At 67.2% G+C, this 57,671-nt stretch carries 48 protein-coding genes, 2 pseudogenes and 1 CRISPR repeat array (1 of these 51 running past the window's edge); of the genes and pseudogenes, 22 read left to right on the top strand and 28 right to left on the bottom strand.

The features are described 5' to 3' along the window. The 10 genes and pseudogenes from ABZ470_RS22340 to ABZ470_RS22295 form a co-directional block, all read right to left on the bottom strand. Window positions 1-573: the 5' portion of an amino acid ABC transporter ATP-binding protein gene (locus tag ABZ470_RS22340; protein WP_362913482.1), read on the bottom strand. It extends 189 nt beyond the left edge of the window; the window shows 573 of its 762 coding nt (coding positions 1-573); the start codon lies at window positions 571-573; its stop codon lies off the left edge, out of view. Then, entirely contained in the window at window positions 570-1,397 is an 828-nt protein-coding gene (locus tag ABZ470_RS22335; RefSeq protein WP_352014492.1) for an amino acid ABC transporter permease, read from the bottom strand. The genes ABZ470_RS22340 and ABZ470_RS22335 overlap by 4 nt, the downstream gene beginning before the upstream one ends. A gap of 674 nt (window positions 1,398-2,071) precedes the next feature. Next, the gene (locus ABZ470_RS22330) at window positions 2,072-10,837 is read right to left on the bottom strand and encodes a DNRLRE domain-containing protein (RefSeq protein WP_362913480.1); all 8,766 of its coding nucleotides are present in this window, start codon (window positions 10,835-10,837) and stop codon (window positions 2,072-2,074) included. A gap of 972 nt (window positions 10,838-11,809) precedes the next feature. Continuing rightward, window positions 11,810-14,905 carry a DUF87 domain-containing protein gene (locus tag ABZ470_RS22325; protein ID WP_362913478.1) on the bottom strand — a complete coding sequence of 1,032 codons (3,096 nt, stop codon included), beginning with the start codon at window positions 14,903-14,905 and terminating at the stop codon, window positions 11,810-11,812. Window positions 14,906-15,045: 140 nt separating this feature from the next. Beyond that, window positions 15,046-15,711: a hypothetical protein gene (locus ABZ470_RS22320; protein WP_362913476.1), complete on the bottom strand. Its 666-nt coding sequence runs from the start codon at window positions 15,709-15,711 to the stop codon at window positions 15,046-15,048. Between the two features lie 4 nt (window positions 15,712-15,715). Continuing rightward, window positions 15,716-16,876 (bottom strand): DUF559 domain-containing protein, encoded by a 1,161-nt coding sequence (locus ABZ470_RS22315; RefSeq protein ID WP_362913474.1) that lies wholly within the window; start codon window positions 16,874-16,876, stop codon window positions 15,716-15,718. A gap of 262 nt (window positions 16,877-17,138) precedes the next feature. Next, window positions 17,139-18,449 carry a M20/M25/M40 family metallo-hydrolase gene (locus ABZ470_RS22310; protein ID WP_352014501.1) on the bottom strand — a complete coding sequence of 437 codons (1,311 nt, stop codon included), beginning with the start codon at window positions 18,447-18,449 and terminating at the stop codon, window positions 17,139-17,141. After that, window positions 18,446-19,183, bottom strand: a complete 738-nt coding sequence (locus ABZ470_RS22305) for a GNAT family N-acetyltransferase (protein ID WP_362913471.1) — start codon at window positions 19,181-19,183, stop codon at window positions 18,446-18,448. The genes ABZ470_RS22310 and ABZ470_RS22305 overlap by 4 nt, the downstream gene beginning before the upstream one ends. 118 nt (window positions 19,184-19,301) lie before the next feature. Next, a pseudogene (locus ABZ470_RS22300) lies at window positions 19,302-19,709 on the bottom strand (helix-turn-helix domain-containing protein); the annotation flags it as partial. A 135-nt stretch (window positions 19,710-19,844) separates the two neighbouring features. Then, window positions 19,845-20,042, bottom strand: a pseudogene (locus ABZ470_RS22295) (helix-turn-helix domain-containing protein); the annotation flags it as partial. A 184-nt stretch (window positions 20,043-20,226) separates the two neighbouring features. On the opposite strand from ABZ470_RS22295, the gene ABZ470_RS22290 reads away from it, so the two are divergent. Beyond that, window positions 20,227-21,426, top strand: coding sequence for a cytochrome P450 (locus ABZ470_RS22290; protein WP_362913469.1), 1,200 nt, complete (start codon window positions 20,227-20,229; stop codon window positions 21,424-21,426). On the opposite strand, the gene ABZ470_RS22285 is transcribed toward ABZ470_RS22290, so the two are convergent. The 3 genes from ABZ470_RS22285 to ABZ470_RS22275 all read right to left on the bottom strand — a co-directional run bounded on the left by ABZ470_RS22285 (window position 21,427) and on the right by ABZ470_RS22275 (window position 23,965). Beyond that, window positions 21,427-22,038, bottom strand: a complete 612-nt coding sequence (locus ABZ470_RS22285) for a hypothetical protein (RefSeq protein WP_362913467.1) — start codon at window positions 22,036-22,038, stop codon at window positions 21,427-21,429. A gap of 206 nt (window positions 22,039-22,244) precedes the next feature. Next, on the bottom strand, window positions 22,245-23,045 hold the full coding sequence (locus tag ABZ470_RS22280; protein ID WP_362913465.1) for an ABC transporter permease subunit: 801 nt from the start codon (window positions 23,043-23,045) through the stop codon (window positions 22,245-22,247). Window positions 23,046-23,050: 5 nt separating this feature from the next. After that, window positions 23,051-23,965 (bottom strand): ATP-binding cassette domain-containing protein, encoded by a 915-nt coding sequence (locus ABZ470_RS22275; RefSeq protein ID WP_362913463.1) that lies wholly within the window; start codon window positions 23,963-23,965, stop codon window positions 23,051-23,053. 97 nt (window positions 23,966-24,062) lie between these two features. On the opposite strand from ABZ470_RS22275, the gene ABZ470_RS22270 reads away from it, so the two are divergent. The 16 genes from ABZ470_RS22270 (at window position 24,063) to ABZ470_RS22195 (ending at window position 38,113) form a co-directional block, all read left to right on the top strand. Beyond that, a complete protein-coding gene (locus tag ABZ470_RS22270; RefSeq protein WP_362913461.1) occupies window positions 24,063-25,334 on the top strand; it encodes a histidine kinase in 1,272 nt (423 codons plus the stop codon). Beyond that, entirely contained in the window at window positions 25,331-25,978 is a 648-nt protein-coding gene (locus ABZ470_RS22265) for a response regulator transcription factor (protein WP_362913459.1), read from the top strand. Before ABZ470_RS22270 ends, ABZ470_RS22265 begins: the two co-directional genes overlap by 4 nt. Window positions 25,979-26,110: 132 nt before the next feature. Then, window positions 26,111-26,464 (top strand): VOC family protein, encoded by a 354-nt coding sequence (locus ABZ470_RS22260; protein WP_352014516.1) that lies wholly within the window; start codon window positions 26,111-26,113, stop codon window positions 26,462-26,464. A 14-nt stretch (window positions 26,465-26,478) separates the two neighbouring features. After that, entirely contained in the window at window positions 26,479-26,676 is a 198-nt protein-coding gene (locus ABZ470_RS22255; protein WP_362913457.1) for a hypothetical protein, read from the top strand. A 1,438-nt stretch (window positions 26,677-28,114) separates the two neighbouring features. Further along, window positions 28,115-29,170, top strand: a complete 1,056-nt coding sequence (locus tag ABZ470_RS22250) for a nucleotidyltransferase domain-containing protein (RefSeq protein ID WP_362913455.1) — start codon at window positions 28,115-28,117, stop codon at window positions 29,168-29,170. After that, entirely contained in the window at window positions 29,167-30,426 is a 1,260-nt protein-coding gene (locus tag ABZ470_RS22245) for an MFS transporter (protein WP_362913453.1), read from the top strand. Before ABZ470_RS22250 ends, ABZ470_RS22245 begins: the two co-directional genes overlap by 4 nt. Before the next feature lie 454 nt (window positions 30,427-30,880). Next, entirely contained in the window at window positions 30,881-31,795 is a 915-nt protein-coding gene (locus tag ABZ470_RS22240) for a radical SAM protein (RefSeq protein WP_362913451.1), read from the top strand. Beyond that, window positions 31,792-32,820 carry a radical SAM protein gene (locus ABZ470_RS22235; protein WP_362913449.1) on the top strand — a complete coding sequence of 343 codons (1,029 nt, stop codon included), beginning with the start codon at window positions 31,792-31,794 and terminating at the stop codon, window positions 32,818-32,820. The genes ABZ470_RS22240 and ABZ470_RS22235 overlap by 4 nt, the downstream gene beginning before the upstream one ends. After that, a complete protein-coding gene (locus ABZ470_RS22230; protein ID WP_362913447.1) occupies window positions 32,810-33,628 on the top strand; it encodes a phytanoyl-CoA dioxygenase family protein in 819 nt (272 codons plus the stop codon). The genes ABZ470_RS22235 and ABZ470_RS22230 overlap by 11 nt, the downstream gene beginning before the upstream one ends. After that, window positions 33,625-34,299, top strand: coding sequence for a SpoIIE family protein phosphatase (locus tag ABZ470_RS22225; protein WP_362913445.1), 675 nt, complete (start codon window positions 33,625-33,627; stop codon window positions 34,297-34,299). Before ABZ470_RS22230 ends, ABZ470_RS22225 begins: the two co-directional genes overlap by 4 nt. Window positions 34,300-34,305: 6 nt before the next feature. Continuing rightward, window positions 34,306-34,692 carry a nucleoside-diphosphate kinase gene (locus ABZ470_RS22220; RefSeq protein ID WP_362913443.1) on the top strand — a complete coding sequence of 129 codons (387 nt, stop codon included), beginning with the start codon at window positions 34,306-34,308 and terminating at the stop codon, window positions 34,690-34,692. Further along, complete coding sequence (locus tag ABZ470_RS22215; protein WP_362913441.1) at window positions 34,689-35,384, top strand: HAD family hydrolase; 696 nt, start codon at window positions 34,689-34,691, stop codon at window positions 35,382-35,384. Before ABZ470_RS22220 ends, ABZ470_RS22215 begins: the two co-directional genes overlap by 4 nt. Further along, window positions 35,381-36,418 (top strand): alcohol dehydrogenase catalytic domain-containing protein, encoded by a 1,038-nt coding sequence (locus tag ABZ470_RS22210; protein WP_362913439.1) that lies wholly within the window; start codon window positions 35,381-35,383, stop codon window positions 36,416-36,418. Before ABZ470_RS22215 ends, ABZ470_RS22210 begins: the two co-directional genes overlap by 4 nt. Window positions 36,419-36,433: 15 nt before the next feature. Next, complete coding sequence (locus tag ABZ470_RS22205; protein WP_362913437.1) at window positions 36,434-36,913, top strand: CYTH domain-containing protein; 480 nt, start codon at window positions 36,434-36,436, stop codon at window positions 36,911-36,913. Between the two features lie 286 nt (window positions 36,914-37,199). Then, window positions 37,200-37,646 (top strand): helix-turn-helix domain-containing protein, encoded by a 447-nt coding sequence (locus ABZ470_RS22200; protein WP_362913960.1) that lies wholly within the window; start codon window positions 37,200-37,202, stop codon window positions 37,644-37,646. 14 nt (window positions 37,647-37,660) lie between these two features. Beyond that, a complete protein-coding gene (locus ABZ470_RS22195; protein WP_362913435.1) occupies window positions 37,661-38,113 on the top strand; it encodes a pyridoxamine 5'-phosphate oxidase family protein in 453 nt (150 codons plus the stop codon). Between the two features lie 29 nt (window positions 38,114-38,142). Here ABZ470_RS22195 and ABZ470_RS22190 read toward each other — a convergent pair whose 3' ends face one another. The 7 genes from ABZ470_RS22190 to ABZ470_RS22160 all read right to left on the bottom strand — a co-directional run bounded on the left by ABZ470_RS22190 (window position 38,143) and on the right by ABZ470_RS22160 (window position 42,116). Continuing rightward, complete coding sequence (locus ABZ470_RS22190; RefSeq protein WP_362913433.1) at window positions 38,143-39,288, bottom strand: methyltransferase domain-containing protein; 1,146 nt, start codon at window positions 39,286-39,288, stop codon at window positions 38,143-38,145. Between the two features lie 2 nt (window positions 39,289-39,290). Then, window positions 39,291-40,199: a radical SAM/SPASM domain-containing protein gene (locus tag ABZ470_RS22185; protein WP_362913431.1), complete on the bottom strand. Its 909-nt coding sequence runs from the start codon at window positions 40,197-40,199 to the stop codon at window positions 39,291-39,293. A gap of 53 nt (window positions 40,200-40,252) precedes the next feature. Beyond that, the gene (locus ABZ470_RS22180) at window positions 40,253-40,474 is read right to left on the bottom strand and encodes a BldC family transcriptional regulator (RefSeq protein ID WP_352014520.1); all 222 of its coding nucleotides are present in this window, start codon (window positions 40,472-40,474) and stop codon (window positions 40,253-40,255) included. A 17-nt stretch (window positions 40,475-40,491) separates the two neighbouring features. Next, entirely contained in the window at window positions 40,492-40,725 is a 234-nt protein-coding gene (locus tag ABZ470_RS22175; RefSeq protein ID WP_352014521.1) for a hypothetical protein, read from the bottom strand. 340 nt (window positions 40,726-41,065) lie between these two features. Next, window positions 41,066-41,383 (bottom strand): hypothetical protein, encoded by a 318-nt coding sequence (locus ABZ470_RS22170; protein WP_362913428.1) that lies wholly within the window; start codon window positions 41,381-41,383, stop codon window positions 41,066-41,068. A gap of 59 nt (window positions 41,384-41,442) precedes the next feature. Continuing rightward, on the bottom strand, window positions 41,443-41,763 hold the full coding sequence (locus ABZ470_RS22165; protein ID WP_362913426.1) for a hypothetical protein: 321 nt from the start codon (window positions 41,761-41,763) through the stop codon (window positions 41,443-41,445). Continuing rightward, window positions 41,760-42,116 carry a hypothetical protein gene (locus ABZ470_RS22160; protein WP_362913424.1) on the bottom strand — a complete coding sequence of 119 codons (357 nt, stop codon included), beginning with the start codon at window positions 42,114-42,116 and terminating at the stop codon, window positions 41,760-41,762. The genes ABZ470_RS22165 and ABZ470_RS22160 overlap by 4 nt, the downstream gene beginning before the upstream one ends. A 290-nt stretch (window positions 42,117-42,406) precedes the next feature. Between ABZ470_RS22160 and ABZ470_RS22155 the strand changes: the two genes are divergently transcribed. The 3 genes from ABZ470_RS22155 (at window position 42,407) to ABZ470_RS22145 (ending at window position 47,395) form a co-directional block, all read left to right on the top strand. Next, window positions 42,407-43,735: a helix-turn-helix transcriptional regulator gene (locus tag ABZ470_RS22155; RefSeq protein ID WP_352014525.1), complete on the top strand. Its 1,329-nt coding sequence runs from the start codon at window positions 42,407-42,409 to the stop codon at window positions 43,733-43,735. Further along, on the top strand, window positions 43,732-44,331 hold the full coding sequence (locus tag ABZ470_RS22150; RefSeq protein ID WP_362913422.1) for a YdcF family protein: 600 nt from the start codon (window positions 43,732-43,734) through the stop codon (window positions 44,329-44,331). Before ABZ470_RS22155 ends, ABZ470_RS22150 begins: the two co-directional genes overlap by 4 nt. A gap of 197 nt (window positions 44,332-44,528) precedes the next feature. After that, window positions 44,529-44,689: direct repeats of the CRISPR family, unit length 22 nt; unit sequence GTCGCTCATCACCCTGAAGGGT. 381 nt (window positions 44,690-45,070) lie between these two features. Further along, window positions 45,071-47,395: an excinuclease ABC subunit UvrA gene (locus ABZ470_RS22145; protein WP_352014527.1), complete on the top strand. Its 2,325-nt coding sequence runs from the start codon at window positions 45,071-45,073 to the stop codon at window positions 47,393-47,395. Window positions 47,396-47,487: 92 nt separating this feature from the next. Here ABZ470_RS22145 and ABZ470_RS22140 read toward each other — a convergent pair whose 3' ends face one another. Next, window positions 47,488-48,084, bottom strand: coding sequence for a hypothetical protein (locus ABZ470_RS22140; RefSeq protein WP_362913420.1), 597 nt, complete (start codon window positions 48,082-48,084; stop codon window positions 47,488-47,490). A 248-nt stretch (window positions 48,085-48,332) separates the two neighbouring features. Between ABZ470_RS22140 and ABZ470_RS22135 the strand changes: the two genes are divergently transcribed. Then, window positions 48,333-48,917, top strand: coding sequence for a helix-turn-helix domain-containing protein (locus ABZ470_RS22135; protein ID WP_352014529.1), 585 nt, complete (start codon window positions 48,333-48,335; stop codon window positions 48,915-48,917). Further along, on the top strand, window positions 48,914-50,101 hold the full coding sequence (locus ABZ470_RS22130; protein WP_362913417.1) for an MFS transporter: 1,188 nt from the start codon (window positions 48,914-48,916) through the stop codon (window positions 50,099-50,101). The genes ABZ470_RS22135 and ABZ470_RS22130 overlap by 4 nt, the downstream gene beginning before the upstream one ends. Window positions 50,102-50,161: 60 nt before the next feature. Here the strand turns inward: ABZ470_RS22130 and ABZ470_RS22125 are convergent, their stop codons facing one another. The 7 genes from ABZ470_RS22125 to ABZ470_RS22095 all read right to left on the bottom strand — a co-directional run. Beyond that, window positions 50,162-50,962 carry a serine protease gene (locus ABZ470_RS22125; protein WP_362913415.1) on the bottom strand — a complete coding sequence of 267 codons (801 nt, stop codon included), beginning with the start codon at window positions 50,960-50,962 and terminating at the stop codon, window positions 50,162-50,164. A 130-nt stretch (window positions 50,963-51,092) separates the two neighbouring features. Then, the gene (locus tag ABZ470_RS22120) at window positions 51,093-52,208 is read right to left on the bottom strand and encodes a 50S ribosomal protein L11 methyltransferase (RefSeq protein WP_362913413.1); all 1,116 of its coding nucleotides are present in this window, start codon (window positions 52,206-52,208) and stop codon (window positions 51,093-51,095) included. 4 nt (window positions 52,209-52,212) lie between these two features. Next, window positions 52,213-53,373, bottom strand: a complete 1,161-nt coding sequence (locus tag ABZ470_RS22115; RefSeq protein ID WP_352014533.1) for a cytochrome P450 — start codon at window positions 53,371-53,373, stop codon at window positions 52,213-52,215. Then, window positions 53,354-55,120 (bottom strand): non-ribosomal peptide synthetase, encoded by a 1,767-nt coding sequence (locus tag ABZ470_RS22110; RefSeq protein WP_362913410.1) that lies wholly within the window; start codon window positions 55,118-55,120, stop codon window positions 53,354-53,356. The genes ABZ470_RS22115 and ABZ470_RS22110 overlap by 20 nt, the downstream gene beginning before the upstream one ends. Beyond that, window positions 55,117-55,872, bottom strand: a complete 756-nt coding sequence (locus tag ABZ470_RS22105; protein ID WP_352014535.1) for an alpha/beta fold hydrolase — start codon at window positions 55,870-55,872, stop codon at window positions 55,117-55,119. Before ABZ470_RS22105 ends, ABZ470_RS22110 begins: the two co-directional genes overlap by 4 nt. Then, a complete protein-coding gene (locus tag ABZ470_RS22100; RefSeq protein ID WP_362913408.1) occupies window positions 55,872-57,287 on the bottom strand; it encodes a condensation domain-containing protein in 1,416 nt (471 codons plus the stop codon). Before ABZ470_RS22100 ends, ABZ470_RS22105 begins: the two co-directional genes overlap by 1 nt. After that, window positions 57,277-57,671 (bottom strand): phosphopantetheine-binding protein (locus ABZ470_RS22095; RefSeq protein ID WP_362913406.1); only part of this gene is annotated, 395 nt, incomplete at its 5' end. The genes ABZ470_RS22095 and ABZ470_RS22100, both read right to left, overlap by 11 nt.

Raw genomic sequence — 57,671 nt, 5'->3', positions numbered from 1 at the left:
GACGCCGAGGACCTCGCCGACCAGTTCGGGGTCGAGCGCGCTCGTCGGCTCGTCGAACAGCAGCACCGACGGGTCCATGGCCAGCGCGCGGGCGATCGCCACCCGCTGCTGCTGGCCGCCGGACAGCTGCGCCGGACGCTTGTCCGCATGCGCCGCCAGCCCGACCCGCCCCAGCAGGTCACGTGCCCGCCTCGCGACCTCGTTGCGGTCGCGCCGCAGGACCGTCACCGGCCCGAGCATGACGTTCTCCAGCGCCGTGAGGTGCGCGAACAGGTTGAACTGCTGGAAGACCATGCCCATCTTGCGGCGCGTCATGGCCAGCCGCTTCGGCGACGACTCGACCAGCCTGCCGTCCTTCGGCTCGTAGCCGACCACTTCCCCGTCCACGGCGACCAGCCCGGCGTCCACGGTCTCCAGGTGGGCGATGCAGCGCAGCAACGTGCTCTTGCCGCCGCCCGACGGGCCGAGGAAGCAGACCACCTCACCGGGGGCCACGTCCAGGTCGATGCCCCGCAGAACCGGGGTCGCGCCGTACGACTTGCGCAGACCCCTGACACTCACCGCGCCCTTCACCGCAGCCCCCGCTCAAGGTAGTGCTGGCCGATCGAGGCCAGGCTGACGAGCGCCAGGTACCACAGGGAGGCGACCAGAAGCAGGGCGATGACCTGGTAGTTCTGGCCGTAGATCTGCTGGGCGCGGGTCAGCAGGTCGCCACCGCCGATGACCGAGACCATCGAGGTGCCCTTCAGGATGAGGATGAACTGGTTGCCGAGCGCGGGCAGGATCACCCGTACGGCCTGCGGCACCACGATCCGCCGCGACGCCTGTGCCGGGGTCATGCCGATCATGAGCGCGGCGTCCACCTGGCCACGCGGGACGGCCAGGAACCCGCCTCGGATGATCTCCGCCATGTACGCGGCCTCGTGCAGGGCCAGGCCGAACAGCGCCGCGACGAACGGGGTGATCAGCGTGTTGGCCTCGCCGTACCAGCCGAGTGAGGTGCCGGGAATCCCGATGCCGATCCTGGGGAACAGCAGCGCGAGGTTGAACCAGAAGACCAGCTGGACCAGCAGCGGTGTCCCACGGAAGAACCAGACGTACGCCGCGTAGGCCGCGCTGAGCACCGGGTTGTCGGACTGCCTCATCAGGGCCAGCAGCATCCCGAGGACCAGGCCGAACAACAGGGTCGAGACGGTGAGCAGCAGCGTCACCCCGACCCCGCTGAGGATCGGTTCCGCGAACAGATAGGATCCGATCACCGCCCAGTCAAGGTTCGGGCTGGTGACGACCGTCCAGCAAAGCCAGGCGGTCAGCGCGAGCAGTACCGCGCCGAGCCCCCATCGTGACCCCAGGCGCCGCCGCCGTGCGACGGGCATCTTCGAGAGTTCGTCGAGCACGCGACGACCGTAGAACCGCCCCCGACGCCAAAGCTTGACGCTGACTGCACTCTTGTGGGATCTCCCGATACAGATGCCACGTTCAGCTTGATCATTCCTCCCGTTCGTCCTTCGAGGACCTGTCCGCCCTCGTCTGCGCACCATCCGCCTTCCGATCTTCGAAGGACGAGAACTCCCGGGCGCGCGTCGGAGGGCGGTCGCGGAATCCCGCGACCGCCCTCCGGTCCGCCGGTATCAGGGCGCACGGCCCGGCGCCCCTGAGCTTCTATCCTCTGAGGATCAGTCTGGAGCCGGATTCCGGTATTCCGGCCGAATCGTATCCTCCGTCTTTCGGATGCGACCAGACACTGAAGCCAAGGCACACCACGAAGCTACTGCCATTACCCGGCTCCAGCGTCAGGCAATTTACTTTCGAAGCTTTCGAGCCAGGTACTCCGACGAATTCCAGCATCTCGCCTGCCGATCTCCTATCAGCTTTGGCGAGCGTCAGAGACTCATACGTTGACTTGAGCTTCACTCCGATTACTCCGTGGAAAAAGACTTCGATGAGGTCACGGGTGGAGGCTCTGTCGACGCTCCGAAGACGCAACTCGGAGTGGCTCACCCCGTATCGCCACGGGCGGAACCTCCGCTCAATTAGCAGTGGCAGGTCAGCCCCCTCTGGGGGGCTTGCCTCAGCGTACGAAGGGATTGGCAACGGGTGCCCCGTTTCGGTAGAAGGTCACACGCGGCCAAGAGCTCGGATTGTCCCGTATGAAACTCAGCTCCCACGCGGTCGCGTGCCCGTCGAAGATGGGATCCAGACCGCTTCCAGCTCCGGCAGCGGCCACGGGATCCTCGATACCGTCCAGATTAAAGTGGATACTGGTTTTCCCGTTCTTGACAAAGTCCTTGAACTCGCTGACCCAGTTGTCGCCCCCGGACGGCCAGTCATGATAGGACTTCGCCCCCTTCGAGTCGGCGAAGCTGAGCAGCGCCATGGGATCACCATCGACTTCGCTAAGACCGAGCGCGATGTTCTCACAGGGTCCACTGTTGTGGACGAGGATCGGCGCGGCCCCCGCCACCACATAGTACGTGTGGAGATCGGCGACGGTGAGGTTGTGAACACGCTGGTAGGCGGACCATTTCTTGATCGCGGAGATCTGAACGTAGGTGCCGGCCGAGGTACGCAGCGACATGCCGGGGGTGAGATCCCTGGCGTCGACCCACCTGTGCAGTTCAGGCACCCAGAAGGGGTGGATCTCGGTGGCGATGACCAGACCCGTCTTGTTCCCCTCCTTGCCGTCGGTGTCGACGGTGATCTGGACGAGGTTCTTGTCGTCCTCACCGGTGATCAGTGCGATGACGGGTCTGGCCTCGGTCTTGCCGGTCTCGGGGTCGGTGGCCAGGACCTCGTCTCCGACCTTGACGTCCTCAATCGGCTTTCTGGTGCCGTCGGCCATGAGCACCTCGGTGCCCGGGACGAAACTCTGGCGGCACGCCTTGGAGGCCTTTCTCATCTTGTTCCCGGCTCGGACGGCCTTGCTGCCCGCCCGAAGAACGCCTACGGCCGCTTCCGCGCCTCTACCGAGAGGACCGGCAAGGATGCCCACGGCGGCCCAGGCGCAACTGCTCCCGTCACCTTTGGCGCAGTCAACATAGTCCGCAGCGAAAAGATCGTAGAGCGCGGCTATTTCAGACTTGCCCCAGTTGCACTTCTCGTGTCCGATCTTCTGGCACTGTTGGAAGTAGGCGTTGATGTCCTCACCGGGTTTGGGGCTGGGAGTCGCCTTTGTCGTGGAGGCCTGCTTCTTCACGGGCTTCGGCGGTGACACCGGAGGCGGCGGAGTGGGACTCGAAGCCTTCTTCGGGGCGATGCCGCCGGCGTCTGAGGAGGCCACGTTGAAGTGGCCGTCAATCTCCACGATGCCGATGGGGTTGCCGCCGGTGAAGGCGTAGCGGTTGGAGGTCCAGGGGTCCAGGCCGAGGCCTAGGTCGTCCAGGGCTCCGTCGTAGAAGTCGAGGGTCAGGAAGCGGTTCAGGCCCGGGCTGTAGTCGCGGAAGCCCATGTCGTAGGTCCCGGTGGAGTTGTCCCACCGTTTGGCGTTGAACCGGTAGGGGTTGTACTCGTCCTTGCCGGGGTCGGCCGGGTCGGGTCTGTCGACGCCGGTGAAGAGTTTGTCGTCGTTCTTGCCGTAGGCGGTGTAGCCGTAGGTGGCACGGGTGTCGCCGGTCTCCGAGGTCAGGGTCTCGACGTCGGTGTGGGCGTTGTAGCCGTAGTAGGACGACTCCTCCCCACCGTCGGCCTTGGCCTTCACCTGCGACAGGCGCTCACCCCACGGGCTGTACTGGAAGGAGCGGGTGAGCTTGCCCGCGACCTCCTCGTCCAGCACCTCCTCCGACAGGCCGAGGTAGGAGTAGGCCGTGGTCTTCGCCGTGGCCGTGCCTGTCTTCTCGGTCTTGGACGTGGTGCGGTCGAGCGGGTCATAGGTGTAGGTGGTGACGGTGCTCGCCCCACCTTCGCCGAGCTTGTCGTGCCTGGCGATGTGGTCGAAGCCGTCGTAGGTGTACTTCTCCAGGGTCTGACCGCCGCCGTTGACGGTGCGCAGCCTGCCGTACGGGTCGTAGGTGTAGGTGGTGGTCGCGCCCGCGGTCACCGAGGAGGTCAGCCGGTCACGGTCGAAGGCGAAGGTGGTCGTCTTACCGCCGACTGTTTCCTCATAGAGGTTGCCATTGGCGTCGTGCAGATAGGTTTCGGTCTCGGCCGCGCCGCTGGCCGGGGTTTTGACGCTTCTGGCGATCCGGTCGCGCGGGTCGTAGGTGTAGGTGTAGTCGTTCTCCAGATAGGTACCGGGATTGTCGGCGTTCTGGATCTTGGACAGATCGTGGGATCGCTGCAGGTTTCCCTGGTAGCCGATGGTGTGCTCGGACACCAGCGTGCCATTCGGCTTCTTCTCGATGGAGTGCCGCAGCAGTCCGTCGAGGAAGTAGTCGTAGTCGACGGTGTTGCCGTTGGCCTTGGTCTCCCTCAGGCGTTCGGCCCTGGCCGTGTAGGTGTAGGAGGTGACCTTCGGCGAAGTGTCGGTGGCGGACTTGGCGTTGGTCACCCGCTCGACAAGGTCGCGCACGTCGTAGTCGTAGGTGGCGACGGTCTTGTCGTGGGTGCGCCTGGTCGGAGCACCGTTCTCGTTGTAGGTGTAGGCGGTGGTGTTCTTCACCACGTCGTCGAGCTTCTCGATGATCCGCTCGACCTGGTTGAGACCGGTGTAACCGATGTCCCAGGTGTCGATCTTGGCGTTGGCGGAGTTGTCGACGATCCTCGTCAGGTTGGCGTTGGGGTCGTAGGAGTAGACGAAGTCCTTCTTCTCACTGTCGGCCGCGCCGTTGTCGTGGACGAGCTTGACGGAGTCGGCGGCGACGGTGCCGCTGGCCCTGTCGGTCAGGGTGACGCTCTGTGCCCCGCCCTCAACGAAGGCGAAGGTGCCGATGGAGACCCACTCTCCGGCATGGGTGCGCTGGTCGACCTTGGCGGTGCTCTCCTTGCCGTCATGCTTGACGGTGTACGCGGCGTCGGTCGCGGTCGCCCCTGCTGGGTACTTGACATAGACCTTGTAGGAGCCCCGTACCGGAATGGTGAGGCTCCAGGTGAACCTGTTGGCACCGGAGCCCGCGGAAGCGGTGGCGTAGTCGAATCCGGTGAAGTCCCTGTGGGGTCCCACCGAGACGGGGGCTGTCTTCCAGGAACCGGTCGCGGTTGTTTGACCAGTGTCGGAGTTGTCGGCGAGCACTACGTCCACATCGAGCGGGACTCCGTTGTCGGCGTGGGTCTTGAGCTTGCCATCGGGGAAGTAGCTCCACGTCACGGCTCGCTGGGAGGAGCCGCCCGCCGAGGTCACGGTGCGGTTGGTCTGCAGGCCGAGCGCGTTGTAGTCGTAGGCGGTGGTGATGTCCCACGGGTCGGTGGAGGTCTTGGTCCAGCCCGTGTCCCAGTACGACAGCCTGGTGACGTTGCGGACGGTCTGTCCGTGCGAGGGCGGCGCCGAGACCTCCTTCAGACGGGAGAGCTCGTCGTAGACATACTTCACCGAGTCAGGGGTGTTGAACCTCGGGTCGTCCTGGTCGAAGGGGTAGATCTCCTCGACAGGCCGGTTGAGCTTGTCATACCTGGTCTCGGCGATGAAGTCGGTCGGGTCGTCGGCGGTCTCGACTCCGCGTGGAGTGACAGTCTGCGTCTGGTTGCCGGCCTGGTCGTAGACGAACCTGGTAGTGACGTATTTGATCGTGCCGTCGGTCTCCGCGTGTGGGACCCGGGTCTCCACCACATCACCACGTTTGTCCAGGGTGAGCAGGGTCTTGTTGCCCTCCTGGTCGGTCGTTCCCACTACCAGGCCGTCGAGGTCGTAGTCGGTCGTCGTCCGGTGGCCTGCGGCGTCCCTGGCCTCGATGGGCCGATGAGCGCGGTCGTAGGTGTAGGTCGTGGTGTAGTCGGTGGTGTCCGGGGTCGCGTTCTTCCGCGGATCGACCACCTTGACGGTGTTGCCGACGTTGTCGTAGCTGTATGTGATCTTCTTCTGGTCGGCGTTGATCACGTCGGTCAGCTGGTAGATCGGGTCGTACACGTACGTGGTGGTGAAGTCGCCGGCCTGGGCGGTGAGGTTGCCCTTGGGTTCAACCTGGGTGAGCAGGTTGCCGGCCAGATCGTAGGTGAACGACGCTCTACGCTCGGGGCCGTCGTCGACATCCTTGGGCAGAAGCGACTCAAGCAGTTGGTCGGCCTTGTCGTAGACGGCCGTGGACACCGCCCCGTTGGGCGCGGTCACCCTGGTGATGTTGTCGTTGGGGTCGTAGACGGGTGCGGGGGTGACGACGAACGCCCCGGCGTCCTGGTCCTTGGGGGCCTTGTTCTCCAAGGGCCGACCGAAAAGGTCATAGGTCTGAGTGGTCCTCTTGCCCAGCGCGTCCGTCACCGACAGCACGTCACCGCGCACGTCGTAGGCGGTCGTGGTGACCTTGCCGTAGGCGTCGGTGATCTTCTCTGGGTAGCCCGTGGAGTGATAGGAGCCGTAGGTGGTCGGGTTACCGTTGGCATCGGTCACCTTGGTCAACTGGCCGAGCACGTCGTAGTCGTACGACGTGGTGTAGTCCCCGGCCGTGGGCGTTGCGACGCCGAGCGGGTCGGTGACGGTCTTCAGGTTGCCCTTGGTGTCGTAGCCGAAGGCCCATCCGCGTCCCTGGGGACTGGTCTTGCCGATCAGGTCGGCGACGTAGCCGTTCAGCGCCGTCTGATAGCCGAGCACCGTCGCCGGGGTTCCGTTTCGTACGGCCTCAGCGTCCCTGAGCTCCAGCGGATAGCCGGTCTTGGAGTCGTACCTCCAGGTGGAGACGGCGTTGTTGGCCTCGGTGAGCTTCGTGACGTTGTGGTCCTCGTCCCACTCCAGGGCTGTGGTCTCGTTCTTGGCGTTGACGACCGACGCCGCTCTGCCGTATCCGTCGAAGGTGTAGGTGGCGGCGTGTGACAGCGGATCGGTGACGGTCGCCCGTACAGCGGTGCCGCCTAGCGAGACGTAGTCCACCCGGGTGGTCCCGCCGAGCCGGTCGACGATGGTCGCCAGTTTCGACCGGCCACTGAAGTCGAGCGGAGAAGTGCGGTAGGCGAAGCGGGTGGCATTGCCGCGCGGGTCGGTGACGGAGGTCAGCTTGACGTTGCAGCTGCCACGCGGCGCGTCATAGACGAAGCGGAAGGTCTTGGCCTGAGCGTCGCCCGCGCCGTCGACCAACCTGGCCAGCTGTCCTCTGGCGGTGTAGGTGAAGGTGACCTTCCGCCCGGAGATGTCGGTGACCGAGGCGAGGTTGTCGGCGATGTATGGGTTGGTCAGCCGGGTGCCCTGCGCCTCCTGCCCGTCCTCACCGATGTAGGAGTATTTCTGCCCGCGCTTGTAGTAGTCGAGGGTCAACGTCCTGCGGCCGGCCGCGTCGGTGATGTATCGCAGATACTTGCCGGGGCGGTTGCCGCACAGGGCTCGTTCGTAGGTGAACGACATGGTGTTGCCGTTCTTGTCGACGATCGCCGACTGGTAGCCCTCATCGTCGAAGAAGAACTGGGTCCGGTCCGGCTTGGTCATCACCCAGGAGCGGCGCGGGTCGGTGGAGCCGGTCCGCTGCAGGTAGAGGTGGATACCTCGGGGGTGGGTGTAGTCACAGGTGGCTGGTGTGCAGGTTCGCACGTCGCGACCATGGGTGTCGAGCGTCCACAGATGGCTGGTGCCGTCTCCGTCTGTCAGGCGTACCTTGGCTGGCCAAGGTGAACGCCACGGCAGGAACTCCAGCGGCGAGCCGAGCCGCTGCACCGTCGAGGTCTGCAACGACCAGCCGTGTCCCATCACAGAGTTTGAGGTGTCCAGGGAGTTGTAAGTCGCCCTGACGAAGGTCGAGATGCCTCGCGAGGGGTTGGACAGCGCGTTGTAGTTCCACACCAGGTTTCCGGTGTGCGGGTTGACCAACGCGGTCGATCCGGCACCGGTGTTCTTGCCGGTGTAGGAGTAGAACTTCTCCGATCCCAGGAAGTCACTGGTCGGCCTGACGATCCGGATGAGCTGTGGCAACCGGGGCAGATGGTGGGAGGAGGACTTCCAGGTCCCGGTGAGTGTGTCCTTGACGTCCCAGGCAAGTGTGTACGGCTCCGCCGCGTTGTCCGCCTCGGACCCCACCGGGGCCTTGATCGACGCGTTGACCATGGCAGTCTCGCCGGGCGCGAGGTCCATGGGCAGCGCGGTCAGAGCCTCGTTGGAGGCGTCGGTGACGTCGGTCTCGTCCGGCAGTTGCCACCGGTAACCCAACGAGGTCGAGGCGGCAGGCCAGGTCTGGTCGGTGGTGTTGGTCACCGAGACCCGGACCGTCTGGTTCTCCCCGGCGTCCAGGGCCACGGGGGTTTCCGGGGCGTAGAAGGCGGAGGCTCCGTCGGTCTTCTCCAGGTAGGTGACGCGAAGCCTGGGGCGCAGCAGCGGCTCGCCATCGGCCTCTCCGGACAGGAAGGACGCCGACTGTTTGGCACTGCCCGCCTCGTTGGCCACCTTCACCAGCAGCCCGTACGCGGACGCCTGGTCGGCGACCCAGTCCTTTGCCGCCGTGGTAACGGTCCAGGTGCGCCAACCCGGTGTCGCGCCGAGCCCGGCCACGGTTCCCAGGGCCGTGGCGGTGAAGTCACCACCTGGGGCGGTCCACGTGGTCGAGCCGTCCGCCTTCGTCCACGTGGCGTTCTCGTCGAAGGCCCGAGTGAGCTTGTGCGCGGCGAACGACGCCCCGGAGCCGGAGGTTCCCACGTTCCACAGAGACAACGTCGCCTCACTGACCTGCGCGTCCGCGGGGATCTCGGTGGCGAAGTCGTCGAACTTCAGCGCTGCACGGGTGGTCGCCGGGGCGGTGGTGGTGTTGCCGACCTGCAGCAGGTTCCTGCCGCTGATGGTGTCGTGGCTGGTGTTCGGCTCGCCCGAGGCGATGGTGGTGTCGGCCCCGCCGTACAGGATCTTGGAGATGTGACCGGGTTTGGGCATGACCACCGTCAGCTGCTGTGAGGGCAGGTCCCGGCCGTCCTTCGTCCTGACCACGATCCAGTAGGTGGCCTCGTGGACGTAAGAGGGATCGGCGACCGCCTCTGGATCACCGCCACCGGTGGTGTCGGTGTAGGAGGTGACGTCGGCGGGCAGCGGGGTGACCAGGGTGTCGGCTCCGACACCGCCACAGCCCGAGGGACAGTGGCGGTGTACCTGGTACTCGACGATGTCGTCGGAGTCGTCATTCGGTGTCGGGTCTTGGTACGGCGTCCATGACAACCGAGCGCCCGTCGCCGAGACCGTGGTGACCGGGTTGAGGACGACCGAGGGAGCGCCGTAGGTCACCAGCAGTCGCGGCATGGTCGTGGTCTCACCTGTCATGCCGTCGCCGCCGTAGACGTCCTCACCCGCCTCGTAGACCGGACCGGCGATCTTCGCCGCGGCGCTCTCGTCGGCCGCCTTGAGCACGAATCCGTTGGCGGGAGTCTCGATGTCCGCCAGCCACCGGTTGACCACACCGGTGACCTCGAACGAGTGCCATCGGTTCAACTCGCCAGGTTGACGGGTCACCGACGCGCTGACCGCGTTCGCGAAAGTGGGCTGGGTGTTCCAGGTGACGTCGAAGGAGGTCCAGGCAGCAGTGATCTCCCGCGCCTCGACCGTGACCGGCCCGGTCTCGCCCAGCGCCTGGTCAAAGTAGGTCTGCAGGCGCGCGTCGGAGATCTGCGCGCCGACCGGCAGGTCGCTGAGGTTGAAGTACAGCAGCGCCCGGCTGACTCCGCTTGAGGAGATCCTGCCAACGGGCAGCTTCCAGGAACCGTCGTAGTTGGTGGTCTTGGCAGCGGAGCTGACGTAGGCGTCCATCCCGCCGAAACCGTCGGCGACGATCTTCACGGTCGGGTCAACGACCACCGGCCACTTCCGGTCGGCAGCGGCCAGCCAGCCCGCGTCGGGCTTCACGGTGATGACCGCCTGGTCTGCGTGCTGCTCCAGGCTCTGGGTGACGGCCTCAGAGTGGCGCCTGCCGTACGGCGAGGTGGCGTCCGGCTGGGCGTCGAGCATGAACGGCTTGGGCACGGAGAACACCGGCATGCCGTCTGCGGTGAACACGATCGACCCGTCTGGCCGCTGCTCAGTCCGCACGCCGTCGGAACGGACGGTGAAGGCGAACGAGGCGTCCGGTGCCGGGGGCTTGGACAGCACGATGTACTCTTTCACCCCCACCGGGGTGACCTTGAACACCAGGTCGGCACCGTCCCAGACGCCATGGTAGGTGACCTTCGATCCGGTCACCTGCGGGGAGACCGGCCGCGCTTGGCCCGCAAGACCGAAGGTGACCTGCCGGTCCCCCAGCCTGACATTGAGTAGCTTGTCGGTCGTGTTTCCGAACCGGGAGCCGAATCCGGCTCCGTCGTTGCCCGAGACGAACCCCTCACCGGGCTTCATCCCGGAGAGCGCTGTGACAGAGGTGTCGATCTTCTGCCATCTGCCGGACGAGTCCCGGTAGTGCAGGGGGGTGACAGACAGCTCCGCCTGCCTGCGCCCGTCCTCAAGTTCGTAGACCGTACCGAAGCGAGAGCGCTGCCCGGTCAGTTCCTTGGTTCTCTTACCAGGTGGCCTCGTACGACCGACGGCCGGACCACGACCAGGCAGTTCAGCCGCCTCGGATGCGGGACGTGTTCCACCCACAGGGGTGTCCGTCCCACCAGTGAAGGTCTCTCCCGCCCAGGCGACAACTCCTCTCAGAAGGTTGTCGAACTTGACGGGCAGTTCGGGCGGGCCGTCCGTCTGGGCGAGTGCGGCGGTCGGGGAAGCCGAGGCCACCAACGCGCACAGCAGGACGGTGACCAGTAATCGAAGACGACCGTTCCGGCGGCCTTTTCTCCGGTACCGCTGCGGCAGATTCATGCGCCCACCTCCATTGGAGCGAGAAACACAAAACTCCGCGATCGTAAGAAACAGATCAGCCGCTGTAAACAATGACAGTCGGTTATCGCACGTTTACACAGTAACACCGGAGCCGGAACAGACGATAGTCCAATTCGGTTACATGCGACCCTGGAACGTTCCATCAAGAGTGAACGGTGATTCTCGATGACCGTAAACAGGACGAGGTACGTCACCTCTATTACATGAAGTGGCCATCCAGACACCCATCAAAGAAAAATAAATTCCTTTTTCATGCCGAAACACATGGCGACACAACAGGTCCAGCACCCTGCGTGCACGCAGCTTCTCCCTGTGTTCGACCACGAAGAACATGCTTGTAACCTTCCCGGTCATGGCCCATCGAAAATTGGAAAGAAACGGAGAATCCGCCAGTTCGACGAACTCTCCCAAAACGACCCGTCCGAATATTTCCTAAATTGTCAAACCTAACAACCCGAGGGGCGGCCCGGATGCCGCCATCTGGCACGGTTATCGCCGAGGATTCGGCCGAGAAGAAAACCCATGACTCCTACGAGGAGCATTGTGGCGGCCAGGCCTTCGTAGTCGAGGTCGTCGCGGACGTTGAGAATGGCACAGCCAAGGCTTTTGGAAACGCCGAGCATCCTGCGGGGAAGAACATCACCCAGGCGACGCTGAGGGTAACCCGCAGCGCCGTACCGAGAGGACCTGCGAGGGCTCGGTGCTCGCACCCGACGCCGAGGCCCTCGCCGTACGACTTGCCGACGTGCGGGGGCGGGCTCGCCACGTCCAGCGGGCACCCGCCCTGGTCGATCCGCGTGGTCATCCGGTTCCGCTTCGACGCGGCGGAACTGGCCCTCACGGCGCCCCGGCTTGAGGCAACCGTGAGTGTCGGGCTCGGTTGCGTCGCATCAAGCCCGGCGGACCGTGGACCGCGCGAGGTGGCGTTCCTCGCGCGGTCGCCGAGGGTGTTCAGGGCTGGGTGGGGTTGGCCCTGGTTATCACCTCTTCGGCGGTCAGGGGGGCCTTGGGGTGGTGGGACAGGCAGAGGGGGACCAGGGTTTTGGCGAAGGCGGTTCCCTCGGCCGCCAGGTAGAACTGGCCCGTCGTCAGCCGGGAGACGTCGGCGACCGCGCCGCCCTTCGACCTGGCCATCTCCTTGGCCGCCTCGATCTGGGCCGGGGAGTTCAGCAGGCCGTAGAACTGGGTCGCGGCGTTGCCCGGAATCCAGTTGTGCAGCCCCTTGGGCGCCTGGGTGGCGAACACCAGGCCGAGGCCGTACTTGCGGGCCTGGGTGGCCAACGCCAGCGTGCTCCGCGTGCAGGCGGTCGTCCCACCCGAGGGCGCGAAGGTCTGCGCCTCATCCATCACGAACAGACCGCCGAGCGGACGGTCACCGGCCGGATTCCTCCTGATCCAGGCGAACAGCGCCATCTGCAACTGGTTCACGAAGCTCTGCCGCTGTTCGTCCGACGGCAGGCCGACGAAGCTGATCACCGAGATCCGCGCCCGCTTCCCCGGAGGCGGGGTGAGCAGCACGCCGGGATCGACCGGCGTCCCCTCCCCGGCGAACAACGGGTCGTTGACCATGGCCGCCATCAACGTCTGCGCCAGTTCGGCCGCGATCTTCCCGGCGTTGGCGAGTTCGCTCACGCCGTACGGCAGCTCCGCGAGCAGGTCGACGAAGCCGGACATGCCGACTCCGCCCCCGCGCCCGTAGTGCACGAGGGCCTCCCTGAGCACGGCCAGCCCGACCTCGGTCTTCGCCGTCCTGGTGGTGAGCTTGGCGCGCGGCGCGAGCGAGGCCACCGCGGCGTCCACGGCGACACCGAACTCGTCCGGGTCGGCTGCGACGCTCGCGAAATCCGGCAACGGCTGGAAGCTCAACGGCCGTCCCGCCTTCCGCCGTGGCGTCCAGACGACGACGTCGGTGGCCGCGAGGTACTCGGCCGCCTTCTCCGCGTCACCCGGCCCCCAGCCCTGCGGCGGTTCCGGCCAGCCGTCACCGAGTCGCGCGAGGTCGTTGTTGGGGTCGAGCACGATCGCGGAGACCCCCCGGAGCGCGCACTCCTCGACCAGCCTGCGGATGAGGACGGTCTTCCCCGACCCCGACCCGGCGAAGATCACGGTGTGCTTCCTGAGCGCCTCAAGCTCGACCGAGACGGGCCGGCCGCCGATGACGGTGTTGCCCAATGGCACGTACGGCGGCTGCTCCGTGATCTGTGGGGTCACGGACCGGGAGTCCACGGGCCTGACGGGTTCGGGGGTCACGGCGCCGGTGGGTGTGGGGGTGGGGATCGGTGCGGGCTCCGGCTCGGTCCTGGGGAACGGCTCCGCGACGCCGTTCGAACGCTCGGCTCCGGTCTCGGGGAGCGTGCCGCCCGAATGCTCGGGCTCTCCCTCGGGGAGGGTGTCCCCCAGGGCCTCGCGGAGCAGTTTCACGTCCCGTGCCGGACGCCGTACGGCCAGCCAGGCCCGCAGGTTCGGCGGGTTGTCCGCGTACAGCTGCCGCAGCGCGGCCAGGACCCTGAGGTCCTCCTCGTCGACCGTGAGCACCCGGCCGCCCGCCTTCTCGAACTCGGCGACGGCGGCGATCGTCTTGGGACCCTGCGTCCAGGCCACGTTGCGCAGCACGAACAGCCGCCTGCGGGAGACCTCGGCGTTCAGCCCGGCCGTGACGGAGGCGGCGCGCAGGCGGCTGAGGGCGGCGATGTGGTGCGTGGCGGCGATGGCCCGGAACGCCCAGTGCTCCTCGTCCTCGGTCTCCTCGTCCAGGGTGCGCCGCAGTCGCGCGTGGAGCGGGGGCTTGCTGCTGGGCGGCGGGTCCACACTGAACTGGGCCCCGGCCTCACCGAGTCCGTCGATCCAGGCCGAAAGCCCGGCCGCGAGCAGGGCGGGCATGACGGCGTCCTCAACGGTGGCGTTCAGGGCGTCGTCCGTGGGCGTCAGCTTCTTGAGATCGGCGAACCGGGCATCGAGCTGCTCGAAGGCGGAGGGTGGAGTGACCGGGATAGGCAGCCGGTCGATGGTCTGGTTGAGGTGTTCCAGCTCTCGTACCTCTTGGTTCTCCTGACAGGCGTCGATGTGTGTGTCGATCCTGATCAGGAGCTGCCGTGGGGTGTACTCACTGGCTTCGTCGAAGGCGCTTGGTCGTACCGGCCAAGTAGGGTAAGGCGGTTCGAAGCCGATCTCCGCGAATCGTGCGGAGAATCGCTTCTCAACCAGAGCGCGGGCGCTCTCAGCGTCCGGGAGAGGCTTGAGGTCGGGCATCACCCTGAACCGGTCGCGTGCGGTATCGATGGCGTACGTCTCGACGAGCGTCCAGGTCTGTTGCAGTGAGGAGATGATCGTCAAAGTCCTGCGGGTATTTTCGCGCAGCGACATCAGACCTCCTGCCACTTGGTCGATCATGATCAGGTCGTGCCAGTCATGCGCGGCCGTACCGTCAGTGCCAAGTGGTGAATGAGCGACAAGCACGTCGAGCTGATCGACAGCGATGACGGACGGTCCGGTCAGCGCGAGCAGCCGGGAGATGTCCTTGACAATCTCCTGCGGCGTCTTGGGCAACTGCCGGATTCCCCAGGCCGTGCGCCCGTCGGATTCTTCCTCCCGCAGCGCGCGTAGAAATCCTTCACCGACGTCCTGGGCGTCGTAGTCAGCTCCCGCATACAGCACAAGCGCACGCAGAGTGTCCTTCGTGTCCTTGCCGACATGGGAGTTGAGTGCGCGCACCCCGTTCACGAAGGTGTCGAGGCTTTCTCGTGTCACTGCGCGGTTCCCAATCACCTCACGGTGTACGCCCCGAGGCATGTCGGTGAGTTCGGACAACCGTCGCAGCAGGATCTTGAGCTGGGTCTCTCCCTCGGCACCATTCCTGGACAGGCCGTCAAGCATGGCGAACAGCGTGCTCTCCCAGAAGGTGCGTGCGTCCAGCAGGCTGATCAGGAAGAAGTAGCCACCATCCTGTTGGATACGCTCCCGAATCCAGCCGAGCAGGTGGGTCTTGCCCGATCCTCGTTGCCCTCGCAGAACCAAGCCGATCGGGCTGGTCGCACCGCCAGTCGCCACATCGTCGAGGCCACTGAGGATGGCGCGTTCCACGGTCCGGTTCAGGCCCTCAACGTGGAAGGTGGAGGGGCTCCACACATCTTCCGGGCCCTCAACGTAGTTGATCCTCAGCCTCTGGAGGACTTCAAGCTCCCGGCTGCTCACAGCGCCTCGATCGAGATGAGGTGCTTCTCCTGACCACCGAAGGTCACTGCCGCAGTCCTGGCCTCCGAGGTGAGAACCTTCCTGTTACTCTCCGGCACGATGCTCACCCCTGGTGTGCGGATCATGCCCTTAAGTGCGATATCCACTTCTTCCCGTGTGGCGTCGCCGAGCAAGGGTCGCAGTCGTACCAGGCCGATCAGCTCGCCAGGCTTATCGGCCAGTTCGGCATAAGCAGCGCGGATGCGCGCGGTGATGTCCCCGGCTGGGACCTCCTCGACAGTTTCCGCTTCAACCTGAGGGGCCACTGGAACGTCTTCCAGCAGGAAGAGTTCATTGAACTTCTGCCCACTCTGCGCCAGAACGCGACGGACCAGGGACAACAGGACAAGGCTCATCGCCCCGCCAGCACCACGGACCGTGGGGACATTGGTGTTGGTGATAGCCGCCAGCTGCTTTCCCCCCTTGTCCGTCAGAGTGTGAACAAGAGAACGCCCCTGCTTACGGCTCTCAATGAGCTTCAGGTCGTTCAGCTTCTCGCGTGACTCCTTCCTGAAGGTCACGCCATAACGCCTGCTGAGGTCAGGATTGGCGATCGCTTCCCCCTCATACGCCAAAAGCACCAAAACTGTGATTTCAGTGAACGAAAGCCCTGAATCAGACATATCTCTATCCTTTGTGCGTGGCGCGGTGGGTGCGGAGAAAGCGCTTCAGTTCTCGGAGTACGGACGGCATATCGGTCAAGACGCGCTCATTGGTAAAACGGATGACCGCGTAACCGTCCTCAATGAGGCGTTCGTCGCGCAGACGGTCTCCAGCGAGCTTCCTCGGTCTGCGATGGTCGGGGCCGTCGAGTTCGACGACGCAGCGTTCGGCCTGCCAGATCAGATCGACCTTGATGGGGTTGACCAGCGGATGCGGCTGGTAGGTCTGGTTCCAGGCGCGCCCCGCCGCCCAGGCGTGCGCACTGAGCGCCCGCTCCAGAGTCGCCTCGACGGAACTCCCCGGATGCGGACGCCCCGCCACGGCCGAAGAGGCCGGAGGGCCGCCCATCGATGAAGCCCCAGGAGACGAGGAACCGCGCGCGGTGAAGGCCGTAGAACCGTTCATGGAGGAACCGGCCAGCGGAGAAGCCGAAGAACCACCCGTAGAAGGAGCCCCGGCAGCCGGGGAACTCGTCCCTGGTGAGGCGGGGCCGTACTCCTGGAGAGATGACAGCACCGGGACTCTGTCGACCGTGGTCAGGGCGGCTCCGGTGAGGCAGACGCCCAGGTGGCCGCGGTGGGTGAGCCATTCGGCCGCCGCCACCAGCGTCTCCTCCCGGCCGGGCGAGAGCCCCTCGGGGATCGTGGCCAGGACCACGGTGTGCGGGCGGCCGAAGCTCGCGGCGAACGCCATGGCCAGGCCCTCGGCCCGCGTCTCCGGCGGGACGGACCGGTGGGGAAGGCGCAGGCCCCCGCCCGCCAGGGAGCGCGCGGCGAGGTCGGCCAGGAAGGCGGCGAGGTCGCGACGGCCCCGGACCGTCCGCCTGGCCAGTTCGCGTACGGCGGGCAGCGCGAGCCCGCCCGGCCCGGTGATGTCCGCGGCCTCGGGGAGCCAGGCGGGGTAGAGACCGGTGACGGCCTTCTCCAGCGCGTCGAGCACCTCGGCGACCGTCTCCCGTACGGCCGGGCCGCCGCCCATGGTGTGGGGAAACATCGCGGACGCCGTGGTGGTCGTGAAATCGGCCGAGGACGACGGGGTCGAGACGGCCTTCGTGGCGACCGTGGGATCAGCCCGGTGAATCCAGACGACCCGCCGCGCCGGTGGCTCGTTCCACGATCGCACCATGTCGTTTCCTCCGGGCCGCGGAGTTTCAGCCCGGTGGAGACCGGGTCTTTTCCGGATCTCCCGCCTGTCGCGGTCGTTCTCCGGGAAAACGGTGGACGCCCCGGAGAAACGGGCCTGGCGGTACGTCAACCCGCACGAGCGAAAGATCCAGGGAAAAGACCATAGGGGAATGCCTGGACCCGTGTATAGATTTCCTGGGAAATGCCCTTAAGGCGCTAGTTGGGACCGTACCGGACTCGGGGCGACGAGTCCGGTACGGCGTTCAGCACGCGCGCAGGAAACGGTCGAGAACCCTGGTGCCGAACTCCAGGGCATCGACCGGCACGCGTTCGTCCACCCCGTGGAACAGCGCGGTGAAGTCGAGATCGGGCGGCAGTTTCAGCGGTGAGAAACCGAAGTGCCGCACGCCGAGTCGCTGGAAGGACTTGGCGTCCGTGCCCGCCGACAGCATGTAGGGCAGGAGGCGGGCGCCCGGATCCTCCGCCGTGACGGCCGTGGCCATCGCCTCGACGAGCGCCCCGTCGAAGGTGGTCCGCACCGGGGGCAGGCTGTCCCACTCGCGGATGATGTCCGGGCCGAGGACCTCGGCGAGTTCGGCCTCGAAGGCCTTCTCCCGCCCGGGGAGCATCCGGCCGTCCACGGTCGCCCTGGCCACCGAGGGGACGACGTTGGCCTTGTATCCGGCCTCGAACATCGTGACGTTCGCGGTGTCCCTGAGGGTCGCGCCGATCATCCTGGACAGGTTCCCGAGGCGGGCGACGGCGGCCTCGGGGTCGTCGGGGTCGAAGGGGACGCCGGTCACCTCGGCGACGCCGGTGAGCAGCTCACGCACCGGGTCGGTGAGCACGAGCGGGAAGCGGTGCTGTTCGAGGCGGGTGATCGCGGCGGCCAGCTTCGCCACCGCGTTGTCCCTGTGCAGCATCGACCCGTGCCCCGCCGTACCCCTGGCTGTCAGCCGCAGCCACATGACGCCCTTCTCCGCCGTCTCGACGAGGTAGGCGCGCACGTCGTCGGCGAGGGTGACCGAGAAGCCGCCGACCTCGCTGATCGCCTCGGTCGCGCCCTCGAACAGCTCGGGGCGGTTGTCGACCAGCCAGCGGGCGCCGTAGAAACCGCCGGCCTCCTCGTCGGCGAGGAAGGCGAAGATCAGGTCCCGGGGCGGGACGACGCCGTCGCGTTTGAAGGAGCGCGCGACGGCCAGCGTCATGGCCACCATGTCCTTCATGTCGACCGCGCCGCGTCCCCACACGTAGCCGTCGCGCACCTCCCCGGAGAACGGGTGCACCGACCATTCGGCCGGGTCGGCGGGCACGACGTCGAGGTGGCCGTGGATCAGCAGCGCGCCCCGCGCCGGGTCGGCCCCCGGCAGCCTGGCGATGACGTTCCCCCTGCCCCGGGCGCCGGACTCGACGTAGGTGGTCTCGTAGCCGACCTCGGACAGTTTGGCCGCGACGTACTCGGCCGCCGCCCGTTCGGTTCCCGGCGCCGTGGGGTCGCCGGTGTTGGTGGTGTCGATCGCGATGAGTTCACTGGCCAGGGTCACGACCTCGGCGACGGCCGTCTCGACGCTCATGCGACGGGGACGACGGGGATATGGTCGGGGACGCGCACGGCGAGGAACGTCGTCGTACGGCGGAGCCTGAACCCGAGCGACTCGTAGAGGCGGATCGCGTTCGTGTTGCTCGCCGCGGCGTGCATGAACGGCGTCTCGCCCCGGCCGCGGATGCCGTGGGCCACGGCGAGCACGAGCCGGGTCGCCAGCCCCTGCCCCCGGAAGGCCTCGTCGGTGCAGACGGCGCTGATCTCCGTCCAGCCCGGTGGGTGCAGCCGTTCGCCCGCCATCGCGACCAGCGCGCCGTTCCTGCGGACGCCGAGGTAGGTTCCCATCTCGATGGTCCGGGGCAGGAACGGCCCCGGCCTGGTCCGTTCGACGAGTCCGAGCATCTCCGGCACGTCCTTCCTCTCCAGGCAGACCGCCTCCTCGTACGGCGCGGCGCGCACCCCGTCGTCGACCAGCTGGACACCGGCCAGCCGCATCACGACCTCCCACCCGTCGGGTGGTGGGGTTCGTACCCCGTTGAGGGGGACCACCTCACCGGGGCCGACCAGCGTGGCGATGTCCTCCCAGTCGGTGGCGTCGGGCTCCTCGGGGAGCGCGGTGAACGTGGCGACGTCGGCCGGGTAGCGCAGCACGTTGCCGCGCCGTTCGGCGAAGTGGGCGTGCGGTCCGTTCAGGGACGACCTGGCGGGGGCGTCCAGGGGATGCGGCTCACCGGCCGCGTCCCACCCCGAAGGCGCGTTCGACATCCGGCCCTCCATAACCCTTTATTCCTACTTGAATAGAAGGGTTAATTGTCTCCCGTCCGGCGTTATTCCCCTACTCCCGGGGCCGGCGGAACCGCTCCAGCTCCAGGGACCGGCCGAACTACTCCCGAGGCCAGCGGAACACGACCGGCCGCCGGGCCCGGGGTTCGCGCGAGGGATTTTCCGGCCGGTCGGCGTACACGCGCCAACGCTCGACCGACCTCAGGATGTCCAGGCCGATCCGCTCCAGGAGCGCCCCTCCCCTGACCAGCCGCCGTCCGACGGGCCCGTCGAAGCCGACCGCCTCCGCCGCCGCCATCGCGGCCCGTCCCGCCTCAAGTGTCTGGCCCGCGCTGATCACGATCGAGTGGTACCAGCTGTCGTCGTCGACCACGTAGACGTCACGACGCCGCCGCGGATCGCGCTCGCGCCGGATGAACCCGTGCTGGAGCAGGTAGTTCACGGCCACGGAGACGGAGGCCGGGCTGATCTTCAGCCTGCGGGTCAGTTCGGCGGCGGTGCGCCTGCCCTCCTCGGACATCATCAGGTCGAGGTGCACGCGCGCCATCATCCTCGGCAGCCCCGTCCTGACCGCCATCTCGATGATCTCCTCCTCCCTGGCGTCACCCGGCGACCCGGTCGCGCGCGGGGGCGCCGGGGTGCCGCGCCGCGCCCGCTGGGCCGTCGCCAGGTGCGCCTCCTGGGGCCGGTAGTCGCCGGGGCCGCCGTTGCGGGCGATCTCCCGGCTGATCGTCGAGGTCGGCCGGTCGAGCCGCCGGGCGATCTCGGCGTAGGAGAGGCCGTCGGTGAGTCCGGTGGCGATGCGCCTGCGTTCCTGCTGGGTCAACCGTCCGCCTGGCATGCCGTCAGTATTGCCTTCGCCTCCATTCATTGCAACGATCGATTGCATTCGACCCCAGCGTCATTGCACCAATTTATCGCGATTTACCTGGGCAAATGCATTTCGAATGATTGACAGTCATTCCTGATGCAACGTAGCTTTCAAGATGTATCGAACACGTACTATCGCGAGGTGAGGAATGGCAATGGAACACACCGTCACAGCACTGCCGACCGCGCGTCAGTCCGGCTGTCCGTTCGACCCGCCCAAGGAGCTGACCGAGGCCCGCGCGCACAGCCCCATCAGCCGCCTGACCTTCGCCGACGGGCACCAGGGCTGGCTGGTCACCGGCTACGACCTGGTCAGATCCATCCTGGCCGACCCGCGCTTCAGCTCCCGCAGGGAACTCATGCGCCACCACCCGCTGATCGACTACGGCGACGTCGAGACCCCTCCGGCGGCACCGGGCGAGTTCCTTCTCATGGACGAGCCCCTCCACGGCCGCTACCGCAAGCCGCTCGTCGGCAAGTTCACCGTACGGCGGATGCGGCAGCTCACCGAGCGCGTCGAGCAGATCACCGCCGACCACCTGGACGCCATGGAGAAGGCCGGTCCCCCGACGGACCTGGTGACCGCGTTCGCCAAGCCCATCCCCGCCATGATGATCTGCGAACTCCTCGGCGTGCCGTACGAGGACCGGGGGTCCTTCCAGTCGCAGGTCGAGTCGCTCATCAGCGGGCAGGTCGGCGACGACGAGATGCTCACCGCCTACACCTCCGTCCAGCACTATCTCGCCGAACTGGTGACCGCCAAGCGCGCCGACCCCACCGACGACGTGCTCAGCGACCTCGTCGACGGCGACTTCACCGACGAGGAGCTCCGGGGGATCGGCTTCCTCCTGCTGGCCGCCGGACTCGACACCACCGCCAACATGCTGGCCCTGGGCACCTTCGCGCTGCTGCGCAACCCCGCGCAGCTGGCCGCGCTACGCGCCGACCCCGCCCTCACCGACCGGGCCGTCGAGGAACTCCTGCGCTACCTGTCCGTCGCCAAGCAGTTCTACCGGGTCGCCCTTGAGGACGTGGAGGTCGGCGGACACACCATCACGGCCGGGACCATGATCATCCTGGCCTACCACGCCGCCAACCGCGACCCCCAGCGCTTCGCCGACCCCCACCTGCTCGACCTGCGCCGCGACGACGGCGGCCACCTGGCCTTCGGCCACGGCATCCACCAGTGCCTGGGTCAGCAGCTCGCCCGCGTCGAGATGCGCGTCGCCTTCCCGGCGCTCGTCAACCGCTTCCCCACGCTCCGCCTGGCCGTACCGGCCGAGGAGGTCGGCCTGCGCCCGGAGGCCGCCGACATCCATGGGGTCACGAGCCTCCCGGTCACCTGGGACGTGTGATCACGACATGAACACGAAGGGCATGACCACCAGGAACACGTACACGATGAAGACCACCGCGTACAGCAGGCCCGCGAGGGCGGGCCGCCGGTGCCACCAGGGCAGCTCCAGGCGCGGGTAACGGCTGATCACCTCGCGGAACGACAGGTCGTCACGGCTCACGACGACGCCGTTCTGCTTCCAGACCCGAAGCAGCCCGTCGGGCCAGTCGCTCTGCCACAGCACCCGCGCGACGTCGTCGGCGTTCGTGCTGATGATGATCCAGGGCGTCGGTTTCGTGGCCATCGGGTTCATGACATTGACGTAGTGCACGTTGGTGATCGTGGAGCGGGAGAGCTGCCACCCTTTCCCGTTCCATCCCACGTACCGCAGCGTGTCGCCGTCAACGACCAGGCGCATCGTCCGCCCGCGCCGCAGCAGATACACGATGCCCCAGACGGCGGGCACGCCCAACAGGATCACGAACGCGGGCAGGGCGAGCAGCCCGAGGCCCCCGTTGACGGTCGATCCGTTGATCATCCGTAGCAGCAGGAACACCAGCCCGATGAGCAGCAACGGGATCGACGCGGCCATGGCGACCAGCCATCCCGGCCGCTGAGGACGTAAGACCACAGCGTCAGACCGGCCCGGGGAAACATCAGTCATAACGGAAATCATCTGTCACCGCAGAATCAGCGTCCATCGCAATGGACCAAACCCCTGAGCAGGAAATCGTCTTGTTGAATCAGGCGGAAAAATAACGGCATATGAACGTGGCCGTATCCCGGTGCACGGAAATCCGTCGGGTCCCGCATTTCTCCGCCCGGTGATCGTCGGGCTCAGGCGTCGCGGCGGCGCAGTACGAGGTAACCGCCTCCGAGGGAGAGGACGACCCACAGCACGAGAACGCCCATCCCCGTCCAGGGACCGAGGTCGCGGCCGAACCTCGGATCGCCCGGCGGGCCGGTGAGGTGCATGATCACCGCAGCCGCCTGGTCGGGGAGATACTGGGTCACGGCCTTGAGGCCGGGGACGTTCCCGAGCCCCTGCGAACCGAGGAACAGCAGCGGCATCAGGATCGCGAGCGGCCCCGCCGAGCCACGCAGCATCGTCGCGACCCCCATGGCGAACACGCAGATCAGCGCCAGGTACAGCCAGGCCCCGACGACCGCCTGCGGCACCCCCGCCGCGCCGAACGAGGTGCGGTACGGCCCCAGCCCCGCCTGCGCGGCGACGAAGGCCGCCACCACCGAGAGCGCCGAGACGCCCAGGGCCGTCAGCAGCGCGGCCAGCACCTTGCCCGTGTAGAACAGGCCGCGACGCGGCACCGCCGTCAGCGAGGCCGTGATCGTCCCCGAGGTGTACTCGCCACCGACCACCAGCACGCCGAACACCACCAGGGGAAGCTGGCTCAGCGTGAGGCCGTAGAAGGTGATGAACAACGGGTCGAACCTGCTCTGCATCTCGCTCGACATGCGGGTGAAACCGTTGGCGGTGCTCGCCCCGACGAGATACGCGAGAACGGCGCTGAGCACGAACGTCAACGGCAGGACGAGGACCGTCGAACGCAGCGACCAGATCTTGGCCCATTCCGCGGCCACGGCCGCCCGGATCGCCGCCGCCCGGGATGTCTCCGTCATGGCGCTCACCGCCGCCCGGCTTCGGTTCGGGCACCGGCTTCGGCACCGGTGAGCCTCATGAAGGCCTCCTCAAGGGAGGGCGACTGCGTGCTGACCTCGTGCAACGTCACACCGTTGGCGGCGGCCAGCTCGCCGAGCCCGGCGGCCTCGACGCCGTGGACCTCAAGGGAGCCGTCCTCCGCCGTCCCCGCCTGGATCCCGGCCATGGCCAGCGCCTCGCGCATCCGCCCCGGCTCCGGGGTGCGCAGCCGTACGTGGGAGCGGGCGTTGTCCTCGACGAACCGCCGCACGGTCGTGTCGGCGAGCAACCGGCCCCCGCCGATGACCACCAGACGTTCGGCGGTCAGGGCCGTCTCCCCCATCAGGTGGCTGGAGAAGAAGACCGTCCTGCCCTCCGCGGCCAGGGTCCTCAGCATGCCCCTGATCCACAGGACCCCCTCGGGGTCCAGCCCGTTGACCGGTTCGTCCAGCAGCAGCACCGGAGGGTCACCGAGCAGGGCGGCGGCGATGCCGAGCCGCTGGGTCATGCCGAGGGAGAGGGAGCCCGCCCGCTGACGCGCCGCGCCGGTGAGCCCGACCGTCTCCAGGACCTCCCCGACCCGCCCCCGGGGGACGCGGTTGGTCCGGGCCAGCCACAGCAGGTGGTCGAAGGCGGTGCGGCCCGGGTGCACGGCCGGCGGCGACAGCACGACCCCCACCCGCCGCAGCGGCTCGGGAAGCCGCCGGTACGGCACGCCGTCGAAGAGGACCCGCCCCGCGCAGGGGTGGTCGAGGCCCAGCATCAGCCTCATCGTGGTGCTCTTGCCCGCGCCGTTGCGGCCCAGGAATCCGGTGACGTGACCGGGTTCGACCGTGAAGGACAGGTCGTCGACGACCGCCCTGCCCCGGTGTCGTTTCGTGAGATTCCGTACTTCGATCACCCGTTCAGGCTAGGAACGGGGCAGGCCACGCACAGTCCTCGAAAGTCTCCGGTCCCGACGACGAAAGTCGCGCACGACCACGCATAGCCTGCTGGGCATGGGCCGACACCTCATCGCCGCCGCCGTGGTCGTCGTGGACACCGTGCTGTTCCTCTCCGCGCACCGGTCCTGGGCCGTCGTGGCGTACGCCCTGGCGACGGTGCTGGTGGTCGTGCTGCGCACGCGGAGCCCGGTCGCCGCCTTCGTCGCGGCCCTGGCGCTCGCCTCGCTGAGCGGCGGCTCCTACATCCTGCTGCTGTGGAGCGCCTACCAGGCCGGGCAGGAGGTCCTCTCCCGCTCCGGCGTGGCGGTGGTCGCCGGTGCCGGTGCGGGGGGCCTCGCCGTACGGCTCGCGGCGGGACCGTTGACCCCGCAGGCGGTCGGCACCCTGCTGTCCACCTACCTCGTGTTCGTGGCGCTGCCGCTGCTCGTCGGTCTCTATCTCGCGCAGCACCGGCGGCTGGTCGCGGCCCTCGACCAGAGCAACCGGCAACTGCGGCTGCGGCGGGACCTCCTGGCCGAACAGGAACGGCTGCGCGAACGCCTGCGGATCGCCAGGGACATGCACGACTCCCTGGGCCACCGGCTCAGCCTGGTCTCCGTACAGGCCGCCGCCCTTGAGGTCTCCGCGCTGCCCGTACGGCACCGGCAGGCCGTCGGGCAGCTGGCCGAGTCCGCGCGGGCCGCCATGCACGAGCTGCACGAGCTGGTCGGGGCACTACGCGGCGAGGAGGAGCCGTCCAGGTCTCCGACGGTCGAGGCGATCGGCACCGTGGCCGAGGAGTTCCGCCGGGCGGGCGTCCCGGTGACGTTGCGGGAGCGGGGGCGGCCGCGTCCCCTGTCCTTCGCGGCGGGACAGGCGGCCTACCGGGTGGTCGAGGAGGGGCTGACCAACGCGGCCAAACACGCCCCGCGCCAGCCGGTCACCGTGAACGTCGACTGGGAGTCGGACGCCCTGCTGCTCACGGTCGTCAACCCCCTGCCGGAGCGGCCGGAGACCGGGGCCGGGGTCTCGGAACTCGGGGGCGGGGGTCCTGAGGCCGGGGTCGGGGCCGGCCGGAGCAGCGTCTCGGGTCCTGGGAGCGGGGGTCATGGTCTTGCCGGACTCGCCGAGCGGGTACGGCCCGCCGGTGGGGTCCTGGACCACCGGCTGTCCGACGACGGCTTCCGGCTCTTCGCGATGCTCCCCGTCACGCCGCTGGAGGAGGATCCCGTCGTGGACGACCTGCCCGCCGTGGGACGGGTCCGTACGGTCGCCCTCGGCGCCGCCGTCGCGGTCCTGATGTTCGTGACACTGCCCGCGAGCCTGCTGCTGGGGGTGGTCCGGTGATCAGGGTTCTGGTGGCCGACGACGAACCGCTGATCACGGCGGGCATCCGCACGGTGCTGGAGTCCGCGCCCGACATCGAGGTCGTGGCCGAGGCGGCGAACGGCAGGGCCGCCGTCGAGGCGGCGCTCGGGCACCGCGTGGACGTCGCGTTGGTCGACGTCAACATGCCGGTGCTCGACGGCCTGAGCGCGATCGAGGAGTTGCGCGGGCTGGTGCCCGCACTGCGGACGCTGGTGCTGACGTCGTTCGGCACCGAGCCGAACGTGGTGCGGGCGCTGCGGGGCGGCGCGGCCGGGTTCGTGCTCAAGAGCTGCGCGCCGGACGAGCTGATCCGCGCCGTCAGGGCCGCGTACGGCGGCGACGCCTACCTGTCTCCCCCGGTCACCCGGCTGGTCCTGGGCATGGTCACCCCCGCCGAGGTGGACCGCAGAAGGGAGGCCGCCGAACTGCTCGGCGCGCTGACCCCCCGCGAGGACGAGGTCCTGCGGCTGCTGGCCGAGGGCATGTCGAACGCCGAGATCGGCCGTGGGCTGGCGATGAGCGAGGCGTCCGTCAAAACCTACGTGAGCCGGATCCTGACCAAGCTCAACTGCTCCAACCGCGTCCAGGCCGCCCTACTGGTCAGGGACGCGGGCCACCGCTGATTCCGGGGTGCTTCAGGGGCCGGTCAGAATCGGAGAAGCGCCGGGGCGTGGGACACAGATAGCGTGGTCATCGTGAACGGGGATTTACCCCCGACACATCACCAGATATACGCATTTGATCCAGGAGCGACCATGGCTGACTCTTCCCACCAGGGCATCAGGACCGTGCTGCATCCCGTCTCCGACCTGGCGGCGGCCAAGGCCGTCTACACCGCCCTGCTCGGAGTGGAGCCGCAGGCCGACTCCCCCTACTACGTCGGCTTCGACGTCGAGGGCCAGCACATCGGGCTGGTGCCCTCCGGACCGCAGAGCCCGGACGCTCCGGTGGCCTACTGGCACGTGGCCGACATCGAGGCGAAGCTGGCCGAGGTGACCGCCGCCGGAGCCACCGTGAAGGAGGCCGCGCACGACGTCGGCGGCGGCCGTCTGGTGGCCACCTTCACCGACCTCGACGGCAACGTCCTCGGCCTCCTCCAGGACAAGTGAGCGACACACCGGCCATGAACGACGCACCCCGCTCCCGTCTCCAGCGCCGTCACGACACCGAGCACCGGCTCGCCCACGACGTCGACCTCTGGGTGGCCAGCGCCTCGGCCGACGGCGTGCCGTACATGGTGCCGCTGTCCTTCGCCCCTTCAGCCACCGGCAGAAGCCCGAGCATGACACCTGCGACCCGGAACAACCGCTTCATCCCGTAGAGAGCCTCGTGGTCTTCGACGAGCTGGAAGCGGTTCACTGGTTCGTCTCACCCGCGAAAGGCTTGGCCGCCCCACGCAGGATGCCCCGCTCTTGTTCCAGCTCCCGCATGTGGGCCTTGAGCTGCTTGTTCCTCTCTTCCAACACGTCGCCCGAGGGTATGGGGCCAGCGGAGGTGTCCCTGCCGGTCCTGATCCCGCCGGCCGCTCGTTGCCCGCTTTTCCCCAAGCCTGCGCGGCTCGTACCCATGCTCGCGGCGTCTCGCGGCCAGCTCCAGATCCTGAGCGATCGAGGTAACCGTCCAGCCCGGCCTGGACAATGCCAGCGCCACCATGTCGGCCTTGGACTCGGGCGGATAGTTCTCCGCCGCCGCCAGGGACATCTCTTGCTCTGGACCTCAAGATCCAGCCTCCAAGGTGTCCGCATTCAAGAAATGCCTTCCAGGCCCTGCCGCAGGCCGCACACGCCCAGCCCGGCCAGCCTGTCTTCTCGGTATGAGACGGCCTTCCCGAGCGCGTCAGCGCCGAGGCGCCCGGCTGGATCGTCTCCCGGGCCGGCTGGTTGCCGGTCTACCGACTCCCGCCGTACGCACCAGACCTCAACCCGGCCAAGGGTGTCTGGTCCAGTCCACGCACCAAGCTGTTCAACTTCGCCGTCGGCGGCATCGACAACGCTCACCGCACTGACCCGGAGTGGGCTCAAACCCCTGCACTGCCGACCCGGCCTGCTGGACGGGTTCATCTCCGAACCGGCATGACTCCCGGCTTTCATGATCAGTCACCCAAACGACGCTGTCGTATCACGGGCTCTTCCACACACCTCTGTAACCGGCACCCCGGAACCCGTACTGATCTTGGCGAACGCCTCGTCCTCGCGGAGACAGACCAGCACAGGCAAGGCTTGACAGCCGGAGTCGGGCGGTCGCCTGGTGGATCTGATCCGCTTACGGTGCCGACGGACAAGTCCGATGACATAACGCAACAAATCAACGACGGCACGGTAGAACCGAATGCATAGCCTCTTGGTCCGGACATGGTGGTTGCGACCGTCACCCCTACCAGGGGTTTCTCCACATTACGAGCCGAACCCGTAACTCAAAATCATACAATGATCAGCAGCCTGTAACTAGGGGATGAAATAGGTTCATTGACACCCACCAGCCCCCTAGTTAGGATCATGACTTCCCCAGGAAAAGAAAGAGGTGATTACGAATGGGTACCAAGCCTCAGCCGGTCCGCGGCGGCAAGCAGGAGTAGGACTAGCTCCGCTCTTTTGATGCGGGCGATTCCTATGGTGTCGCCCGCACTTTTTACCCTTATGGAATGGTTGACGACGAGGCAGCGTCCCCAACCGGGACCTTGCCAATGCTGGCGTCCCCGAGATCCGTTGGACAGGAGCTTTCTGTCGCCGTCATCGCACATCACGCCGAAAGAGAAACAAGTGATCATCGAGTCTCGCGCGTCGAGCCGGTCTGCCGAGGTCGACGCCGTTGTTGAGCGCGGCCGACGCGCCGGGGCATGGCTGAAGGAACGGTTCCCTCAGGCCCGAATCTACACAGGCGGAGCACCACTGGCAGGCCTCGGGTCACCCTTCTCCGACATTGACATCTTCGTGGTACTGAACGACGACCAGTCCCGGCTGGACGAACAGCTCGACTTTGAAGGGGAGCGGCTGGACGTCGAGCACATCACCCTTAAAAACCTGTCCACGGCCATCGACGAATGCTCCGAGTTTCGCTTCTCCCGTGACGACCGCAGGCAGATGGCATTTGCCAGCCGCGCCCGGCTTGACCACCTGACCAGGTTCGCGCTGGGCGAGATACTCGCCGATGATCATGTACTGGAAACCTTGCAGCGACAGCTGGGAAGGGCCGTCGACGAATTCACCAAACTGCTGGTGGCGCGGCATTGCGTCGATGGCGCCAACCTCGCTGAGGATATCGCGGGGGCGCTGGCCAACGGGGACGCCTCTTCCGCGGATTATCTGGCCCGCGAGCAGCTGTACCGTTCGGCTGAAGCATATCTGTGCAGCAAAGGCGACCGCTATATCGGCACCAAGTGGCTGTGGGCGCGGTGGGAGCGGACGGTGGGCGACGACCTTGGCGCCGAGGTCCGAAGCTCGATACACCGCGAGCCGGGAGAGCCAAGCGGCCTTGACCGAACCAGGCGTCTGGCCCAGGACCTGGCCGTCATGGCCTCCACCGGACATGACTACCATCCCACCGCGAAGCCCCACCCCGGCACATGGGCGCGTCGCGCGGACACCGTCGTGGTTCCCACCCGCGAGGGGGCGTTACTGCTGACGCCTGGACGCGATGACGTCGCGGTCAGCTGGCAGGGAGCCCTGCTGTGGGGACTGGCCCATGGCCGGACGATGGAACAGACGACCGCACTGATGGGAGAGGCCCTCCTGAAGGCCGGCGAGTCCGCGACCGGTGAGGAGATCGCGGAGTACTGCCATGATCTAGCCGGCTACGGCGTGATGGACTTACGGTGACCGTCTCCGCGAAGCACGCAGAACGCGTCTGGAAGAACCCGAACTATCTGCGTTTCTGGTCAGGGGTCACGATCTCGGGTATCGGCTCGCAGATCACCATGGTGGCACTACCGCTGACCGCGCTGGTGACCCTGAAGGCCGACGCGGGCGATCTTGGCCTGCTCACAGCGGTCCAGTATCTACCGACCCTCCTGATCACCCCCGTGGCCGGTATCCTGGCCGACCGTTTTCCGCGCCGTCAGCTCAACATTTGGTGTGACCTCGCTCGCGGGCTTCTCCTGCTTGTCATTCCGCTCACCGCCGCCGTGCACGTGTTGAGCTTTCCCGTGCTGCTGGCTTCGGGATTCGTCCTCGGCTGCCTGAAGTCGATCGGCGACATAGCCCATCACGCGATGCTTCCCCAGCTGGTCACCGACAAGCAGCTGACGGCGGGTAACGCGGGTATCAGCGCCAGCTACTCGGTCACTGACGTGACCGGGCCTGCGATCGGCGGAGTGCTGGTCCAGGCAGTCGGCGCCCCCTTCGCGATCCTGGCCGACAGCGTGAGTTTCCTGGCTTCGGGCACTCTGCTAGCACTGTCCCGGCCCCGGCCCGACGCCGTCGCCCCGGCGGCGCGTGGACGGTGGCTGTCGCTGGTCAAGGCCGGGTTCAGCTATCTTCTCGCCGATCGTCGGCTGTTGATTCTCGCCATATGCAGCGGGGTGGCGAACATCGCCATCCAGGCTTACATGACGGCCTATGTGATCTTCGCAGTGCATGACGTCGGCCTGTCCCCCGGAGCTCTGGGCCTCGTCTACGGGGCAGGCGCCCTGGGAGGGCTGGCTGGCGCCTCCCTGGCCACCCCGATCTCTCGGCGGACCTCCCCCGGGGCCGCGATGCTCATCGGCATGGGGGCCGCGGCGGCCGGCATCCTCACCGTGGCACTTTCTGTGACACCGTCCGGCCAGGCCGCGCGGATCACAGTTGTGATCATCGGAATGATGGCCTTCGACTGCGGCTTGGGCGTTTACAACGTTCACGCGATCACCGCCCGCCAGACGCTCGCCAGACCGGAGCTCTTGGGAAGGGTCACCGCCAGCTACAGGCTGATCTCCCACGGAGCCGTTCCTCTGGGCGCTCTGCTGGGAGGGTTCTTCGCCGGGAGTTACGGCGCCACCACCGCCATCGTCGTGGCGGGAACCTTCTACCTGCTCTGGACGCTCGCCCTTCCCTTCACGCCGTTTCGCAGCCTGCTCAAACCGCTGGCGGATTCATGACGCGAGCGACTCCGGAACGGGGCACCGCGGCCCGGCCGAGAGTTCGTCGGGGATCTCGCCGATCATCCGAAGACGGACAGCCGTTGACGCTCCTCGAAATCCAGGGCCCTGGCTGCCCGCCCCCACCGTCCGCAATGAGCCTTTTCAACCTGAAGCCATAGATCACGTGCACCGCCACTTGGTCCGGGATCGACCTCTCCCACCGTAAGTGGCCGGCAGAACGTCAACACATCGTTCCATGACGACGACGAGGCCGGTGTGGTGCCCCGTTGCCGAAACGTCCTCGCCAGCAATGGACGGCTCCTATCTTCTGGCCTTGACGACGCTACGGACAAAGGCGGCACGTTCCGCCGCGCTCAAGTTGAAGGTGGCGCGAACTCGCTGAGCGATCCCAACAACGTTGACCGCACCACTCAGAAACTCCTTTCGACGACAACCGAAGGAACCGCCCTTCATGCATGACAATTTTCCGATGTCTTCCGTGCCTGAGGCGCGATCATCAACCGCGCGGCGGCCGGCGTTGCCCGCGGTACGGGACACCTATCCGATGCTGGGTCTGATTTCCTCTGCCTTCCCCTACCGTATGCCTGGGCCGAGGTTTGGCGTCTATGGATCGCTCGTCATGGTCGCTCCGTGCAACATGGCCTGCTCGTACTGCGACGTGGGCGGTTATGCAAAGGATGAGCGACACTACCTGCCCGGCTGGAACGAGATGAGCTTGACAACGATCAGGCAGTTCGTGCGAGACGAAGTGAGCGCGGGCCGGATCATCTACTTGACGGGTGGCGAACCGCTCATGTTCCCCGAACTCGTCGTCACGCTGGGGGATGAGATTCGCCAGATGGGGGGCTATTCGGTCGTGTGTACGAATGCGAGCCTGTCCGGTCGATTAGAGCAGGTCAGTCCCTACATCGACGAGTTCAGTGTGAGTCTCAAGGGAAACGAAAAGCTCGGCGAAGCAGCCTCCGGATTGAAAGGGAAGCTCGCTTTTCAGGTTCCTCGCCGCAACATGATCGCGCTCACGGGCCTGCCCAACACGATCGAGATCGTGGTCGTTATGTTTGCCGGACTGGCGGTTGAGGACATCGTCGATATATACCGTCCTCTCTTCGGAAGGGCGGCCTTCGTGTTCAAGGAATATCGGCACAAGGCAACCGTCGCCCACGAGGACCACACGTACACCTCCTCTTTAATCGACCTTCCGGACGAGGCAACCGTCAGGCCCATGCCAAGAGAAGAGATCCGGTCTGTCTATGAGGAGCTATGTGCGCGCCATCCCGAGCATGCCAAGGACTTTGCCCTGGTCTTGGGCGGTGGCGGAGAACAGGTGGTCGTGACAAGCACGGGTGAGGGGGTCTTCAAGCGATGAGCGCGACACATGTAGCCGTTTCTTCCTCGATCGAGATAGGATCACAGCGGCCGCCGATGAAGCATATCTTCCTCAGGTTGCTCAACACGTGCAATCTCCAGTGTGCACACTGCTATGCGAGCTGTGGCCCGAGTTCGCGAGAGGCGATGACACTGGAAACGGTGTTGCGCCTGGTCTCCGAACTTTCCGAGCTTCGGCCGGACACAGTTCATCTCGAAGGTGGTGAGGCTCTTATGTTTCGGGGCATCTGGGAGGTCATCGACGCCCTCAATGCCCACGGCATCAAGCCGGCGATCACCAGCAACGGCCTGGCCGTAACCCCAAAGATCATAGACCGGTTGAAGGGACGCGTGTCCCGGCTCACCTTCAGCATCGACGGGCCGACGGCAGTCACCCACGACCGGATACGGCGGCGGATCGGGTCGTTCGCGAAGGTGACCGAGGCCACCAGAAACTCCGTGGCCGCGGGCATACCGACGCATATGATCTCCGTCGTCTGGCGAGACACGGTGAAGCGCGTGGCCGAGACCATCGCTCTCGCCGAGCAACTCGGTGTCGAACGCCTGCTGCTCTTCTCCTGCGGCAGCATCGGTGCGGCGATCGAGAACGAGACCGAACTCATGGTCGATCCGGATAGTTGGGTCGAATACCTTCACCAGGTCCGTGACCTGGCCGCCTCTCGACCGTGGGTCTGGTACGAACTCGACCGAGTGCGACGAGAGGATCTGGGCCGTTTCCTGCCGGTTGACTACCAGCCTATCTGTACGAAGAAGCAGCGGGATTCGCTCATTGTCGACCCGCTCGGTGACGTATATCCCTGCGGCTACTTTATTCCCGCAGGAAAAAGCCTGGGGAACATCAAGGACGCGCCGCTGAGTGAGATCGCATACCGAATCCAGCCGGGCGAGCGCTATAGCGGGGCCTGCCGCGACCCGTGGGCGCCCGGGGACGGTCTAGTGGAGCTTTGCAAGCTCGTTTCGATAAACGCCAAAACACCAACCACCGGAGATCGCCTTGTCGACTAGTACGCACACCCCCTCCCTCCTCGACGACGCGCGCGCGAACGCCTACCACCGCGACGGCTTCGTGCTTGGCGGCCGGCTGCTAGCCGACCACGAGGCGGACGAACTACACGAGATCATCCGCGAGATCGTCGAGAACCCGGACCACCAGTACCACCAGCGCGTTTACGATTTCAAGCATGCGGGTCGTCCGCTGCTTCACATCAAGAACATGTGGAAACGCTATGACGCGTTCGCCGAGCTGCACCGGCATCCTCTGGTGACGGAGGCGCTCCATCGCCTTACCGGTCACACTCGCTTCCATCTGTGGCAGGACCGGTTTTTTTATAAGCCGGCGAGGGCGGGCGGAATTCATACATGGCATCAGGACGCGACCTTCCTGCCGTTCCTCCCACCATTCCGCACGGTCAGCGCCTGGATCTCGTTGAACGGGGCCGACAAGGAAAACGGTGCGATGCAGATGGTTCCGGGATCGCACGGCTGGGGCGACGCGACTGAACACATGGACCTGCTGGCCGACCGGGTGGATGCGAAGGACGAGATCCCTGACGACTATCGGGGACATCAGGTGAAACGAGAGCTGTGTCCGGTGCCCAAGGGACACGTGCACTTCCACGATGCATTCACCTGGCACTGTTCCGGCTCCAACTGGAGCGACCGTCCTCGCAGCGCCCTCGGACTGTTCTTCGTCACCGCCGATGTCCGCTTCGACGGGCAGAACCGGTGGGCGAAGGACTATGAGGGTGAGCACGAGAAGCATCTGGATTCGCAGTTCTACCCGGCGGTATTCCACCAAGGAAGTGCAGTGTGAACGGGAGTCGTGCGAGCTGGAAAATACGTTACGACCGCGAAGCCGGATCGGCCTTTGAAACGGACGAGTTCCGGCGCTACGACCTCGGAGGACCGGAGTTACTGGCTCTCGTCGACTCCAACGGCGTGCCTGCCGCACAGGCGGCGCGCGTGCGTAGTCTCGCGTTCGACAGCATCGCCCAGGCCGCCGGGGACGATATATGCCTCCCCGACCTGCTCGATCATGTCCGTAGCGTGGTGACGAAATGGTTTGACACTTCTGATCTCCCGCCTACCGGATGCTTCCTCAATGTAGCCCTGCTCCGGCTCGGGGAAAAAAGGGTCACGCTCGTCGGGGCCTATGCCCCGGTGTACATACTTTCAGCGTCGCAACCGACGCGGTACATCGACTTTCCAGGCCCTGTGCTCGGACCCCATGGGATGCTCAAGCATCCGATCCGGGAAATTGAGATCCAGGTGGAGGCCGACGAGTACGTCCTCGTACCCAGTGACGGGCTTCTTGAGAGCCGCACCCCGGAGGGAAAGATCAACGGGGATACGCACCTCAAGCGTCGTGTCGAGGAGTTCTTCGACGCCGAGGACCTTCATACCGCCGTTCTACGCACCTACCGCGAGCACGACGCCGATCTACGAGACAGCCGGTCGCTGCTTTCGATCAATTGGACGGGGTGAGATTTCATGCAGAACGCTCTGGTATTGATGAAGCCGGATGTCTACGAACGGGGCATACAGCAGGAGATTCTCAACGGTATTGACAAGCTGCCACTGAGTTTGCGGGAGCAGTTCAAAGTGGCGTTCACCCCAGAGGGTGTTTTTGAGTTGTGGCCGCGAATATACGGATGGAGATGGACGGACAGCCTCATGCGTGATTTTCCCACTCGGCCGCTGGACGTCTACGTGTTCAAGGGCGAAAACGCCATCAAGGTGATCATTGAGTTCAAGGACGCGCTCCGCGAGCGCCGAGGCCAGATCAATTCCTACCGCAACATGCTCCACTCGCCGGATAACCAGTCGGCTTTTGAACGAGAGTACTCCTACCTTAGTTCGATCAAGGTTTCCCGATGACGTGGCGTGGTGTGATCTTTGATCTCTTCGGCACGCTTGTCCCGCCTTTCCGCAAGGCGGAACACACCTCGGCCATCCAGGAGTGCGCCAAGATCCTCGACCTGGACTTCGAGCTGTGCCACAGCCTGTGGATCGAGTCCTTTCCGCAGCGTGTCTCCGGCGGTTTCGCGTCGATTGCGTCGAACTTCGCCTGGATAGGGGAACAAGCCGGCATCACACTCAGCCGGGAAGACTGCCTGGCCGCAGCCGCACAATACGCCGAGTTCACCCGGGCCGGTCTCGAACCCCTCGCTGGAGTGAACCAAGCCCTAACCCAGTTGAAGAGCGCCGGACTGCGCTTAGGTCTGCTCACGAACTGCGCTCCTGATGTTCCGGAGGTCCTGGCCGCCACGCCGCTCGGAGCGCATTTCGACGCGGCGGTGTTCAGCTGCTCGGCACGTATCCGCAAGCCTGAGCGCCCGGCGTACGACCTCGTTCTTCAAGAGATCGGCACGCGGCCGGAGCATACGCTCTACGTGGGCGACGGGAGTGATGACGAGTTGCGGGGCGCGGCGGAGGCGGGACTGCGCCCCCTCCTCGTGACTCCCAGCCTCGCCAATACGTACGACAGCCACCGTCCCGCGGTCGAGAACTGGAAGGGCCCTCGCGTCGCTACGATTCCTGCCGTACTGTCCTACCTGGACATCCGATGAGGGCTGCGGTGCTGGCGGCGCCGGGCGACGTCCGCTGTGTGCAAGTCGCCGACCCCACACTGAAATCGCCTCACGAGGCAATCGTCCGCGTCGTCGCCGCAGGAATCTGTGGAAGCGATCTATGGGCTTTCAACGGAATAGCCGTACGGCCTGCGATGCAGCCCATCGGCCACGAGTTCGTCGGTGAGGTTGTCGCGCTGGGAACCGCGGTCGACACCCTGCAGGTCGGCGACGAAGTGGCAGCCCCGTTTTCCTGGAACTGCGGCGAGTGCGTCAACTGTGCGAACGGGTGGACCTCCTCCTGCCAGAACGGTGGCTTCTTCGGCCGGTCGGCAGGTGCGTCGGGCGCACAAAGTGAATACGTTCGCGTGCCCCACGCGAACGGCACCCTTGTCGTGCTGCCGAAAGGCACGCTCCGTTCCAGGACGAACACACTGAACATGCTGCTGTGCGGCGACGTCCTTGCCACCGGCCAGCATGCGGTCGAGCTCGCCGACGTGCGCAAGGAGGACCGCTGTGTGATTATCGGCGACGGTAGCGTAGGACTGGCTGCGGCGGCCATGGCAAAACGCGCCGGGGCCTCGCATGTCACCCTGGTCGGTCACCATACGGATCGAATTTCCCTCAGTGTGGACGCCGATCTCATGATAAACGCTCGTACAGAGGCCAGCTGGGACGAAGAAGTGCGTCGCGGTCGCCCGGACGCGGTCCTTGACTGCGTTGGCACCGCTCGATCCACAGAGATCGCGGTGAGCCTCGCGACCGACGGCGGCCGAGTCGGTGTCGTCGGTGTCCCACATGGCGTCCGGACTGCTCCCGTCGCTGACCTGTTCCGCCGCAACATCGCCCTGCGTTTCGGTATCACGCCCGCACGAAGGTACCTGACGGACCTGCTGAGCTTGGTTCTCGGCGGCGGCCTGGACGCCTCGTGGCTCATCACTCATGAAATGAATCTGATGGACGTGGCCGACGGGTATCGTGCGATGGCCGAGCGTCGAAGTCTCAAAATTGCGCTCAGGCCGTACGAGCAGTGAAGGAAGTGGCCCTCTGTGGCAGTAGAGATCGAGCGACGATTCCTCGTTTCGGACGATGCGTGGAGAGAGGAGGTCACCGGCGTCTTCGCCATCAGACAGGGCTTCCTCAGCCTAGACCGCCAGCGAATCGTCCGCGTGCGTCTTATCGGCGAAAAGACGGGAAAGCTGACCGTGAAGGGCCTGCGTGTCGAAAATCGGCGGCATGAGTTTGAGTACGATATACCTGCCCAGGACGCGGCTTTCATGCTTGACGAGCAGTGCCATCATCCTCTGATCGTCAAGGAGCGACACGTTCTCGGTCGCCGCCATCCTGGTGAATGGGTCGTGGATGTCTTCCGCGAAGCAAACGACGGCCTCGTGATAGCCGAAGTCGAATTCGGCAAAGATGAGGCGATCACCGCACCGGAATGGGCGGGGCTTGAGGTCTCGACGGACGATCGATACGCAAACTCATCGCTGGTGACAAATCCGTTCAAATACTGGGACGCATCTTAAAGCGGCTCCCCGATTTCGGGGAGGGGGAAGGAGGCCTGAAACGCAAGGATTCGTGGCCCCTGAGCATTGACTGTCGATCATTGGACAGTTGACGACGGGGACCACGAGCTACGAACGCCAGGGATTCGGTCCTGTTCGACATGCCTTCGACATACCGGAGGCAACGACGGACGAGCATCGAACACGCACCGGCGGCCCGAGACGACTGCGTGCACCAGACCGACATTCCCATCCGGCGGGCGATCGTTCAGGGACGGGCTCGGAGAACACCACGGCACAGATCGGCGTGTCACCGACGGTGAGGACACGCCGGTTTCGCCAGGCCGGCAGAGCGGGACCGCACTTCACCTCGACGGCGTCGGGCCATTGTCCGTCGTTCGCGGAGCGGGAAAAGATCGCGTCGCGTTGTGCCCGCAAGCTCGGTGTGCATAGGATCGCACGGTATTTAAGGGGGTTGTCGTTGACGATCTCACGGGAGCTGCGGCGCGATGCCTCGCCGCGGACGTGTGACGAGAAATACCGTGCGACGGTCGCGCAATGGCGCGCTGGGTGCCGGGCCCGGCAGCCGGAGATCGCCGAACTGATGGCCAGCCAACGGCTGCGCGAGTATGCGCAGCGGCGACTGGCCGGTGCCACCGTGAAGGAGGCCGCGCACGACGTCGGCGGCGGCCGTCTGGTGGCCACCTTCACCGACCTCGACGGCAACGTCCTCGGCCTCCTCCAGGACAAGTGAGCGACACACCGGCTATGAACGACGCACCCCGCTCCCGTGTCCAGCGACGTCACGACGCCGAGCACCGGCTCGCCCACGACGTCGACCTCTGGGTGGCCAGCGCCTCGGCGGACGGAGTGCCGTACATGGTGCCGCTGTCCTTCGACTGGGACGGCGAAGCGCTGCTGCTGTCCACCCCGGCCAACAGCCCGACCGGCAGGAACCTGGCCGCCACCCGAACCGTCAGGCTCGGGCTCGGCCACACCCGCGACGTGACCATGATCGAGGGCACGGTCGAGGTCCTTGAGATGGACGCGCTGTCCCCGGAACAGGGAGACCGCTTCGCCAAGCGCACCGGCTTCGACCCGCGCGAGTCGGCCGGGCCGTACCGCTGGTTCCGCGTCTCACCGCGCCACATCCAGGCCTGGCGCGAGGTCGAGGAACTCCGAGACCGCGACCTGATGCGCGACGGCCACTGGCTGGCCTGACCCGGGTACGGCGAGGCCGTACCCGGAGGTCATCCGATGGTGGCCGCCCACCTGCCGCGTCGCAGATGGATCGTCCCGTCCGGGGTGATGTGGGCGTGGGCGCCGCGCAGCGGTAGTTCGCCGTGCTGTAGCCAGTAGTGCCGGACCTCGTCGAGCCTGTCCCACAGGCGGCGAGGGCCGCCCTGGTGGACGGTGGGCGGCTCGTCCGACCGGGCGGCGGCTCGGGCCCATGACCCGTCGGCGTGGACCATCCGGGCCGTGCGCACCCCGTCGTCATCCTCCATGTAGTGGTGTTCGATACCGGGACAGACGACCTCCAGCATGGTGGGCAGGTCCCAGTTGTAGGCGACGTCCAGCACCGGGTACCGGCCCCGGGTGACCTCCTCGCCCTCGGCGTCCCACACGGTGTCGAACAGGCCGCGTGCCCCCGGCGGATAGTCTCCGCCGGAGCGGGTCGGCATGAACATGGCGCGGTCCCACTCGATGCGGCCTTCGGCACCGCCATCGTCGCTTTTGCCCGCGGTGATGATGAGCGAGGTGTTCGCGATGACCGCGGCGAACCGCCCACCGGGCCGCAACGCCGCCAGCCAGGAGGCCGGGATGGGCCGTACCGACACCATGGAGACGATGCAGTCGTACTCGCCCGGCAGCGGCCCGGTCGCGTCGACGGCGAGAACCTTCGGGCGCAGGCCGACGGTGTCCAGCCGTACGGCGGCGGCCTCGACAAGGTAGGGGTCCACGTCCACGCTCGTCACCCGGTCATCGCCGAGATGCCCGGCCAGCAGGGCGGCGCTGTATCCCGAACCGGTGGCGACATCGAGCACGTCCGCCCCCTCGTAGACCTCGGCATGGTGGAACATCCGCACGACCAGGCCTGGCAGCGTGGACGACGACGTGGGCTGCCCCTTGATCACCGTCCCTGCTTCCGCGTGGTCGGCGTGGACCCCGGCGACCTGGGTGACGACCGTCTGGTCGTCGTAGACCGTGTCCATCCACGTCTCTGCGTCCCCCGGACCGTCGTGCAGATCCCAAGTGCGGCTGTAGGTTCCGGCGGGCGTGTCCCACCAGCGCGGCACGAACAGATGCCGGGGCGTGGTGGCGACCGGCACCCGCCACTGCGACCCACGAGGGACGGCAGCGGCGGCGAGCCAGGCGGCACGAGGTTGCCAGTTCATGGTCACTTCTTACCGGGCGGGGTGAAGTCCGGGTTGCAGAAGCGTGGAGAGCAAGCCGGTTTCTCCGAAGGCGGACAGTCCCTGCCGTCCTGCTTGGTGGGGCGGCAACTGTTCTTTTCCGGCTCGCACTCCTCTCCCATTCGAGGATCGGGCACCAGAGTCAGAGCCTGCGCCCAGGTGACGCCGGTCAGAATGTCGACCAGCGGCGTGGTCAGCACGTTTCCACCGCGCATGTTCCGCGCCATGGGGCACGGGGTGAGACTGCCGTCCGGCAGCACCGCAGCCGACCCACGGCCGCATGCACCGCACAACTCAGTAAGGTCCGGGGCACCACGGGAAGGGCGGCCCAGCAGCCGCATCCGGTCGATCCCGATCTGCGTCACGCCCAACCGCTGTAGCAGTTCCTGCCCCTCGTCGAGGCGCTGGCCGTCCAGCACACAAACCATGCCGGCCCGCAACGGGATCCCCCGGTCCAACGCCGTGGTGATGTTGTCCTGGGTTCGGGCCAACGTGTTACGGCCGGTGATCAGCATGTGCTCACGGGCATCGTCGCTGTAGAAGGACGTGGCGAGCCGGACACCCGGCTGGGAGAGCGTGTCCCACAGAGACTCCGGTATGTGCACGAGGTTGCTGTAGACCTCGACCTCAATTTTGGCGGCCAAGGCGTGACCGATCAGGCCAGGTAGCGCTTTGTGGAGGGTCGGCTCACCCCCGATGAACTGGACCTGGCGGGTACCGAGAGCAGCGGCCTGGTCGATGACTCCCTTCCAGTCGAGGATGGTCATGGTGCCATCCGTCCCGGTCGGCGAGCTGGACGCGTAACACTGGACGCATTCCAGCTGGCACTTTCCGGTCAACTCCAGCCACAGGAACCGCAGGCCGGTCGCATTGGCGTGCTGTGGAACGGTCATTGACATCCCTTTCGCATCGGGTCTTGAACGGGCATGTGCGGCGGATTCGGTGATCAGGTGGGGTTCAGCAGGGCATTGATGTCGCTCTCGCGGTAGCGGCGTTGCTTGCTGGGGGTTCTTACCGAGGGGATGCGCCCGGTCAACGCCCACCGGTTGACGGTCTTGGGGTCCACGCCGAAGATCCGGGCGACCTCGCCGGGCGTGAGAAGCCGTTCGGTGGTGTCTGGACCGGTGGTGAAGGTGCCGTCCGGGGCGACGGCCTTGAGTGGGGACATGGAGGCTCCGTAGGGGGTCAGTAGCGGCTGCGGTGGAGGATCTCGTCGTGCCGGGCGAGCGTGCGGGCCAGCCGGTGGAGGGTCGTACGGCCGAGCACGTCGCGGGCCCCGGCCCTGCGCTGGTCGGGGCGGAGCGGCTCGTAGTGGATGGCCCACCACCTGGGGAGGCCGGGCAGGTGCCGTTGTTCGTACTGCCAGGCGGGGTGGGTGCTGACGAGCAGGCCGATGAACCGGCGTTCGTACTCGGTCATGGTCGTCCTGGTTCGGAGGGCGGGCGGGAACACGCTTCGCTCGGGCCGGGGGTTTCCGAGGGCTTCGTTCTGGCCACGAAGCCCGGAGTTCGGGGCCTTTCGTGAAGCGGGTGCCCGGCCCCGAGCCGGGGAGCACGGACCGGGCACCCTGGAGGAGGACCGGCCCCACACGCTCAGGGCCGGTGCGCCAGACGGCTCCCTCCTTCCCCAGCACGCTCGGCGTGTGTGGGAGCCGTCTCGCGAGGGGTGCGGCCCAGGTCCCTCCCACCTGAGCCGCACGTTCACGAGGTACGGCGGGGCGGCGGGTGGGATGACGTCCCACCGCCCGCCGTACCGGCTTCTAGGAGCGCAGCAGTCTGCGCAACGCCGTGGACCGACCCGGCCCGACGACGTGAACGGCCCGGGAGATGCGAGCGGTCTGGAGGGCGTGGGCGGCTCGGGCCTGCAAGGCCCGAGCGACGGCGACGGCCTGGATACTCGGCGGCACCACCGGGAACACCTGAGCGGCCAGCTTGCGATCCAGCTCTTCGGCGGACCCGGCCCGCACCAACAACACCTCCCCGGCGTACAGCCTGCCGGGCAGAACACCTCGGTAGGCGCTCCACAGGCCGGAATGCGAGCTGTGGAAGACCAGCCAGTCCGGATGAGCCCGCTGCAAACTGTCGCAACTGGGATGTGCGTCACCGGAGGCTTGACACGGCGATCCGGAGAGAGACATCATGCCGCCCTTCTCGCCGACCGCAACCGTCGCCTCCCGGCCGATCGCCGCCCGTCAGCGGTCGGCATCCGCAGGGTCAGAAGCGCCTCGGCCTCACGCATCCGCCGCTCCAACCCCTCGGAGGTGGCGTCGCTGACGATCACCGGCTGCGGAGCAGGCCACGAACACAACCCGTAGAACCGGCGCATGCCCAGGCTGTAGAGCACCGTCCACCCCGGCCAGGCCCGCTCCAGCACCTCGGCCTCCGCACGGGCCGGGCCGTCCCACACCCGCCGATACACCAGGCTGTACGGCCGCCCATCACGATGCCGCCCGATCACGAGGACACCTCCTCAGCCGGGGCGGTGCCCTTCGTGCTGGGGGCCGGGAGACGGGCCAGGTGCTCGACGATCCGACGGGCCGCCTCCTCCACCTGCGCGACCGGGACCTGATGAGCCCGCTCGTTCCGGTACTTCCAGAAGAAGTCCCGCTCCCGAAGGTCGGTCCAGATCACAAACTCCATCGAGGGCACCTCCAGCAACGGAGCCCCGTCGTCACACCGGAACACCACCTCCACCCGCGACCGGGTGAGCAACCCCTGAAGCCGACGCAACTGCGGCGCCTTGGGGTCGTAGAAACCCTCACTGACCTTCCGACGCAGAGCGTCGGCCATGGGCGTACCGATGGGGAACACAGCGGACTCCTTGGGTGAGGTGGCCCCAGGGGGCGTTTTCGACGCGGCGACCTCCCTGAGGGCCGCCGGGGCGGTCTTGGGAAGGTCGTTTTGGGACTCTTTTTGAGGAAGTGCCCACCCGGCTTTTACTACGCCAAATGGGTCATTTGGCGCCTGAACGCTCTGAGACTTCTGCCGTTCGCGTTCACTTGTTGCCGGGCTCAAGCAGCATCTGCCATTTGACGGCACTATGGAGGGGCACTCGCGCGTGCCCACAGCGTGCCCACACGCTGACCGAAAAGGATCCCCTGGTGGAAATACCCGATCTGCCGCTTCCGGACCTGTTGAAATACCTCCGAAACGCCGCCAGAATGACGCAGGCGGAGGAGGCGGAAAGGCTGTGCGCGCACACCGGCACCTGCACCCTCACCCGGCACGAGGTCGGTAGATGGGAACAAGGCCGCGTCAGGCCGGACGCATGGCTTCCCGCCCTCGCGGAAGTCCTTGGCGTAGATCTGGACATCCTGGAGAGAGCGCCCTCCAAAAAACGCTCGGCCGCTTCGTATGCTGGCCCGAGTAACGACTTGGGACAGGAGAGTGAGTTGCTGCGCCGAACTTTCCTGAGGCAGGGGATCACGCTGTCCGGCTTGCCGATCCTGCACCAAGGCCAAAACAACCGCGTCATACAGGCACTTGGTGTGATCGCCAACGATCGTCCCGGTGGTGTCGCAGAGGGCATCGGTGACCTCGTCGAACACTACGCGTTGACGCTCTACGCCCTTCCACCGGCCGACGTCTACGACGAGTTGTTCATGGTCCGGTCATACGCGAGTGACGTTCTCGACCGTACCGGCCCCGCGCCACGTCGTGCCGACCTCGCCCTCGCCGTTGGCTGGTTGTCCCATCTGCTCGCTGTGGCGGCATGCGACATGGGAGAGCATGCCACGGCTCGGGTTTGGTGTTCCGACGCCGAACGCCGCAGTCAGGAAGTGGGACATCCGGAGCTGGCGGGGTGGGCCATTCTCACGAAAGCCATGATCGCGTTTTACCAAGGGCAGCCGCATCAGTCGGCGGCACTGGCCGCACAAGGGCAAAGAACCACGTCCATTGGTACGGTCGTTCACGCGAAGCTCGCCTCGCAGGAAATGCGTGCGGCGGCGATGGCTGGCGATGCCAATCGCATGACACATGCCAGACGCCACAGCGCCAAAGCGATAACGAGACTTCCCGTTGATGCTCCGACCATGGGGGTGTTCTCCATCGCCTTGACGGAGGATCCTCCGTACACCGCGACGTCACTGCTACTGGTGGACCGCTTCAGCGAAGCCGTGACGACCACCAACAGGGTGATCCAGACCGTCTACCCGTCAGAGGTGCGGCAACGCGGAGAACACCCCTCCGGCTACGCGCGTTCCCTGCTCATCCTGGGACTCGCTCACGCTGGCCTTGGGCGGCTGGACGAGGCCGTCGCCGCCGGCCAGACCGCCCTGGCCAGCAGCCGCCCGGCATGGCCAACGATGGTGTTGGCAGGAAAGCTCGACAAGACTCTGCGAACCGACTTCAAGGATGCACGCCAGACCGCGGATTATCATGCCCGCTATCTGGAAGTGACCGGCGGCCCGGCTGAGGACCATGTATGACCGACGACATCGATCACGAGCAAATCTCCGCCATCACCGCGTTCGTCGACACCGCGACCCCGCCATCCGACGAACCAACCGCCCATCTCATCTTCGGCACCAATCAGATCCGACCGGCTGAGATCGCGGCCGAGCGGTACCACCGTGGGCTTGCCCCGATGATCATCGTGACGGGCGGCGTCAACCGCCACAACGGCATCGTCGAGGCGGCCATGTTCCACCGTTTCCTCCTCGAACGCGGCGTCCCCGACGACGTCATCCGCTACGAGGACCGGTCCGCCAACACCTGGCAGAACATCGAATTCGCGCTGCCGTTCCTCCGCGAGGCGCTGGAACGCGAACTGACCGTCACGGCCATCTGCAAGTGGTACCACCGCCGCGCGATCCACATCCTGAAAACCTTCGTCCCCGATATCGGCGCCTTTCACGTCATCACCTGGGACCCCGTTTACGCCGGGCAACCCGTCACCCGTACCAACTGGCCGCACATCCCCGACGGCAGACGCCGGGTGATTCGCGAATGGCAGGAGGTACCCCGCCGCGTGGCAGAAGGCAGCTTCACCGACGTGAAACTCGTCAACGGAACCTGGCACTGAGTTTCGCCACCGGATCCGGACGGGGAGGATCGTTGTTTCCCGTTCCGTGGAGGTACGCTACGGAAGCCCTGGTAGATCCGATCAGGCCTCAAGATGATCAACGCTCTGACCTGCACCGCTGCATTACCGCCGGACTGCTGCAGAACCAGCGTGTCCCGCTTCCACAGCACCCGGCCTGACCTGGGACTTTACCCTCGGGTCGCTCATCACCCTGAAGGGTTCGCAACAGGGACTCACCGGCCGACTGCAGGGTGGACGGCAAGGTCGCTCATCACCCTGAAGGGTTCGCAACACCATGCTGGCCAGGAGCAGCAGGTCGGTGATGTGTTGTCGCTCATCACCCTGAAGGGTCCGCAACGCCCCCAGCCCGCCAGTAGCCACGAGCACGCCCATCGAGGGACCAGATCCTGGGCCGTGGGAAAATTTGTGCGAAAACTCCGGGGAAAGAAGCTCGCATTGTGCTCGAAGCCCTCCAGATCGGGCTAGGGTCTGTTTCCGGGTCTCTCCCCCCTTGCCATGATCGTTCGGACGGCGCCCTGTGGCGTTGTCACCTCACCCCCGCAAGAACCGCGTGGACCGCGAGCATCGCGTGAATCCCGCGGGCGCGCCCAACAACCGCCATGAGCTTCGTCTTGTGGCGTGTCCATCCGGATGGTTCCGGCTGTGGTGGAGATCCCCGACAACCCAGGCGACGCCGACGGAAGACCGCGAAAGCGGTTCCCAGACGGATGGAGAGAAGTTGAGCAAGGCCATCAGAACGGACACGCAGTCGCCCGCATCACACACCGCCGACAGTCATGACCTGATCCGCGTGCAGGGTGCGCGGGAGAACAACCTCAAGGACGTCAGCGTCGAGATCCCCAAGCGGCGGCTGACGGTGTTCACCGGCGTCTCCGGCTCGGGCAAGAGCTCGCTGGTGTTCGGCACGATCGCCGCGGAGTCCCAGCGGTTGATCAACGAGACCTACAGCGCCTTCGTTCAGGGCTTCATGCCCACGCTGGCCCGGCCCGAGGTCGACCTCCTCGAAGGGCTGACCACGGCGATCATCGTCGACCAGGAGCGGATGGGCGCCAACTCCCGTTCCACCGTCGGCACCGCGACCGACGCCAACGCGATGCTGCGGATCGTCTTCAGCAGGCTGGGTGAGCCGAGCGCCGGGCCGTCGTTCCACTACAGCTTCAACCTGCCCGCCGGTGCCTGTCCTCGCTGTGAGGGCATGGGCAAGGTGACCGACATCGACCTGACCCAGCTCTTCGACGCGAGCAAGTCGCTCAACGAGGGCGCGATCACCATCCCCGGCTACACCCCGGACGGCTGGCTGGTGCGGGTCTTCACCTCCTCCGGCTTCATGGACCCGGACAAGCCCATCCGCGACTACAGCGAGACCGAGCTGCACGACTTCCTGTACCGCGAGCAGACCAAGGTGAAGGTCGAGAGCATGAACCTCACCTACGAGGGTCTGGTCCTCAGGGTCCAGAAGTCGTTCCTGGCCAAGGACAAGGAGGCGTTGCAGCCGCACATCCGGGCGTTCGTCGACCGGGCGGTCACCTTCACCGCCTGCCCCGAGTGCGGGGGCACCCGGCTCAACGAGGCCGCCCGTTCCTCGCGGATCAACGGCGTCAACATCGCCGACGCCTGCGCGATGCAGATCAGCGACCTGGCCAAGTGGGTACGCGGCATCGACGAGCCCTCGGTCGCGCCGCTGCTGGCCACGTTGCAGCAGACCCTCGACTCGTTCGTGGAGATCGGGCTCGGCTACCTCTCCCTCGACCGGCCCTCGGGCACGCTGTCGGGCGGTGAGGCGCAGCGCACCAAGATGATCCGTCACCTCGGCTCCTCGCTGACCGACGTCACCTACGTCTTCGACGAGCCGACGACCGGTCTGCACCCCCACGACATCCAGCGGATGAACGGCCTGCTGCTGCGGCTGCGCGACAAGGGCAACACCGTGCTCGTCGTCGAGCACAAGCCGGAGGCGATCGCGATCGCCGACCACGTCGTGGACCTCGGCCCCGGCGCCGGTACGGCGGGCGGCACCGTCTGCTTCGAGGGCACCGTGGAGGAACTGCGGGCCAGCGGCACCCTCACCGGCCGCCACCTCGACGACCGCGCCGCCCTCAAGGAGAAGGTGCGCACGCCGAAGGGTGCCCTGGAGATCCGGGGCGCCACCTCGCACAACCTGCGCGAGGTGGACGTGGACATCCCGCTCGGGGTGCTCGTCGTGGTCACCGGTGTCGCCGGGTCGGGCAAGAGTTCGCTGGTGCACGGGTCGATCCCGGCGGGCGCGGGCGTGGTCTCGATCGACCAGGGCGCGATCCGGGGGTCGCGGCGGAGCAACCCGGCCACCTACACCGGGCTGCTCGACCCGATCCGCAAGGCGTTCGCCAAGGCCAACGGCGTCAAGCCCGCGCTGTTCAGCGCCAACTCCGAGGGCGCCTGCCCCAACTGCAACGGCGCCGGTGTCATCTACACCGACCTGGCGATGGTGGCCGGGGTGGCGACCGTCTGTGAGGAGTGCGAGGGCAAGCGCTTCCAGGCGTCGGTGCTCGACCACCACTTCGGCGGGCGGGACATCAGCCAGGTGCTCGCGATGTCGGTGAGCGAGGCCGAGAAGTTCTTCGGCTCGGGTGAGGCGCGCACTCCCGCCGCGCACGCCATCCTCAAGCGGCTCGTCGACGTCGGGCTCGGCTACATCAGCCTGGGTCAGCCGCTCACCACGCTGTCCGGCGGCGAACGGCAGCGCCTCAAGCTGGCCACCCACATGGCGGAGAAGGGCGGCGTCTACGTCCTCGACGAGCCGACGACCGGTCTGCACCTCGCCGACGTGGAGCAGTTGCTCGGTCTGCTCGACCGGCTCGTCGAGTCCGGCAAGTCGGTCATCGTCATCGAGCACCACCAGGCCGTGATGGCGCACGCCGACTGGATCATCGACCTCGGTCCCGGTGCCGGTCACGACGGCGGCCGGATCGTCTTCCAGGGCACGCCCGCCGAGCTGGTCGCCGCCCGCTCCACCCTCACCGGGGAGCACCTGGCGGCGTACGTCGGGGCCCACACGGAGTCCTGAGCGAAGGTCTGACGTGAAGCGCCGGGCGTCGTCACCGCGACGCCCGGCGCGATCGTGCCCCTTGAGGTCGCCTCGGCCTCAGGGGGTCGGGGTCATGAGCACCTGGCCACCTGGCAGATCTTGGCGAGCATTGTCTGGGCGTCCTTCGTCTGGTGTGCGAAGTCTGTCTTGTCGGGGGCTCCCCACTCCCCGGATCGGGCGTAGACGACCAGCGCGTTGCCGCGGCGGGTGAGGACCACCCGTTCGCCGCCGACCTTGGCCTTGTTGCCCTGGTAGAGCTGTCCGGTCACGGCCAGCCCCTCGTCGCCGAGGGCCAGGGGGCTGCCGGAGTACCGGTAGGCCGTCTGTGACGTCTGGATGGCGGGGCAGCGGACCAGGGCCTTGCGCACGTCGGCCAGGGCCTGGGAGGCGGCCTTCGCCGACTGGTAGAGGATGACCTGCTCGGAGCGCTGGTCGGAGACCGCGACGTAGGTGACCGTACGGGCCGCGATCCTGCCCGCGGCGGCGGGAGAGCCGACGTAGCAGGGGTTCACCGCGAGCTTGGCGTCCTTGGCCTGGCTGACCGACCACATACCGTTCACGCTCTTCTGCTCCGCGGCCTTCTCGTACAGCAGGAACCCCGGCGGAATCGCCCCCGCGGAGGCGGATGAGGACGCGAACGCGAGGGCGGGGGTCATGACAGTCGCCATGACAACAGCGAGGGTACAGGTTGTCAGGATCTTCATGGAAGGTGAGACGTATGAGACCCCTGGGATGGTTCGCCCGATCCGTCATCAGACCGATCGGGCATGAGTCCCGCACCGGACCGCAGGTCACGACAGGTCGACTGACTGTCACACGACAGTCACTCTCATGACGGCCAGGTGACGGCGCGTCAACCGTTCACGCATTCTAAAGAATTCTTGCGAAAGGTTTCTTGTCTCATCATAATGGCGCCATGGACGAGCACCCCGCCATCACCGATCCACGCGCACTGCGTGCTCTGGCACATCCCATCAGGCTCGCGTTGCTCGAAGCTCTCGGAGTGCTGGGCACGGCCACCGCGACACGGTGCGCGGAGGTGATCGGAGAGAGCGTCGCGAGCTGCTCGTTCCATCTGCGCACCCTCGCCGAGTACGGCTTCATCGAACGGGCTCCCTCCCATACCAGGGAGAAGCCGTGGCGGCTGGCCAAGCCCGTCCAGTCGATCGCGTCCACGGCGGAGACCACCCCGACGGGGAACGCCCTCGCGGAGGTGTTCCTCGAAAAAGAGTTCGCGCGCCTGCGTGCCTGGCGTGGGCGCATGGAATCAGAGCCCGAGGAGTGGAAGAACGCGAGCCTGGTCCTGGGCGCCACGCTCTGGATGACCCCGACGGAGTTGTCGGAGTTCAGGGAGTTCCTCAGGTCGATGGTCATGGGATACCTCGACCGGGTCGAGAAGGCCGAGCTGCGGCCCGAGGGGGCGCGCCCGGTGAGACTGTTCATGGCCAGCAGCGCCGAACACTACCCGGAGCCGGCCGACGACGCGGCGACCCAGGCATGAGCGCGCTGGGCGACTCACGCTTCCGCAGGCTCCTGGCCGGTCAGTCGCTCAGCACCTTCGGCGACAGCGCGCTCTACCTGTCGCTGGGCATCTGGGCCAAGGATCTGACGGGCCAGAACGCGGCGGCGGGAGTGGTCTTCCTCTGTCTGGCCCTGCCGGTGGTCCTCACCCCGTTCGCGGGCCACATCGTCGACCGATTACGCCGCAAGCCTCTGCTCATCGGGGTCAACATCGTCGCCGGCCTCGGCGTGCTCGCCCTGCTGCGGGTGCACACGGTGGCCGATCTGTGGATCATCTACGCGGTCGCCCTCGGGTACGGCCTCTCCTTCATCCTGTTGCGCCCTGCCCAGGTGGGGCTGGTCAAGGAGATCCTCTCCGGTGAGGACCTCGCGGGCGCGAACGCCGCCATCCGGACGGTCGGCGAGGGCATCCGGCTGTTCAGCCCGCTGGCCGGAGCCGCCGTCTACACCGCGGTCGGCGGCCCCATGCTCGCCGTACTCGACTCGATCACCTTCGCCGTCGCGGTCGTCATCCTGCTCACCCTGCGCGTCGAGGAGTCCGCCCCGACCCCGCCCCAGGAGCGCGAGCCGTTCCGGCGGGAGATCATGGCGGGGTTCCGGCAGATCGCGAGCACTCCCCTGGTGGCCTTCACCACGGTCGCCGTCGCCGCCAGCTTCGCGGTGGTCGGGTTGCTGGACACGGTCGACTTCGCGGTCATCGAGTACGGCCTGGGGCGCCCCGCCTCGTTCTTCGGCGTGCTGATGTCGGTCCAGGGCGCGGGCGGGATCTGCGGCGGCCTGGTCGTCGCCGCGCTGATCCGCAGGTACGGCGAGGCCAGGGCGGTCGGCGCGGGCCTGCTGACGGTCGCCGTCGGTACGGCGCTGCTGACCACGACGAGCCTGCCGGTGGTCGTCGCGGGGTTCGCGTTGATCGGCTGCGGGGTGCCCTGGCTGGTGGTCGGCTACACCACGGCGTGGCAGCGTTCGACGCCGCAGCAGGTCCTGGGCAGGGTGGCCGCGGCGGCCGACCTGGCCACGGTCGGGCCGCAGACGCTCTCCATCGCGCTCGGCGCCGCGCTCATCGCGTCGGTCGACTACCGCGTCCTGCTGGGCGTCTGCTGCGCGGTCCTGACCCTTTCGGGGGCCGTGCTCCTGCGCAGGGCCCCCAAGCTCGTCGCCGCCTGACCGGGCGTGGGCCGGACTCCCACGACCGGCCGAGGACGGCCTTCCCCACGGCTCCGGGCGTCAGCCGTACTTCTTGATGGTCCTGCTGATCCAGTCCGCGTAGGCGGGGACGTTGGCGTAGAGGCCGGGGCCCTCCGCGCAGGACGGGCTGGCGGCGCCGGGCCCCGAGGTGACGCCGATGAGCTCCCAGCGGCCGGTACGGCCCCGCCGGATCTGCGGTGAGCCGGAGTCGCCGTTGCAGGCCATGGCGTCGCGCACCCGGCTGATCGTGCACAGGCGCCTGCCCGAGGCGTAGCCGGGGCCGCACTCGGAGACGGCGCCCCTGCGGGTGTCGAGTTCCTGGAGCCGTTCGGCCATCTTCCACTCGGCCGGGTTCTTGCTGAACACGGTGGTGCCGAAGCCGATGATCCTGGTCGGGGTGCCGGGGCGGCCGGGCTGTTCGGCGATCCTGACGGGTTCCTGGGTGACCGGGCGGTCCAGGCGGATCAGGGCGATGTCGTCGCGGTTGGGGCCGCCCTTGAGGTTCTGCCGGAACCCGGGGTGGACCACCTTCTTCGAGATGGCGCGGACGGTGCCTCCCGAGGTGCGGTTCTCGCTGCCGACCCGGACGGTTCCCGCCGGGATCGAGCCGATCTCCGTGTTGAGGCAGTGGGCCGCGGTCACCACCCACCGCGGGTGGATCAGCGCCGCTCCGCACTGGCCGTCCTTGAGGCCCTGGGCGGGGGCGGAGATCGGGACGGACGCCATGAACGGGTAGGACTCGGTGGAGTCCTTGCCGTTGATGATCGCTCCGGCGCTGCCGGCCGTGGCGGCGAGGCAGGCCGTACCGGCGACGACGACGATGGCGAGACGCGACGCCACCCGGCGGGATGATTGCATGCCAAACAAAAGGGCCAGCCCTTCAGTGGGAATTAATACTGAATAAGGCTATTTATCCGCTTTTGTCGGGAAAATCCTGGCAGCACGTGGCCGTACGGTAGGGACAGCCCCCTCAGCCGGGCAGGGTGAGCGTCACCAGGGCCGGGACCACCTCACGGACACGACGCTCACGCAGGTGCTCGACCAGCCGGGCGGCCCCTGCGGCGCCGTCCGCCATGAGACAGCCGGGGTCGAGCCTGCCCCTGGTGACGGCGGCGGCGGAGATCGCCAGCGGGGAACGGCGCAGCTCGGCCACCTGGACGTCCTGTTCCTCCGGCAGCCAGCCCCGCACCAGCTCCGGCACCGAGGGGCTGTCCTCGGGCACCTCGACGATCAGCAGCACGCGAGCCGTACCCCCCGGGCGGAGCACGCCGGGCATCGCGGCGGCCACGAACCCGAGGGCGTGCTCGGCGCTCATCCAGCCGACCTCGGCCTCGGCGTGGTGGTTGGGACCGGTCGGGCTGTTGAACACCAGGTGGTCGGCCAGGTCACCGACCGCCAGCCCGGAGCGCAGGTCCGCGGCCAGGAAGTCGGTCTTCTCCTCCGGGCCCACGTCGAGCCCGTTGACCAGGGCGTTCACCTGGGAGTACGCGACCGCCCTCGGATTGAGGTCGACACCGACGACCGAGGAACAGCCCTCCCGCAACGCCAGGGCCAGGATCCCGCAGCCGCACCCGACGTCCAGGAGCCTGCCGTCGACGGGACCGAGGTTGTCCAGCAGTTCGAAACTCGACGCGTGCGGCGGCATGACCAGCGTGGACCGGGCGGCCATGGTGACCGAGGCGTCACCCCTGAACAGCTGGTCGGACAGCAGATACATGGAACGGCAGGGCGAGACGGAGACCTCCGACGTCACCGTCCCGTCCCGCTCCACGACCAGTTCGAGCCCCGCGAGCAGCCCGCGCAGCCCGGTGGGCACCACCGTCGTGTAGACGTCCCCGGGCACCTCGCCGTTGCGCACGAAGAGCTGCGCCATGACACCCGCCGGGCTCGTCAGCAGCTCGGGGACCCGCTCTGCGGAGCAGACGGCGTAGAAGGCCGTGTTGCTCAGCAGGTCCGTCGGGTCCTCGGCGGACAGGGCGGCGACCGTCGCCTCCTCGGTGAACCCCACCTCGCGCAGCGCCCCGCCGAGGGAGCGAAGGGCCTGGACGCCACGTGCCCGCGCCACCTGGGCGCCCGGTTGCCACACGACGTCACCTGCGGTGCAGGCGGACCGGGAAGGAGTCCAGCCCGAAGTTGATGATGGAGGAGTTGTACTCGGGTTCGCCGAGCGGTTCGACCTCCGCCACCAGCCTGGACAGCTCCGTGAACAGCACCCGCAGCTCGGTCCTGGCCAGCGGCCCGCCGATGCAGTAGTGCTCGCCCCAGCCGAAGGCGATGTGCCGGTTGGGGTGCCGGTTGAGGTCGAGGCGGTGCGGTTCGTCGAAGACGGCGGTGTCCCGGTTGGCCCCCGGCGTCCACACCACGACCCGGTCACCCGCCTTGATCCGCTGCCCGGCCAGCTCGGTGTCCGTCTTGGCCGTGCGCAGCACGTGCAGCCCGACGGAGGTCCACCGCAGCAGCTCCTCGGTGGCGAGCTTCGGGTCGGCCTTGCCGTCCAGTTCCCGCCAGGCGTCGGTGTTGCGCACCAGGGAGAGCATCGCCATCGCGGCCGTGTGCCGTACGGTCTGGATGCCGCCCACGATGATGTTGTCGCAGTTCAGCACGACCTCGTCGAGTTCGAGGTCGGCGGCGAGCGCGCTGATGACGTCGTCCCCCGGGGCGGCCTTGCGCTCCATCGCGAGCTGCAGCAGGTACGGCAGCAGCCGCTGGTGCGCGGCACGCCGTTCCGCCGGGTTGCGGCCGAGGAACGCCTGGTCGCACATCGCCACGATCTCGTCGCGGTCCTCGTCCGGGATGCCCATGAGGTCGCACATCACGGTGAGCGGGACGACCGCCCCGATGTCCTTGACGAAGTCGATCTTCTCCCTGACCAGCAGCCGTTCGATGACGCCCTCGGTCAGGTCGCGGATGCGCTCCTCAAGGCCGTTGGCGCGCCTGGCGGAGAAGAACGGCATGACCGGGTCACGGTAGGCGCGGTGCTTCGGCGGGTCGCTCAGCGCCATCATCCGCCCGGCCCCGGCGGGGGGACCGTACCCGGTGCCCAGCAGCGAACCGCCCTGTGAGCTGTAGGTCTTGGCGTCGCCGAGGACCGCGAGCGACTCCCGGTGGGTGAGCACCGCCCACAGGGGGCCCTCCTGGCCCGACTCGTGCCGCTGGACCGCGCCTTCACCCCGGATCTCGTCGAGGATCGTGTACGCGTCGTCCCTGGCCCAGAATCCGGCGTCGGTGAGGTCATAGGTGTCCAGCAGCATTGGGATTCCTTTCCGCTGTCTGGTCCGGCTCTGCTGACTCGGCCGGGTTTCCGGCGAGTTCGTGGTCGACGCGGGCGGCCAGTTCCCGCAGGGTCGGGTGGTCGAACACGGCCCGTACCGGCAACCCGACCTCGAACCGCTCCAGCACCTCCGCCGTGACCTGCGGCGCGAGCAGCGAGTAACCGCCGACGGTGAAGAAGTCGTCGTCCGGTCCCACCTGCTCGCAGCCGATGACCTGGCACCAGATCTCCCCGAGCACGCGTTCCGTCTCGGTGCTGAACGCGACCGGTTCGACACCCCGGTCACGGGCGTCGGGGGCGTCCGGGGTGGGCAGCCGCAGCCGGTCGATCTTGCCTGTCGAGGTCAGCGGCATCTCGTCGAGCACGACGTACGCCGCCGGGATCATGTACGTGGGCAGCGACCTGGTCAGCCGCCGGTGCAGCGCGGCGACGTCGATCACCGCGTCGGGGCGCGGCTGGACGTACGCGGCCGGGCGCAGCGTCTCCGGGCTGTCGCCGTAGGTCCTGACGGCGGCCTGGGCGACCGCCGGGTCGCGGTAGAGCGCCGCCTCGATCTCCCCCAGCTCGACCCGCGCACCCCTGATCTTGACCTGGTCGTCGATCCTTCCCGAGAAGACCAGCCCTCCGTCGGCCGTACGGCGGGCCAGGTCACCGGTGCGGTAGGTCTGTTCGGGCAGGAAGACCTGGCGTGTCTCCTCGGGCCGGTTGAGGTAGCCGTGGGCGAGGAACCCGCTGCGGACGCGGATCTCCCCGATCTCCCCGTCCGGCACCGGCCGTCCGTCCTCGTCGGTCAGCAGGATCTCCCGTCCGGGGATGGGCCTGCCCAGCGGGATCGGATCGACGGCGTCCTGCGGCACCTGCTGCGAGGTGGCGAGGATGCACTCGGTCGGCCCGTAGAAGTTGTGCACGGCCGCCTTGGGGAAGGCGTCGCGGGCGGCGAGCACGAGCTCGGCGTGCAGCGACTCGCCGAACAGGCTCAGCGTCCGCACGCTGCCGACCGGCGCCGATCCCGCCGCGGCGTCCAGCAGGTGACGGCACAGGCTCGGCACGGTCTGCAGGTGCGTCACCTCGTGTTCGACGATCCACCGGTGGATCCTGGCCGGGTCGCCCTTGACCTCCCCCGGCGGGATGACCAGCGCGGCCCCGCCGTGCACCGCCGTCATGATCTCGACGTAGGCGGCGTCGTAGGCGAGCCTGGCCCACTGGAGCATCCGCGCGCCCTGACGCGTGTCGAGTTCGGTCGAGAGCCAGCGGGTGAGCTGGTCGAGGTTGCCGGTGCGCTGCACGATGCCCTTGGGGGTGCCGGTGGAGCCCGAGGTGTAGACGACGTACTCGGTGTCCTGCGGTACGGACGTCCGCCTCGCCTCACCCGTCGCCCGCCGTACGACCGCGGCCTCGTCCCCCTCCACCTGCACGAGCGCCGTGGGGAAGGGGTCGGCGCCCGCGGGGGCGAGCACGGCGACCGGGGAGGAGTCGGCCACGATCGCCATCTGCCGCTCAAGCGGCTGGTCGGCCGTCAGCCAGGCGAACGGGGTGCGCGCCCGGCGGGCGGCCAGCAGCGCCGCGACCGCGTCGGGGCCGTCGGGAACGGTGATAACCAGCACGTCACCGGGCCGCAGCCCGGCGCGGACCAGCGCCGCGCTGTACTGCGCGGCCCGCCGCTCAAGTCCTCGGTAGGTCAGCGTGCCCGACTCGGTGATGACGGCGGGGGCGTCGGCGCGGTTCATGCCACACCCGCCGAGGTGCTCAGGAAGTCGGCGACCGTCCGCGCCAGCACGGCTCCGGCCGCCTGGACCACCAGGTGGCCTCCTTCGAGGACCCGCATGCTGTACGGCCCGGTCGTGCTGCGCGCCCAGCCCGTCATCTCCTCGCCGCTCACGGTCGGGTCGTCGGTGCCGACCAGCCCGAGCACCGGGCAGTCGAGCAGCGGCTCCCACCGGTGCAGGTAGTCCTGGCACAGGTTGAGGTCGGCGCTCACGACAGAAAGGACGAGATCCCGCAGGTCAGGGTGGTTGAGCACCTCGGTCACCGTGTCGTCGATGGAGGTCAGGAAGGTCACCACGTCCTGCGTCCCCGTCGGCCCGGGTGGGCCGTTCCACAGGTGGGGCGGCAGCAGCGCGGCCAGCACGCACGCGACGGGCGGGTTCTCCGGCGACAGCTCCCTGGCCACGTTGTAGGCGACGAGCGCGCCCATGCTCTGGCCCAGCAGGGCGTACCTCCCGGTGGCGAACGGCCGCATCGCCGCGCTCACCCAGGCGACCAGCTCGTTCACGTCCGCGGCGTGCGGCGCGGTGAACCGCCCGCCCCTGCCGGGCATCCGTACGGCCCACACCTCGATCTCGGGGGGCAGTTCCCTGGCGAGATCGGCGAAGGCGGGCGCGTCCCCGCCGGCGTGCGGGAAGCAGAACAGCCGGGTCTCCGCGTTCGGCCTGGGCACCGGCACCCAGAACCAGTCGGTCACCAGCATCGGCGCCGTCATCACATTCCCCCGTTCTCCGTGGTGTCCGCGCCTGCTCCACTCCGGGTGCCCTCGTGCGTGACGCGGCGCGGGGAGACGTCGAGCTTCGAAAGCGGCAGGTCGGGATCGGCCACGACCTGGGCGAGCAAGGACTGGTAGCCGGCGAGGAGGTTCTCGGCCGAACTCCCGTCGAACAGATCGGTGCGGTAGCACAGCAGCGTCTCGACGGTCTCCGCCGCGGTGTCGAGCACGTGCAGCTCCAGGTCGAGTCTGGTGACCTGCTGACGCACCCCGTCCCACTCCTCGACCTCGATGTCGTGCCAGCGGGCCGGCTGTGCGCGGTGCGGCGTACGCAGCAGCTGGAACCCCACCTGGACCAGTGGGTTGCACGTGGGGTCACGCGGGACGCCGAGGTGGTCGACCAGCATGTCGAAGGGGAGCGAGTCGTGTTCGAGCGCGTCGAGCGTGGCCGATCCGACCTGGGCCACCGCCTGCCGAAAGGACGGATCCCCCGACAGGTCGCCACGCAACGGGACGGTGTTGACGAAGAACCCGACGGTCGCGTGGAACTCCGGCCGCGACCGCCCCGCGACGGGGACGGCCAGGACGACGTCGTGCACCCCGGTCCACCGGGCCAGCAGCATCATGAAGGCCGTGACGGTGGTGACGAACATCGTGCTGCGCAGTTCACCGGTCAGCCCGCGCAGCCGTACGGCCAGCGGCGGCGGCACCACGTCCGGCAGCTCACCGCCCGCGAACGTCTGCGAGACCGAACGCGGCCGGTCCGTCGGCAGAGGGAGCACGGCGGGCGCCCCGAGCAGCCGTTCCCGCCAGTGGGCGAACTCCCGCTCCAGGTACTCACCGCCCAGCAGGCCGCTCTGCCAGGCCGCGTAGTCGGCGTAACCGGCCTGCGGGACGGGCAGCTCAACTTCCTCGCCCTTCACGTACGCCGCGTACAGCTCCCCGATCTCGGCCGTGACGATCTGCACCGACCACGCGTCGATCACGATGTGGTGCATCTCCAGCAGCAGGATGTGCCGCTGTTCGCCCAGCCTCAGCAGGTTCGCCCGCACCGGGGCGGCGGCGGCCAGGTTGAAGGGCCGCGCCACCTGCGCGGCGGCGAACTCGGCGGCGTCCCCACCCTGGGAGGCCAGATCGACGTACGGCAGCGGCACCTCACCGGGGGGTTCGATCCGCGCCCCGGGACGGCCCCGCTCGGCGGGGAAACTCGTACGCAGGGCGTCGTGCCTGGCGACCACCTCGGTCAGCGCGCGCCGCAGGGCCTCGACGTCGAGGGCGCCGCGCAGCTCGTAACCCAGGCACACGTTGTACTGCGTCGATTCCGGGTCGAACTGCTGCAGGAACCAGAGCCGGTGCTGCGCGGGAGACAGGGGAAGACGTCCGGTCTCCGCCGCGCTCCTGTGCTCAGTGCTCATCGGGGGACGCCGCCGTGTCGGGAGCCGTGAGTTCCGTACCCGCGGGGAGCCGCTCACCGACCCAGGTGACGAAGGCCGCGAAGTCCTCGGTGTCGTACAGGTCGCGGAGCGTCAGCTCGACCTTCAACCGGTCACGCACCAGGAACAGCAACCGTACGGCCGCCAGCGAATGCCCACCCAGCGTGAAGAAGTTGTCCGCCGAGACCACGGCGGGAACCCCCAGGACCTCTTTCCAGATGCCGACGAGGGTGTCGTGCAGGGGACTGGTTCGCTGCTCGACGACGTCGCTGGTCGGTAGGGGGGTGAGGGTGTGGGGTGGGGGCAGGGCGTTGCGGTCGGTCTTGCCGTTGTGGGTGGTGGGCAGGTGGGTCAGGGGCAGGTAGG

The organism is Streptosporangium sp. NPDC020072 (assembly GCF_040631445.1).
GTDB lineage: Bacteria > Actinomycetota > Actinomycetes > Streptosporangiales > Streptosporangiaceae > Streptosporangium.
The sequence above is the reverse complement of the archived record's forward strand: the minus strand, read 5'-3'. Positions and strand labels throughout refer to the sequence as shown.

Coding starts and splice junctions, on each gene's coding strand:
- ABZ470_RS22330 (WP_362913480.1), bottom strand. CDS start 10,837: ATGAATCTGCCGCAGCGGTACCGGAGAAAAGGCCGCCGGAACGGTCGT.
- ABZ470_RS22320 (WP_362913476.1), bottom strand. CDS start 15,711: ATGTCTGATTCAGGGCTTTCGTTCACTGAAATCACAGTTTTGGTGCTT.
- ABZ470_RS22315 (WP_362913474.1), bottom strand. CDS start 16,876: ATGGTGCGATCGTGGAACGAGCCACCGGCGCGGCGGGTCGTCTGGATT.
- ABZ470_RS22310 (WP_352014501.1), bottom strand. CDS start 18,449: ATGAGCGTCGAGACGGCCGTCGCCGAGGTCGTGACCCTGGCCAGTGAA.
- ABZ470_RS22305 (WP_362913471.1), bottom strand. CDS start 19,183: ATGTCGAACGCGCCTTCGGGGTGGGACGCGGCCGGTGAGCCGCATCCC.
- ABZ470_RS22290 (WP_362913469.1), top strand. CDS start 20,227: ATGGAACACACCGTCACAGCACTGCCGACCGCGCGTCAGTCCGGCTGT.
- ABZ470_RS22280 (WP_362913465.1), bottom strand. CDS start 23,045: ATGACGGAGACATCCCGGGCGGCGGCGATCCGGGCGGCCGTGGCCGCG.
- ABZ470_RS22270 (WP_362913461.1), top strand. CDS start 24,063: ATGGGCCGACACCTCATCGCCGCCGCCGTGGTCGTCGTGGACACCGTG.
- ABZ470_RS22260 (WP_352014516.1), top strand. CDS start 26,111: ATGGCTGACTCTTCCCACCAGGGCATCAGGACCGTGCTGCATCCCGTC.
- ABZ470_RS22255 (WP_362913457.1), top strand. CDS start 26,479: ATGAACGACGCACCCCGCTCCCGTCTCCAGCGCCGTCACGACACCGAG.
- ABZ470_RS22240 (WP_362913451.1), top strand. CDS start 30,881: ATGCATGACAATTTTCCGATGTCTTCCGTGCCTGAGGCGCGATCATCA.
- ABZ470_RS22235 (WP_362913449.1), top strand. CDS start 31,792: ATGAGCGCGACACATGTAGCCGTTTCTTCCTCGATCGAGATAGGATCA.
- ABZ470_RS22220 (WP_362913443.1), top strand. CDS start 34,306: ATGCAGAACGCTCTGGTATTGATGAAGCCGGATGTCTACGAACGGGGC.
- ABZ470_RS22215 (WP_362913441.1), top strand. CDS start 34,689: ATGACGTGGCGTGGTGTGATCTTTGATCTCTTCGGCACGCTTGTCCCG.
- ABZ470_RS22210 (WP_362913439.1), top strand. CDS start 35,381: ATGAGGGCTGCGGTGCTGGCGGCGCCGGGCGACGTCCGCTGTGTGCAA.
- ABZ470_RS22195 (WP_362913435.1), top strand. CDS start 37,661: ATGAACGACGCACCCCGCTCCCGTGTCCAGCGACGTCACGACGCCGAG.
- ABZ470_RS22190 (WP_362913433.1), bottom strand. CDS start 39,288: ATGAACTGGCAACCTCGTGCCGCCTGGCTCGCCGCCGCTGCCGTCCCT.
- ABZ470_RS22185 (WP_362913431.1), bottom strand. CDS start 40,199: ATGACCGTTCCACAGCACGCCAATGCGACCGGCCTGCGGTTCCTGTGG.
- ABZ470_RS22180 (WP_352014520.1), bottom strand. CDS start 40,474: ATGTCCCCACTCAAGGCCGTCGCCCCGGACGGCACCTTCACCACCGGT.
- ABZ470_RS22175 (WP_352014521.1), bottom strand. CDS start 40,725: ATGACCGAGTACGAACGCCGGTTCATCGGCCTGCTCGTCAGCACCCAC.
- ABZ470_RS22150 (WP_362913422.1), top strand. CDS start 43,732: ATGACCGACGACATCGATCACGAGCAAATCTCCGCCATCACCGCGTTC.
- ABZ470_RS22140 (WP_362913420.1), bottom strand. CDS start 48,084: ATGGCGACTGTCATGACCCCCGCCCTCGCGTTCGCGTCCTCATCCGCC.
- ABZ470_RS22135 (WP_352014529.1), top strand. CDS start 48,333: ATGGACGAGCACCCCGCCATCACCGATCCACGCGCACTGCGTGCTCTG.
- ABZ470_RS22130 (WP_362913417.1), top strand. CDS start 48,914: ATGAGCGCGCTGGGCGACTCACGCTTCCGCAGGCTCCTGGCCGGTCAG.
- ABZ470_RS22115 (WP_352014533.1), bottom strand. CDS start 53,373: ATGCTGCTGGACACCTATGACCTCACCGACGCCGGATTCTGGGCCAGG.
- ABZ470_RS22110 (WP_362913410.1), bottom strand. CDS start 55,120: ATGAACCGCGCCGACGCCCCCGCCGTCATCACCGAGTCGGGCACGCTG.
- ABZ470_RS22105 (WP_352014535.1), bottom strand. CDS start 55,872: ATGACGGCGCCGATGCTGGTGACCGACTGGTTCTGGGTGCCGGTGCCC.
- ABZ470_RS22100 (WP_362913408.1), bottom strand. CDS start 57,287: ATGAGCACTGAGCACAGGAGCGCGGCGGAGACCGGACGTCTTCCCCTG.